Here is a 56,295-nt window from a genome sequence, read left to right as displayed (position 1 = left end):
CCCTTCCTCGCGGATGTAGATGCCCGGTTCACAGGTAAAAACCATCCCGGCTTCGAATTTACGGTATTTGTTGCCCACGTCATGCACATCCAGGCCCAGAAAGTGCGACGTTCCGTGCATGAAGTACTTGCGGTACAAGGGGTTGTCGGGGTCTTGTTTAGCCACTTGGTTCTTATCGAGCAGCCCCAAACCAATCAGTTGCGACTCCATAATTTTACCCACTTCCTTGTGGTACTCGTCCCAGAGGTTCCCCGGTACCAGCAACTTTTTGGCTTCCTTCATGACGTGCAACACGGCATTATAAACGGCTTTCTGTCGCTCCGTAAACCGGCCACTGACCGGAATGCTGCGGGTTAGATCGGCGTTGTAGTTTCCGTACTCAGCGGCCACATCCAGCAAAATAACCTCGCCCTCCTGGCACTGCTTATTGTTTTGCAGGTAGTGCAACACGCAGGCGTTGGCACCCGACGCAATGATGGGTTCATACGCAAATCCGCGCGAGCGCTGACGGACAAATTCGTGCAACAGTTCGGCTTCAATTTCGTACTCCCAAACCCCCGGTTTGACGAATTTCAGCAACCGTCGGAAACCGTCTTCCGTAATCCGCATGGCCTCCTTCAGCAGCGTCACCTCTTCGGGTTGCTTGATCGCCCGCAGGTGGTGCATCAAGGGCGCCAGGCGTTGGTAGTGGTGCAACGGATACTTTTCCTTAAACTGCCGAACGTTGCGGGCATCACGGGTTTCAACTTCGGATGAATTGCGCGTATGTTCATTAGTATTCAAGTAGATATTTTCCGCTTCAAAAACCATCTGAATGAAAATCCGCTCAAACTCGTGGGTCCAGAAAATCGATTTTTGGGGAATTCCCGACGTTTGTTCGGCTTCCTGTTTGGTTAGTTTATGCCCTTCCCAGATTTCGATCAGCTCGCTGGTCTCCCGCAGAAACAACACCTCCCGAAATCGTTCGTCCGGGTGGTCGGGAAAAAGTACCAGCAGGGTTTCTTCCTGATCAACGCCAGACAGGTAAAAAAGGTCATTATTCTGCCGAAAGCCCATGGAGCCATCGGCGTTGGTCGGCATGATGTCATTGGCGTTTAGAACGACCACCGATTTCGGTTTCAACAGGTCGGCCAGCCGCTGGCGGTTTCGAATAAACAATTCGTTGCTGATGGTGGTATACTTCATACTATTCGGTTTTCAAATGATAATCCATTCGGTAATGTCACGATCGTGTTGTACATTAATGCCTAAAATTGATGCTTTCGTTTCAATGAAAAAAATTGTTCTGCTTCTTTTTGGGTTTATGGTCATCACGGCCAGCTCCTCAAAAGCTCAATCAAAGTACTGGATTACGCTGAAAGACAAGCCTTCGACCGAAAAACCGTCTCTTTCTCCCCTTTCTCTTTCCAATCGCCAAACCCTGGGGCTTGCCGTTGACGAAACAGATTTACCCCTCAACCCAACCTACTTGCAGGCCTTGTCGCAACAAGGCGTAGCACCGTTGTTTCGATCACGCTGGCTGAACGCGGTTTCAGCGGAACTGACCCCGGCTCAACTTCGGCAGGTGAAGGCGCTGCCGTTCGTCAAAGACCTCGTACCCATCGATCAGCATATCGTTATCAACAGCCTTCAGTCTGACATTTCAAAAGTTCTGATGGCGCCGGTGATGTCGCAGATTCAGGCGGATGTGTTCGGACGTGCTGGCTTATCGGCTAAAAACGTAACGATTGGTGTGATTGACGCCGGTTTTTTCGGTGCCGATTCGGCGAGTGCCCTGAAGCATATCTTTCAGCGCAACGGCATTCAATCCGTTCGGGATTACGTCAATCCGAACCGTCCGCGCGACGCCTTTTTTAGTTCGCTCGAAACCCTTTCCGACTTTCACGGTACCGAAGTGATGGCGGCCATTTCGGGACACGACCCCAACGAAAACATTCAGTACGGATTGGCAACGGATGCCAAATTTTACCTCGCCCGCACCGACCACGGCGCTCGTGAATTCCGGGGCGAAGAAGACAATTGGGTAGCTGCGATGGAGTGGATGGACAGCCTGGGCGTTCGGATCATCAATACCTCGCTAGGGTACGCGAAAGGATTCACGAATCCGAAAGAAAATTACCAGCCCAGTCAAATGGACGGACACACCAGCCTGATTAGTAAAGCGGCTCAGCTGGCTGCGGAAAAAAAGGGCATTCTGGTGATCGTTTCGGCTGGCAACGAGGGCGACGACCGTTCGTGGCGCATTATCTCCACGCCCGCCGATGCGCGCGGGGTTCTGGCCGTAGGAGCCACCAACAACAAGGTCTGGAACCGCATTGGCTACAGCAGCATCGGTCCCGAGTTTCTACCGTATTTAAAACCCAACGTGTCGTGTTTTTCGCTGTACGGCACCTCCCTGTCAGCGCCCGTCATCACGGGATTTGCGGCCTGTCTGATGCAGGCAAACCCCAAACTAACCAACAAGGAATTGATTGCGATCATTGAGCAGTCGTCGCACCTATATCCCTACGGCAATAATTACATTGGCTACGGAGTTCCGCAGGCGTCGCGGGCGCTGGCGTTGGCCAAGGGACAAACCCTGCCAACTTCGGCCCGTTCCATCAAAGCAACAGGTAAAACGTACTCGCTCGCCCTGCCCGAATACGGCGAAAACTCCGTTTCGGTCTTTCATAAAAAAGATGATATCCGGGTATTGCAGCAAGAATCCATGCGGGTTCAGAACGGGGCCATCCTGTTGCGCCGGAGCCACGACGAAAAGCGCACGACCGTGGATTTAAAGAAGGAAGTTGTTGAAATTATCTGGCAGTAAAACGGCCCGTTCCGATTAAAGGATTGACAAACGAACGATCCTTTAATCGGAACGTGGGCTAAAGATATTTACCGGGTGTCAGGTAGTTCTTTACATAATCCGCAATGCCTTCTTCCAAAGACTGAAACGGCTGCGAATACCCAATAGAGCGCAGTTTGCTCATGGTTGCCTGGGTGTAGTACTGGTATTTATCCCGAATATCTTCGGGAGTATCAATGAATTCAATCTGGGGCGTCACACCCATGGCCTGAAACGTATTGTTGGCCAAATCCAGGAAAGTTCGGGCCTTCCCACTGCCGAGGTTATAAATGCCGGAATTCCGCCGGTGGTGCATCAGAAACAAGCAGACGCCAATAACATCTTTCACGTAAATAAAATCACGCATTTGCTCGCCATCGGCAAAATTCGGGTGATGCGACCGAAATAGCTTCATACTGCCCTTTTGCTTGATCTGGCAAAAAGCGTGATAAATCACCGACGCCATCCGATCTTTGTGGTATTCGTTGGGGCCGTATACGTTGAAAAACTTCAGCCCGGCCCAGAAAAACGGATGACGTTCCTGTTCCAGCACCCACTTATCGAAGTCGTTTTTCGAGTCGCCGTAAGGATTGAGCGGTTTCAACTGCGGAATGAGGGATTCGTTGTCATCGTAGCCCAGTTCGCCCAGTCCGTAGGTAGCCGCTGAAGAGGCATAGACCAGCGGTATCTGGTACTCGATACATTTCTGCCAGATCTTTTTCGAATACTCCAGGTTCAGGTGATCGAAAATGCTCCGATCAAATTCCGTCGTATCCGTTCGAGCACCAATGTGAAATAAAAATTCAATCTCGTGGTAATTTTCATCAAGCCAATCAAAAAACTGCTCCCGATCCACCCGTTCAAGGATCCGTTTATCTTCCAGATTAGCCAGCTTATTCGCCGTCGAAAAGTCATCAACGGCGATAATGGCATTGAAATTTTCCTGATTCAATCTTGAGATCAGACAGCTTCCGATAAAGCCTGTTGCGCCCGTAACAATTATCATACTCCGTAGAAATTGAGCAACGATTGTTTTAGGTTAGATTAGTTTTACGAATTCTTACTAAGAAACAGGATGTAAAGTTAGGACAAATCCTTACACCAACCTATCCACGTTTTAATGAAAAAATAGCATTATTCTAACATCCAATTTTTCAAACGCACCTAAAAACCGTGCTTTTTGTTAGGATCATTGTACGGCAGCTCTGCTTTAAATTTGGATTTTTATTAACGCACCGAAGACCGTAATTTTGCACGCAAATTCATAACGGGCCACGTGGCTCGTCTAACGACAGTGTCGCTCAAGCGATGGTATATATTAGCAGAAAAGAACATTTCAATGCCGCCCACCGATTGTTCAACCCGGCCTGGACGGATGAGAAAAACAAGGAAGTTTTTGGCCCGTGTGCAAACGTCAACGGGCACGGACATAACTTTGAATTAATCGTCACCGTCAAGGGAGATCCTAATCCTGATACGGGTTTTGTGGTCGATCTGAAAGTCTTAGCCGACCTGATCAAAACCGAGATTATCGATAAAGTCGACCATCGGAATCTGAACGTCGACGTTGATTTCATGCAGGGCAAAATGGCCAGCTGCGAAATATTTATCGTCGAGATCTGGAAAATCCTGGCCCGTGCGCTCGCCACTATTTCCGACGCGCAACTGCACCGCATCCGACTGTATGAGACCCCAAAAAATTACGTCGATTATTACGGGGAATAACCAATGACTTACTACCTGATTGCCGGAGAACGCTCCGGCGACCTGCACGGCGGCAACCTGATCAAGGCCATCAGGCAACACGACGCCCAAGCCCGGTTTCGCGCCTGGGGCGGTGACCAAATGGAGGAAGCCGGTGCCACCCTGGTTCGGCACTATCGCTCGATGGCATTCATGGGTTTCCTGGAAGTTGTGCAAAACCTGGGCACCATCCGCCGGAACCTACGCGATTGCCAGCAGGACATTCTGGCCACCCGGCCCGATGTGTTGATCCTGATCGATTATGCTGGCTTTAACCTCCGTATCGCTCGCTTTGCGAAGCAGCACGGCATCCGGGTTTTCTATTACATCTCCCCGAAGGTGTGGGCCTGGAATCAGAAACGGGCCCTGAAGATCAAGGCGCTGGTCGATCGGTTATTCGTGATCTTTCCGTTTGAAGTTGATTTTTACAAAAAGTACGATTACCCCGTTGATTACGTCGGAAACCCGCTGATGGACGCTATTGCCGCCTTCCGGCCCGATCCCGATTTCCGTAAAAAACAACAGCTGGGCCCGAAACCGGTGATTGCGTTGCTGCCCGGCAGCCGTCGGCAGGAAGTCATCCAGATGTTGCCGATCATGCTGGACGTGATACCGCATTTTCCGGATTACCAGTTTGTGGTTTCGGGAGTCAGCAACCTACCGGACTCCTTGTATAAAACCGCTTTGGCCCGCTTTCCGGATATTCCCGTCGTGATTGACGATGCGTATAACCTTCTGACCGTGGCCGATGGCGCCCTGGTTACTTCCGGAACCGCCACCCTGGAAACGGCTTTATTGAACACGCCGGAGGTGGTTTGTTACAAAATGTCGTGGGCGACCTATCAGGTGGCCAACCTGCTGGTGGCCGTTCCGTATATTTCCCTGACCAATCTGATTCTGAACCGCGAAGCCGTTAAAGAACTGGTACAGAACAAACTGACCACACCGAACCTCGTGGAAGAATTGCGTAAAATTCTGCCCGCTGGACCGGAGCACCAACGCCAGCAGGCCGATTACGCCGAACTACGGGAGCTGGTGGGCGGTCCTGGAGCCTCCGAACGGGCTGGCGCGTTGATGGTTCGTGATCTAGCCCAAAACCGTCTGCGATGATGGTAGCGGTAAAGCCGCACCATACGCTTTGACACCTCACTAGCTTACTTCGAGATAACCCCCGTTTCTTCGTACCGTTTCAACCACGTCTTTTTCTTGCCCTGAATCCCACTGAAAAATTCGTACACGGGGCGCATGTCTTTTTCAAAATCGCCGGTGACATACAAGGGTTCACTCAGGAAAATGGCTTTGCGGGGATAGTCGATACCCGTCAGAATCAGCGGGACACCCGATTTGAGGGCGATGTAATAAAAGCCGGTTTTGAGACGTTCCACATCGGAGCGCGTTCCTTCGGGCGGAATGCAAATGTGCAGTTGCTCACTCTGGTCCAGAACCTGAACAATGGCGTCGACCAGGTTATTGGCCCGGCTACGGTCTACCGGCTTACCGCCCAATATCCGAAAAAACCACCCGGCATACCAGGTAAATAATTCCTTTTTGGCCAGGTACCGAATCCAGATGCGGGTAGTGGCCCGCCCGCCTACTCCGACCAGAAAATCCCAGTTGCTATTGTGAGGGGCGAACACCCAAATGCCTTTGGGTACATCAGGAACCGGGCCAATGAGCCTCCAGCCAGCTATTTTATACAACCATCGGGTCAGTGCACTAAACATAATTTCCTAAACAATCCACGCCATCATTGGCCGACAAGTTTAAGAAAAAATGAACGGTTTTGGCGTAAAACACAGTACAAAGATGAGTAAAGTTAGCCAGCCCAGGATGATGCGGCCGGTGCTCAACGGTTTTTCGTCCTGGGTGTCGGGGTGATAAACCCCCAAAAACCGACCTATGATCAGGATAAACAACAGAAAACCCGGATACCCTTCAACCGTTGGAAAAAGAAAGGAAATCAGAAACTGCCCCGCTACTACACTCAACGCCAGCAGCCACGTCGTCGTACGGTTTTCGCTGATGCTTCGAAAGCTAAGAAACAAGGCCAGAATGTACAAGCCGAATTTTCCCATCTCATTCAGGAAATCACTGTCATTGGCGATCACAAAATCCGACGGTTTGAAAAAACCCAACCCCGAATAAAATGCAAACCCTATCAGCAAAACCGGGGCAACGAGCCGGAAAGCACGGGCCCCAATCAGGCTGTAGAGAACGTGCCCGCCATCCAGCTGACCAATAGGAATCAGATTGAGCGCCGTAAAAAACAGCGCAAAATACCCCGCCATCAGATACGGGTAGTGAATGATCTCGTAAGGATGCGGCAACCGGGCCGGATCAGCTACGTAGGTTTTGAAAAACCAGAACAAGATGTTATCACCCAAACTCATCAGACTCTCGGGCGGCAGGTTTTTATACACGTGTTGCCCAAAGGCCAGTCCGTGCTGTTTGTATTCGGGGTGAATCGTGAAGATGTGTTCCGGCGGGGGCAAGTGCGTAAAACCGTACCATAAAACGATCAGGGCCAGGACAAACCCCGCCAGCGGACCGGCGATGCCGATATCGAAGAACTTTTTGCGGCTACTGATGAAGTCCTGAATCCGAATAAAAGCACCCAGCGTCCCAAGGGTTTGCCCAATGCCGAACCACAGCGGAATGTAATACGGCAACGTCACGCGAACCTGGTGGTAACGGGCGGCAAAATAATGCCCAAACTCGTGCACCGTCAGGATGGCCAGAAAAGGGATGGAGTAGTGTAGCCCCTCCCAGAATTCGGCCCACCCGATCCCGTGTTCAAAGTCCAGAAAATAACGACCGTACATCCATTCTGCACCAGCCGCGGTCGTTGAAAACAGGGTAAGCACAAAAAGGCTAGCTTGAATGAGGTACGTCCTCGTTTGTGGCTTCATCGCGCAGATAATCAAGAATCGTCAGGGGCGGTTGCACCTGCACAGCGTGGATACCTAACTCCGCAGCCGAACGGATGTTATGCGGATTATCGTCCAAAAACAAGGTTTCTTCGGCTTTCAATCCGGATGTATTCAACACATACTGGTAAATTTCCGGTGACGGTTTTGCCAGTTTTACTTCGTAGGAATAATACACCCGCTCGAACAGTTCTTCGAGCGAAGGTTGCCCGAGTGCCGCGAAAATTTTCCGGACCCCCTCAATGTGAATGGGACTGGTATTGCTCAGCAGAAATAACCGGTATTGACCCTGAAGTTCGCGGATGCGTTCGATGCGCTCAATGGGCAGGTCCAGCAAAACGGTATTCCAGGCGGTGTCGATTACTTCGTCGGCCCAGCTATCGTTTTTTAGCAATTGCCGAACGTGCTGGCGAAAGCCTTCGTCGTCGATCAGGCCGGTTTCATACTGTAAGGTCAACCCGTGTTCTCGCCAGAGCGACTCCACGTCTTCTTCCGACAGGCCCGACAGCACGGCAAAATTGCGAATCGGAGCCCGCAGATCAATGGGAATGATTACATCCCCAAGGTCGAAAATAATATTCTTAATCCCGGCTTTTAAGACTCCTGCCATCGGCTTTCCAGTTATTCAATCACGACCCCCATCGAACAGAATTTCTCGATGCGCTGATCGATCCGTTCTTCCGGAGTCAATTTATTTAATTCCGCCAGCGTGTCCAGAATGGTCTGTTTGATCCGGCGAGCCATTTCGGCATGATCGGTATGAGCTCCGCCCTGCGGTTCTTCGATGATGCCATCCACAAGCTTGTTTTTCTCCATGTCGCGGGCGGTCACTTTCATCGCTTCGGCAGCCTGTTCTTTGTAATCCCAGCTCCGCCAGAGAATGGTCGAACAGTTTTCGGGCGAAATAACCGAGTACCAGGTGTTTTCGAGCATCAACACCCGGTCACCAATCGCGATGCCGAGTGCCCCACCCGATGCCCCCTCCCCGATGATGATGCAAATAACCGGCACCTGCAGCATAAACATCTCCTTCAGGTTGCGGGCAATGGCTTCACCCTGGCCACGCTCTTCGGCTTCCAGCCCCGGAAAGGCGCCCGGCGTGTCGATCATGGTCACGATAGGCTTATTGAACTTCTCGGCTAGCTTCATCAGACGCAGCGCCTTGCGGTATCCTTCCGGATTGGGCATGCCAAAATTCCGGTGCTGGCGTTGTTTGGTGTTGCGGCCTTTCTGCTGTCCGATCAGCATGACGGTTTGTCCTTCAATCTCAACAAAACCGCCTACCATAGCCGGGTCATCCCGGACGGTACGGTCACCGTGCAGTTCGATAAACTGCTCACCGATCAGCGAAATATAGTCGAGCGTGTAAGGCCGGTCGGGGTGCCGGGACAGCTGGACGCGCTGCCAGCGGGTAAGGTTTTCGAAGATCTCCTTCCGGAGTTTTTCGATGCTGACTTCCAGCGACGCAACAGCTTCAGTAACGTCCACGTTACTGGTTTCGGCCAGTTTCTTCATTTCGACCAGTCGTACTTCTAAATCAGCTATGGGTTTTTCGAAGTCCAAATATGTCCTCATTCAAAAATCGGTTGTCATCACCAGCTATCCTACTCATAATCAGCAACTACCCAGATGCGGGGTTGCTAAAAATCGTATTCCGGCGATTTTTTCAAGTGGCAAAGTTAGCGGAAAATCCGGTTCAGCAACCTTTTCAACCTTATAACTCGTACATCTGGCCTTTGGTTGGAATCTCCACGTTGTCGTACCCCTCATCTTTCAGCGTTTGCTGAAAAGCCGTCATGCTGGTGTATTCGCCGTGTACCAGAAACACTTTTTTCAGTTTTTCCGGCGACTGATGTTTAACAAACCGAACCAGGTCATCGCGGTCACCGTGTCCACTGAACACATCCGTCCGCTCAACCTTTGCCAATACGGGTTCTTCCTTGTCCTTAATGGAAATCGTGGGCTGCCCATTGAGCAGCCGCCAGCCGAGGGTGCCTTCCGCACAATATCCGATGATCAGAATCGTACAATATGGGTTGCTGATGTTTGCCGCCACGTGCTGTTCCACCCGGCCTCCTTGCACCATCCCCGACGACGAAATAATGATACAGGGTTCGTTGTAATTGGAGACTTCGCGGCTCGCTTTGGAGCTTTCCAGGTACTCGAAATTAGCGAAATCGAACAACGACTCATTTTCGTCGTAATACGCCTTTGCCTCCTTGTTCAGCAGCCGAAGGTTTTTCTGGTAAACCTTCGTACTTTCCAGTGCCAGCGGGCTATCGGAAAACACCTTGATGCTTGGAAAACCCTGTTCCGTGTACAGCCGATTGAGCGTATACAGCAGCGCCTGCGTTCGTCCAACCGAAAAAGATGGAATGATCAGCCGTCCCGGAATGTCAATGCAAGTCCGCTTGATAACATCGGCCAGGGTGGCTTCCGGTGTCTGGGAATCCAGGTGCAGCCGGTTTCCGTAGGTGGATTCGCAAATCAGGTAATCGACGGCTGGAATTGGTTCCGGATCGGTCAGTAACGGATAATTTTGACGACCAATATCGCCGGAAAAACAAATGGTTTTCTTCTGACCATTTTCGTACACCCCGATCACGATGTGAGCGGCCCCGAGCAAATGCCCCGCCGGAATGAACGTTACATCAACGTTGTCAGTCAGCCGGAAGCGCCGGTTGAACTGAATCGGAACCACATTGTCCATCGACTCGCGGACCTGCTTTTCGAGGTACAAGTCTTTTTGCAGCGTGTGCAGTTTTTTACGGACCTTTTGCTTTTTGCTTTTGCCCAGCTCGGCCAACCGTCGACTGTTCAGCGATGCCGCATCCTGCAACAGCAAACCCGTCAACGAAAAGGTAGGATCGGTGCATAGAATCTGTCCTTCGTATCCTTCCCGGTACAGATTAGGAATATTGCCACTGTGGTCAATGTGAGCGTGGGTCAACAAAACAACATTGATCGAAGATGCCTCGAAAGGAAAAAATCCGGCACCCAGGCCCGGGGTTTCATCGGCCAATGCACTCAAAGCGGCCTTTTTGTCCAGATCGGCCCCGCAATCAATCAGAATCCGGTATTGGTCATCCGTCTCTAGCAAAAACATGCTCCCGGTCACCTGACGGGTCGCCCCCCAAAATGTTAACTTCATTCGATTCGATTAATACCTTTGACTACCGATTGTCGCGATCCGGCAGTGCCAAAGCAAGCTACAAACTTTTATATTTTGGTAGAACAACGGATAAGGGCTTTCTTCTGGCTATCTTTTGCAAAATTACAAATTCCGCATTCATAAACTATCAGTACTTTTGTACACCATGCGTTGGATTTCTGCTATTATTTATTGCCTGGTTATTACGTTTCCGAGTAGTTATGCATCCCCAACGGCTGACTCGCTGGCCGTACAGCGGTTGCATACATTAGTCAACCAATTGCAAAACAGTTCTTTCGTGCGGAATGGCACCGCAGCGCTATCCGTCCGGCGCGTTCGCGATGGAGTAACGCTGTTGGATTACAACGCGCAGATGAGCCTGCCTTCAGCCTCTACTTTAAAATTAGTAACAACGGCTACCGCGCTGGCCGTGCTGGGCGAAAATCATTCGTACAAAACCGCACTGGAATACGACGGCACCATCCGGGACAGTATTTTGTACGGTAATCTTTACATCCGGGGCTCCGGCGACCCTTCGCTGGGCAGCAACCGTTTTGCCGAATTTGCCGATGCCCACACCCTGCTCCGCACCTGGAAAGAACTTGTACAAAGTGCCGGAATCCGGCAAATCCGGGGTGCCGTAGTGGGCGATGCTTCCGCCATCCAGACGCTCCCGGTACCCAATACCTGGGTCTGGGGCGATATCGGGAATTATTACGGGGCCGGTGTTTCTGGCCTGAACTTCAACGAGAACCTATACCGGGCGGTTTTCAAACCGGCCAAAACCGTTGGGCAACCCGCCCCGCTGCTCCGTACCGAACCGGCCACGCCGTTTCTCCAGCTCCAAAACAACGTTCGAACCGGCCCGCAAGGGTCGGGTGATGAAGTCATTATTTACAACGCGCCCCCGTCAACGCAGGTTTTTCTGGAAGGAACCGTACCCGCCGGAGTCAATGAATTTGGGGTCAAAGGTTCGCTGCCCGATCCGGCTTTCTTTACGGCTTTCTCCCTGCACCAGCAACTCCTGAAAGCCGGTATGGTAATTTCTACCCCGCCCCAGTCCATCGGCCCCGCCCGAATGCCCGAAACCGGTACTCTTTCCATAACGCCCGGAGCAAAGCGCACGCAGCTGCACCTGCACACGTCGGTGCCCTTAGCCGAGATAGCCCGCTTGACCAATCACCAAAGTATCAATCTGTACGCCGAATCGTTGTTGCTACTGGCTGGAAACACGCTGGCGAAAGCCCCCGTTACAACGGAACAGGCGCTTCAGCAAGTGACGCGATTTTGGGGAAGCAAAGGAGTTGATTTAAGCGGTTTTCGTCCCAAAGACGGAAGCGGCCTGTCACCGGTTGGCGCGCTGACGGCAGCCAATCTAACCGGTATTTTAGCGGCTATGTCCAGGGAAAAGAGCTTTCTGCCTTTTTACGACAGCATTCCTGTTGTTGGAGAAACCGGGACGGTGAAAAATGTGGGCCGAAAAACGGCCGCTGCGGGCAACGTCCGGGCCAAAAGCGGTACCATCGAAGGGGTCCGGGCTTACGCAGGTTATGCCACTTCGGCCGATGGTGAACTCCTGAGCTTTACGGTTTTGGTGAACAAGTACCAGAGCGGCTCTCTCAAAAGTGTTATGAGCTATCTGGAGCAGATCATGGCCCAGCTTACCGTGGTAAAAGTGAACGAATAATTCCTAACGGCTCCGCTAGTCCCGACCCGTTACTTTGACGACATTGAACCAGTAGTCCCCGATTGTCTGCGTAATATCCATCAGCTTCTTGAACGATGCCGGTTTGGTAATGAAGCTGTTGGCGCCCCATAGGTACGAATTATCAATATCGATGTTGGCGTCTGAGGTAGTCAGAATGACCACCGGAATGTGGCGAAGCTGGCGATCGGCTTTAATTTCCTGCAACGCTTCCCGCCCGTCTTTGCGGGGCATATTAAGGTCGAGCAAAATCAGTTCCGGCAACGAATGGGACGAATTTTCATAGCGCCCGGTTCGGCGCAGGAACTCCATCAGTTCTTCACCGTCTTCAACGACATTCATTTCGGTTACCGGAAACTGTTGACGGAAGGCCTCTCGCGTCAAAAAACGATCGTCCTCGTCGTCGTCAGCCAACAGAATATGTACTGGTTTCGTGAGTTGTTGCATTGTCATGAACAGACTGCGTCTGCTTTTCGGGTAATATAATAATAAAGGTCGTTCCAATCCCGGGTTGGCTCTGCGCGGTAATCAACCCTTTGTGGTTGCTCACAATCCGTTTGCAGATGGCCAGGCCAATACCGGTTCCCTCGTACGTGCTTTTTCCGTGGAGCCGCTGAAATATCTTGAAAATGTGATCAATGTATTTTTCATTGAATCCAATCCCATTATCCGTCACGGTTATTTTATAATATTTTTTACCGTGTGTCAGTTCCTCGTACGTCCCCCCATCGACAACTTGCCCCCGAACAATAACAACCGGAGGCTGATCCGGCTTGGTGAATTTCAGGGCATTCGAAATCAAGTTCGAAAACAGGTGATCCATCTGACTCTGCACCGCTTCAATCACGGGCAATTTATCAACCTCAAACCGGGCTCCGGCGGCCTTTATTTTCAGCTCCTGATCGTTCAGTACGCCTTGTACAACATCGTTCAGCCGAACCGTTCGGAAGGGTTCTTTTTTGCTCGAAATCCGCGAGAAATTCAGCAGGTCCTTAATCATTTTCGACATTCGCTCCGCCGATTGCAGGATTTTGCTCAAATATGTAGCTCCCTCTTCCGACAAACCCTCCTGGTGTCGGTCGCGGAGCAGGTAGCCAAACGACTGAATCTTGCGCAACGGTTCCTGCATGTCGTGCGAGGCTACAAAGGCAAACCGCTCCAGTTCCTCGTTCGAAATTTCCAGCAACTGAATTTTCTCCTGCAACTCGTCTTCATACGCCCGCAGCTGATCTTCGGTTTTCTGCCGGGTATTCAACTCGTTTTCCAGCAGGTTATACGACACGATCAGGGTAACGAAGGTCAGCAGCGACAAGGTAAAAATGCTGATCAACGTGTTCCGAAAATACTCAGCAGCCGCCCTCGAATACCGATCAAACTGCTGTTGTTCGATGTCATTCATGGTTTTCAGCAGCTTCCGCACCTCATCCATATGGGCTCTTCCCAGGAGCATATACGTACGGGCAATGGAGATCGGCAATTTGTTCGTTACTGCGTTAACCTGCTGCTGAGCCGTCGATATTTTCGTATTAATCCGCTTCGTCAGCGAATCCAGATTTTGCTGTTGCTGCGGATTATTTTCCGTTAGCAGCCGAATCTGTTCCAGTTCTTTCGGAAACTGGGGCAGCGCCAGGTCGAACGCTTCCAGGTAAATACGATCTCCGGAAGAGGCCAGATAGCCCCGTTCGCCTGTTTCTACGTCCGTCACCAGCGACAGAATACGCCCCAGCCGATTGGTCACCTGCTGGCTATGCTCAATCCGTGAGCTCGCTTTCCGATACTGGTTATAACTGTATAAGGTCAGTCCAAATCCAAGCGCAATCAGCAACAAAGCTGTACCAAAACCGAAGGTTATTCGTTTTCTGACTGCCTTTGGCAAAACCGATCGCAAGCCTTTCATACGTATGCTGTCCAGTACGAATTTAGTTTCTACAGGGATCGTGTTTAACCGTCAGCCTCAATACTTCGTTCTGCGATCCTTACCGGATGGTTTCTACCACCAGGTTATGATTGGTATAGATGCAAATATCAGCCGCAATATGCAAACTTTCCCGTACCATTTCTTCGGCGGTTAGCTGAGGGGCGTGTTTTTTTAAGGCAGTGGCCGCCGATTGTGCATACATACTGCCCGATCCAATGGCCGCAATCTGGTTGTCGGGTTCAAGAACGTCGCCGGTACCGGAAATAACCAGCAGATCGTCTTTAGAGGCTACAATCAGCATGGCTTCCAGTTTCCGCAGGTAGCGGTCGGTGCGCCAGTCTTTCGCGAGTTCGATGGCCGCCCGTTTCAGATTCCCTCCGAACGCGTTGAGCTTTTCCTCAAACCGTTCGATCAGGGTAAAGGCATCGGCCGTTGACCCGGCAAACCCGGCCAACACTTTCCCGTTCATCAGGCTCCTTACTTTTCGAACGTTGCTTTTGGCAATTGTATTGCCCATTGTGGCCTGACCGTCGGCCCCGAGTGCGATTTCACCATTGTGTAAAATGCCAACAACGGTCGTTGCGTGTATTTTTTGCATTCGATGATAGCTGCTATTTAATGCTTAAGGTTTAATACCTAACAGCGGGAAGCGCAAATTGATCCCCAACCGCAGGTATTAAACCTTAAACGTCAAACCTATATTAAACCAACATTCCAAACGGGTTTTCCAACAAGCCTTTGAAGGTTTGCAGGAAAGCCGCTCCCGTTGCACCATCAACCGAACGGTGATCGCACGACAGGGTTACTTTCATTACGTTGGTTGGTTTGGGCACCGGAACACCGGCCGCATCGTTTTCGAATTTAACGGTTTGCTTGATCGAACCAATCGCCAGAATGCAGGAATCGGGCGGGTTGATGATAGCCGTAAATTCGTCGATTCCAAACATACCCAGGTTCGAGATGGAGAACGTGCTGCCCTCCCAGTCTTTTGGCTGGAGTTTTTTATCTTTCGCTTTACCCGCCAAGTCTTTGACTTCGCCCGCAATGGCCGAAATCGTTTTCAGATCGGCATTCCGCACCACGGGTACGAGCAGTCCTTCGTCGACGGCTACGGCCACTCCAATGTTTACGTAATGGTACCGCCGGATTTTGTCACCCAGCCACGACGAATTTACCGCCGGATGTTTTTTCAGGGCCAGAGCCGCTGCCTTCAGAACGAAGTCATTGAACGACACTTTTACCGGGCTCACTTCATTGACTTTACCGCGCAATTCCATCGCTTTGTCCATGTTAATTTCCATGGTCAGGTAGAAATGCGGAGCGCTGTACAGACTTTCCGACAGACGGCGGGCAATCGTTTTCCGCATCTGGGTTACCGGCAGATCTTCGTAATCGCCCTGCGGAGCCGAAGCCGCTGGTGTTGCCGGTGCCGGTGCGGGCTTCTCGGCTGGTTTTTCGGCCTGAGCCGGTGCCGGTGCGGTTTTAGCGGCTGGCTGGAAGCTTTCTACGTCCTTCTTGACAATCCGTCCTTCAGGTCCAGAACCCTGCACATCGGCCAGGTTAACGCCTTTTTCTTTCGCAATCTGCTTGGCCAGTGGAGAGGCAAAAACCCGTCCGTCGTGACCGTTGCTCGACGCGGATTCAGCCGGAGCGGCTTTTTCGGCGGGCTTACTTTCTTCCTTCGTTGCCTCGGCTGGTGGTGTTTCAGCGGGTTGACCGCCTTCCAGCAATACTTTGAACTCGGCGCCTTTTTCACCCACCACCGCGATCACTTCGTCTACCGCTACGGCACTGCCTTCTTTCACCCCGATGTAGAGCAGCGTGCCCTCTTCGTAGGCTTCCAGGTCCATCGTCGCTTTATCGGTTTCGACTTCAGCCAGGACGTCACCCGACTTAACGGTGTCGCCTTCTTTTTTGTGCCAGGCAACGATGGTGCCTTCGGTCATGGTGTCGCTCATTTTCGGCATCCGGATAACCGTGGCATTCACGTTGGGAGCGGGAGCCGCCGAAACCGCTTTCGGATCGGGGGTCTTGCTGGTAGCTTCAGTTGCTTCAGCATCCTTTGGAGCGGAAGCCGGACTTGGTTTTTCGGCGGGTGCTTCGGCTTTAGGCTCCGCAGAACCGTTCGACGAGTCGGCGCCTTCCAGCAATCCTTTATAATCTTCGCCCTCTTTTCCAACCACAGCAATCACGCCGTCGATGGGTACAGCCTGGCCTTTTTCAACCCCGATGTACAACAGTGTCCCTTCGTCATACGCTTCCAGGTCCATTGTTGCCTTGTCGGTTTCGACTTCGGCCAGGACGTCACCCGACTTGACGGTGTCGCCTACTTTCTTATGCCATTCAGCGATGACACCTTCGGTCATGGTGTCGCTCATCTTGGGCATTCGGATTAATTCTGCCATATGCGGTTTTGTGCAAGTATATCAGTAGTTCTACTTTCGAGTGTTCAAAATTAGAAGAAAGCCGGTAAAGTTGGTTAACCTGACGCGAAGTTTCCACATATCCGCTTTGATTTGCAAATTGCCGCCCAATTCTCACCAACCTGAATATTCGTATTCGTAGCCTTTATGAACCGAAGGAATTTCCTTGAAACTGTTTCCGTTGGCGGAGTCGCTGCCGCATCAAGCCTATCCCTTTTTTCCTCAGCAACTTTACAGGCCGAAAATCGCCTGGCAAATCTCCCTTATACTCATAACGAATTTGGAGCGGATGTAGTTATCGCGGGCGGAGGGCTAGGCGGGTGTGCCGCGGCTCTAGCGGCTCTGCGTTCCAATTTACGGGTTATTCTGACCGAAGAAACAGACTGGATTGGCGGGCAGATTTCGCAGCAGGGTGTTCCCCCCGATGAACATCAATGGATTGAAACCCACGGGGCTACCCAATTGTACCGAACTTTCCGAACGGCCGTCCGGGACTATTACATCCGAAATTACCCGCTAACCGATGAAGCCCGTAGCCGCAAAAACCTCAACCCCGGCGACGGTGCCGTTTCGCGCTTGTGCCACGAGCCACGGGTGGCACTGGCGGTTTTGCAGGACATGCTGGCCCCGTATCTAAGCACGCAGCAGCTAACGCTGCTGCTGGAACACAAAATTACCGGTGCAGATACCTCCGGCGACCGGGTGCGGGCACTGAAAGCCGTTAACCTGCGCAGTAGAAAGACGGTTGTCTTATCCGCACCGTATTTTGTGGATGCCACCGAGCTAGGTGATTTGCTGCCGCTGACCGGTACCGAATTCGTTATGGGTACAGAATCAAAAAAGGAAACCGGCGAATTACACGCTCCGGACAAAGCTGATCCGGCGAATCAACAGGCTTTTACGGTCTGCTTTGCTATGGATTATGTGCCCCTGCTAAAAAATAAACCCGTTACGCACCTGATCGAAAAACCGAAGGAATACGATTTCTGGCGAAAACATGTTCCCAACTTATCTCCGGCCTGGTCCGGCAAGTTGTTGGATCTCTCCTATTCCAATCCGTCAACCCTGGAACCGAAAAAACTGGGTTTTCACCCCGAAGGGATCGCAACCGGCTCCATGCTTAACCTGTGGAATTACCGGCGACTGATTAATAAAGCCAATTTCCGGCCGGGTACCTTCCTCAGCGACATTACCGTTGTCAACTGGCCACAGAATGATTACATGTTGGGCAACCTGGTGGGTGTCAGCGACAATGAGTTCAAAAAACACGTCGAGCGGGCGAAGCAGCTCAGCCTATCCTTTTTCTACTGGTTACAAACCGAAGCGCCCCGCCCGGATGGTGGTCAGGGATGGCCCGGCTTGCGGCTGCGTCCCGACATCATGGGAACCGAAGACGGCATGGCCAAATACCCATACGTGCGGGAGTCACGCCGGATCAAAGCGGTTTTCACGGTTTTGGAGGAGCACGTCGGCGCGGCCAATCGGGCTTTGGTGACGGGGCAGAAATCAGGTAATACCGCAGCCGATTTTTACGATAGTGTGGGCATTGGGTATTACCATATCGATCTTCACCCGAGCAGTCGGGGCAATAACTACATTGATTTTCCATCGCTGCCTTTCCAAATACCGTTAGGAGCGCTGTTACCGCAACGCATGGAAAATCTGCTGCCCGCCAACAAGAACATCGGAACGACACACATCACCAACGGCTGTTACCGATTGCATCCCGTCGAATGGAGCATCGGCGAAGCCGTCGGCCAACTGGTGGCCTTTTCCCTTGACAAGAATGTAATTCCCCGTGCCGTCCGGGAGAAAAAACCGTTGCTGGAAGAGTTTCAACATCTAGTACGCAAACAGGGCATCGAAACCCACTGGCCGAAGTGATTTACCGTTTACGGTGGGCTGACGCATTCAACTAGCAGCATGCGTCAGCTCACCGTAAACTAATAAACTAGTGAGCAGCACTTTTCTGGTCTAGGGTTCTTATTTGCCCCAGGTATTCGGTTGGCAGCAAAATCTGTTGGGTAACAGACCGCAGTTTTAAGCGTAATGACACTTTATATAACCACATCAGGGAAGCCAGTAGCGGTCGATCGGGTAAAGACAGGTGTTGCTTAACGGCTGCGGGTACCAGCATCGCCTGCGCCTGCAACAGCAACCCGTACCGCCAGTTGCCCAACTCTTCCTGGTATCGCTTAAAAAGTTTATCGGTAAATGGGCTGCGCACCAAATCCCGATCCAAATGAACCTGGCGATCTTTTTTCCAGGCTTTGAACGTTTGCGGCAATTCAGGAATACCCATGCCCTCGCCTACGCGCCGGAATGTATCAAAAACTTCTTCGCGCTCCGGCGTCGTCAGGGGGCGGTGCAGCAGTTCAAACGCCCGCTGCGAATAGTCCATTAGCATATACAAAACATCCCGGTAAGCCCAGTCCGGAATCTGGTAGCCCCGACTTTTTTCAACGCCACCGTGAATGGCCCGCATCCGATGAATGGCTCCAACGGCTTTTTCATGCGGCATAAACACGATTTCCTGAGCGTACTTAACCGTCGAAAATAACCGGCCGATGGGATCAGCAGGCAGTTTTCCGGTATAAAAAAGCCAATCAACCGCCCGGTTCACGGCAAATTCGGCCGCTCCACCGGCGAAAATCAATAAAATCACGTCGGAGTCGCCCCATATTTGCCGCACAATTGAATCTTCACGAACGAAATAACGCATTCCACATCTGGTTTTCTAACCTTTTGTTAACGTTCGGCGCGCCGAAATAATGCCCACAATCAGCACATATTCTGCCACTTGAATCGTTTTTCTACGTTACGTATCCTCTGTTGGAAGGTTCATGTTTTGAGCACGGTAAATTCAACCCGACGGTTTTTTTTCTTGTTGGCTTCGTTATCGTTTGGGGCCGCCGGGCGCGTATCACCGTACCCCTGATATTGCAGCCGGTTTTCGGCAATTCCCCGCTGGATGAGGTAGTTGGTAATCACCCGGGCGCGGTTTTCGGAAAGGGACTGATTCAGCCGCCGATCGCCCACGTTGTCGGTATGACCTGCAATTTCAATGACCAGTTTGGGGAATCGCCTGAGCGTATTCAGGAGCCGGTCGAGTTGCGGATAGGATTCTTTTCGCAGCACATAGCTACTTTGATCAAAGTAAACATTATCCAGCCGGATTCGATCGTTCACTTTTAAATCGTAGAAAATACTGTCGGTTTCGGGTTCTTTTGTCGGTACCGCTTTTTCATTTTTTCGTTTCTCCATCAGAGCGATGTGCTCGTAATTGGCGCAGGAATCGCAGGGGACAAATAATACTTCTTCTACCGTGTAATACCCTTTGGCTGTGGTAGTGACGACCACGGTGTCGCTGCGACCCAGCGTAAACGTAAAGGGCCGGCCCGCCGAGCTCTGCCCCCGAAAAACCTTTTTCGCCTGAATGGCCCGCACCTGATACGAGGCTGCCATTTCCGCTCGGCTCTGTTCGTCCTGCGCCCGGATGGCAAAATCCGTCAGATGCCTCTTTATAATTCGGGTACCCGGTTGGGCCAATACGGTTTTTGCCAGTAAAATGATTAGCCAAACAAGTAAATATTGAACACGCATGGTAGATTTGTAAAAAAATTCGGTATTCCATCGCTGGTCAGATGGAGCACTGCGGTGTTTTGCACGCCCTAAACCTTACCCAACCAGCAACGAAATACCGAAAATAAGCACTAAAATTGTGCCAATTAGTTGATCTTAAGAACGGCCATGAAGGCTTCCTGCGGAATCTCGACGTTACCAACCTGCCGCATCCGTTTCTTTCCTTTCTTCTGCTTTTCAAGCAGTTTCCGCTTCCGGCTAATGTCTCCACCGTAACATTTGGCCAAAACGTCCTTACGAAGGGCTTTCACGGTTTCGCGGGCGATAATTTTCTGACCGATAGCCGCCTGAATTGCAATTTCAAACTGCTGACGGGGCAGCAGTTCACGCAGTTTTTCGCAGAGTTTTTTGCCCCATTCATAGGCTTTGTCGCGGTGAACAATGGCCGAAAGGGCGTCGACCCCCTCGCCGTTCAGCATAATGTCGAGCTTCACCATGTTTGATTCTCGATTGCCCAGGAACTCGTAATCGAGCGAAGCATAACCGCGCGAGATGGTTTTCAGCTTGTCAAAAAAGTCGAAGACGACTTCCGCCAGCGGCATTTCAAACTGGAGTTCAACCCGGTCGGCGGTCAGGTACAGCTGATTTTTGAAAACCGAGCGTTTATCCATGCAAAGGCCGATAATGGCCCCAACATATTCGGACTTACTGATAATCTGGGCTTTGATGAACGGTTCTTCAATCCAGTCGATACTGCTGGGATCGGGCATATCGGCCGGGGCACTCACCTGAAGCGTTTCTCCTTTGGTTGTGATGACTTCAAACCGCACGGACGGAACGGTAGTAATGACTGTCATATCGAACTCGCGCTCCAGGCGCTCCTGTACGATTTCCATGTGCAGCATGCCGAGGAAACCACAGCGAAACCCAAAGCCGAGAGCCGCCGACGTTTCTGGTTCCCAGACCAACGAAGCATCGTTCAGCTGAAGCTTTTCCATTGCTTCCCGAAGTTCTTCGAACTCGCTGGTGTCTACCGGATAAATACCGGCAAAAACCATCGGTTTTACTTCTTCAAACCCCTGAATAGCCGAAGCTGCGGGATTCGCCAATTGCGTGATCGTATCCCCTACCTTGACTTCTTTTGCTACTTTAATTCCCGAAATCAGGTAGCCTACGTCGCCACATTCGATGACATCTTTCGGCTCCTGGCCCAATTTAAGTGTCCCGATTTCGTCGGCAAAATATTCTTTCCCGGTAGCCATGAACTTGACCTTGTCGCCCTTGCGAATACGGCCGTTCTTAACCCGGAAAATAACTTCAATACCCCGGTAGGAGTTGAATTGAGAATCGAAAATCAGGGCTTGCAGCTCACCATCCGGATCACCGGTCGGGGGCGGGATGCGCTCTACGATGGCGTTCAGAATGGCTTCAATTCCAATGCCTTCTTTACCGCTGGCCGGAATGATATCCTCCCGCTCGCAACCGATCAGGTCTACCATCTCGTCCTTTACTTCTTCCGGCATCGCACCGGGCAGGTCAATTTTGTTCAGTACCGGGATGATCACCAGATCGTTATTCATGGCCAGGTACAGGTTCGAAATGGTCTGCGCTTCCGTTCCCTGCGAAGCATCAACCAGCAGCAGAGCACCTTCGCAGGCTGCAATGGACCGGGATACCTCGTACGAAAAATCGACGTGACCCGGGGTATCAATCAGGTTGAGCGTGTACGTCTCGCCTTTGTACAGATAATTCATCTGAATGGCGTGGCTCTTGATGGTGATTCCACGTTCCCTCTCCAGATCCATATCATCCAGCAGTTGGGCCTGCATGTCGCGTGATCCAACGGTTTTGGTAAACTCCAGCAATCGGTCGGCCAGGGTACTTTTACCGTGGTCGATGTGGGCAATGATGCAAAAATTACGAATGTGTTTCACGCGGTGAAAACGGTTGTCTATCTCGGTTTTACCTGCAAAACTACGGAAAAAAGCGCAGATTGCCGCTGACTGTTACCGACCTGCCAATAACTCTTGCCAATCCCTGAAAGTCAAGCATTAAGGAGAAGCTACCTGCATCAGAATTCCACAGATATACCCCATGTATGTTCCAACGGCGTAGCCCAAAATGGCCATCAGAACCCCAACGGGAGCCAGTACCGGATGAAAGGCAGCCGCAATGATCGGAGCCGTGGCTGGCCCTCCGATACAGGCCTGACTGCCAACAGCCAGAAAGAAATACGGTGCCCGGATCAGGCGACTGAAGCCAATCATCAGCAGGACGTGAAACAACATCCAGACGATGCCGACCAAAATCAGACCGGGGTGGTCGGCAATGGCCAGGATGTTCATTTTCAGCCCAATGGTGGCAATCATCAGGTACAGAAAAACCGTGGCGACTTTCGAAGCCCCGGCCCCTTCCAGACGCCGGGCGTTGGTAAACGACAACCCAATGCCGATGGCCGTTGCCAACCCTACAATCCAGAAAAAAGGAGCGTTTAAACTAAACTGACTCAACAGCGGAGAATGGGCGTCGATGTAGGGAGCAATCACATCCGCCAAGGCGTGAGCTATGGCTGTAGCTCCGAACCCGACGGCCAAAATGACGATCAGATCGGTCGACGACGGTATTTTCCGGATGGCTTCCACCTGGTTTCGAACGCGCTCTTTTACCTCCTCCACCGCCCGGGCGTCGGCCCGTAGCCAGCGGTCGATGGCGGTGGCCCGACTGGCACCGTACAGCAAAACGCCCAACCAGAGATTGGACACAAATACATCGACGGTGACGATGGCCGAAAACAAATCACTGCTGGGTTGAAACACCTCCTTCAAGGCCGTTTGATTGGCCCCTCCCCCAATCCAGGTTCCGGCCAGCGTTGCCAGACCACGCCAAACCGCATCCGGACCCTGCCCGCCCACCAGATCCGGGGCCACCTGTGCGATGAGCCACACGGCCAGCGGACCGCCCAGCATGATACTGACGGCCGAAGCGGCAAACATCAGAATGGATTTCCGGCCCAGCCTTCGAAACGCTTTGAAATCAACACTCAGCGTGAAAAGTACCAGCGAAGCGGGCAGCAGTATGCGCGAAACAATCGGGTACAGGGCCGTATTTTCGGCATCAACCCAACCGAAGGTATTTAATAAAGAAGGGATGAAGTAGCAAAGAAGCGTCGCCGGAACGTAGTGGTAAAATTTCTGCCAAAACGGGAGCGAACTATCGGCGGTGGTAAGAACTACGGCTAAAATCAGAAAAAGTACGCCAAGCGTGATGGTATCCGACATGGGCAATGAGTGCGGGATTGGATGAGTAGATGAAGCTGCCCGGGCAAAATACGCATAAAATCAAACTTCAGCACCCGAACGGCCGCAGAATCGGCCAAAAACAAACAACGCCGGCTTCAACCTGAGCCGGCGTGTTAAGATTACACTTCATCAACAAACTAAAAACCAATCGGAATGCAACCCCTGAACTGTTGGGTTGCCGAAGCCATTAATTTTGTTGCGGCTGATTCGTTCATCACGCCATATGCTGTAGGAGGGGGACTCGAACCACCCACGGTGCGGTTAGCTACAGTACAACTTCTGGTGGTCAACCCCAGTCGCTTTTGCAAGCGGCATTATGCTGCGTTTATCCCGAAATCACCACCCCCGAGACAGGAGGGCACGTCTGCCAATTTCGACATCCTACAGTGTTGAAAAAGAACTTTGTCAAACCAATCAGCTGACTCCCTGATTGATTCAACGTTACAAAGGTAATGAATTACCCTAATCCTTTTCAAATTCTCCATAAAAAATTTAAAAAAATTTCTGTTTTCTCAAAATACTGCTTAATTTGTTGAAGATTTTAAAAATTTCGCGGCTCAAATGGAGAAAAATTTAGAGATTGACAATGTTGATCTCAAGATTCTGACGTTGCTGATGGAAGACGCCAACATGGCCTATACCGAAATTGGTAAACGAATTTTTGTTTCGGGTGGAACCGTGCACGTCCGAATGAAGAAAATGGAACAGATGGGCATCGTCCGGGGCTCTCAGCTCGTGATTGATCACACCAAACTTGGCTGGGACATCAGCGGTTTTCTGGGAATCTACCTCGACAAAAGCTCCCTCTACGAAACCGTGGCCAGCGAACTGATGAAAATTCCGGAAGTGGTCAACATTCACTACACAACCGGCATTTACAGCATTTTTGCCAAGATTGTCTGCCGGGACACGCAACACCTCCGCGAAGTCCTCCACGACAAAATTCAGAAAGTAAGCGGTATTCAGCGCACCGAAACATTTATCTCACTGGAAGAACGCATTTCCCGGCCCATCCCGTTCGGCGTCAATGTGCCCCTGGATAAAGACTGACGGCTTCGCCAACCAATCAACGGGCTATCCCGGCGAAATGGCCGGGGCCGGATTTACCAAATAAAAGGAAACTTTCCGATATTTGCCTGATCTGAACGGAACAGACCTCCTATCCGTTTTGTTTATCCTATAGACTTTTGCGTGTATTACCCCCGCAATCCATCATGAGCAAAGACGTTGAAATTTTAGAAAGCATTACCAATTCCGAATATAAATACGGTTTCGAAACGTTGATTGAAGCGGACGAGGCACCGGTTGGTCTGAGTGAAGACATTGTCCGGTTTATCTCCGCCAAGAAAAACGAACCGGAATGGATGTTGGAATGGCGGTTAAAAGCATACCGGTATTGGATCACCCAGAAAGAACCTCACTGGACAAACCTTAAGTACCCCCCGATTGATTACCAGGGCCTCAAGTATTATTCTGCCCCGAAGCAGAAAAAAACAGTGAATAGCCTCGACGAAATCGATCCGGAACTGCGGGCCACTTTTGAACGGCTGGGCATTTCCCTGCAGGAACAGGAACGGCTGTCGGGCGTGGCAGTCGATGCCGTTATCGACTCGGTTTCCATCGCTACCACGTTTAAGGATAAACTGAAAGACCTGGGCATCATTTTCTGCTCCATGACTGAGGCCGTTCAGGAGCACCCCGAACTGGTTCGGAAATACCTGGGCTCTGTAGTTCCTCCGCGCGACAATTTCTTTGCCGCGCTCAATTCGGCGGTTTTCTCCGATGGTTCGTTCTGCTACATTCCAAAGGGCGTTCGCTGCCCGATGGAGTTGTCGACGTATTTCCGGATTAATGCCGCCGGAACCGGCCAGTTTGAACGGACGCTGATTATCGCCGACGAAGGTTCGTACGTAAGTTACCTGGAGGGCTGTACGGCCCCCATGCGCGACGAAAATCAGTTGCACGCGGCTGTTGTGGAGCTGGTAGCAGCCAAAGATGCCGAAATCAAATACTCGACAGTGCAGAACTGGTATCCGGGTGACAAGGAAGGAAAAGGCGGTATTTACAATTTTGTCACCAAACGTGGTATCTGCGATGGTCCCCACGCCAAAATTTCCTGGACGCAGGTCGAAACCGGCTCCGCTATCACCTGGAAATACCCGTCGGTGATTCTGAAAGGTGATTATTCAATCGGTGAGTTCTATTCCGTGGCTGTCACCAACAATTACCAGCAGGCCGACACCGGAACCAAGATGATCCACGTCGGAAAAAATACCAAAAGCCGGATCGTGTCAAAAGGGATTTCGGCGGGTCGGAGTCAGAACGCGTATCGGGGTTTGGTACAGGTGTTCAAACGGGCCGAAAATGCCCGGAACCATTCCCAGTGTGATTCCCTATTGCTGGGTGATCGTTGCGGAGCCCATACCTTTCCGTACATTGAGGTCAATAACCAGTCGGCTACCGTCGAACACGAAGCCACTACGTCAAAAATTGGGGAAGACCAGCTGTTTTATTGCAACCAGCGCGGTATTCCGACGGAGCAGGCCGTGGCACTGATCATCAACGGCTACGCCAAGGAAGTTCTGAACCAGCTACCGATGGAATTTGCCGTAGAGGCCCAGAAGTTATTGGAAATCAGCCTGGAAGGCAGTGTAGGATAAGCAATCTTATTATACTAGTAACAAAAGGCAGGCTGCGGCTTGCCTTTTTTGTTTCCGAAAAGGGTGCCTGTCTGCAACCTCCAGACCCCAGCGATCATCTTTGGAAAAACCGCTCCCGACAATCCATGAAACTTGTAGCTGCCCTCCTGTTCTTTTTTTCATTATCCCTGCCCGCATTTGCCACCTGGTCGATTATCCTGATCGATGCAAAAACCGGTAAAATTGGCATCGCTGGTGCATCCTGCACGTACAACTGCTACGGAATTGGCCGGATTGTTCCGGGCAAAGGCGCCATCATCGTGCAGGCCATGAGCAACCATGAAGCCCGGCAAAAAGGGCTGGAAATGATTCGGGCCGGTTTCACGCCTAAGGAAATCGTTGCGGCCCTGAAAAAACCGGAGTTTGATTTTGAACAACAGCAGTACGCAGTCGTCACCCTCAACCACCTGTCTGCTCCGGCTACGTATACGGGTTCCGAAACCCACGCCAGCAAAGGAACGTTGACCGCAAACGGTGTTTCGGTGCAGGGAAACACGCTGGTTAGTGAGCAGGAATTGCAAGCCATTCTGAATACCGTATTGAAAGGACAACGCGAGTCGCTGCGAATTGAGGAAATTTTGATGCGGGCCCTCGAAGCGGGTGCGGAAACCGGTGGCGATAAACGATGCGGGGAACAACGGGCTTCGAGCGCGTTTCTGATGGTCGCTCAACCGGGCGATCACCCCAACCGACTTTCCCTGAATTTGCAAATTTTCGGCCAGCCTAAAGGTGGCCCTAATGCGGTTTCGTTGCTGCGCAAAAAATACGAGCGCTGGAAAAAGTGACCACAAACTGCGGTTTTTAGCTCCTAAAAAAGGAGGCCGAAACCTCCTTTTTCCCATCCCATTTTCAGTACAAAAAAATTAATCGACAAACTGGCGACGCAGCTTTTCACTGGTTGCTCGCAAGCCTTCCGGCCACGAGCCGCCGTTGCCTTCCGCAAACAAATCGTTTCCCGGAATTCCTAATCGCCAGCGTACTACTTTATTGTTTTGCGGGTTGCTGCCTTCTTCCCGCAGGTATATGTCGGCGGCTACAATATCTTTCCGAAACCGCATGATCCGCCGAAGTTCACCTTCAACCTGCTCCAACAACTCAGGTGTTTCGTTGAATCCCACCGTTTGCAGATCGATTTTGATGCTATCAATATTATATTCCATACTAGACGGTTTGTTGTTGACTACTAAAAATGAATTAAAAACGAAATAAGCCCGCTGCCAAAACCGGCTGCCGGTTTTCCAGCAGATTCACTTCCTCCTGCACGTATACTTCTCCGCCATACCGCAGGGTGAGCAGGGCCAGCGTATCAATCAAGGATTCGCTGTCTTCCCGGGCTTCATCGTGCAGGTCCGTTGTCAGCGTACTGTCATCAAAACGCCCCCACTGTTCCGCCTGCGCACCAACGAAAAGCGCTTCGATCCGACCGGTCGCTGCGGCTTCCAGCAATTGCACCAGCTCATCCGAAACCCGGTCGCTCCCGCTATTGTCCTGGTATTGTTTAATTCGTAACTGGCGTTTTTCTTCGAGGGAATCGCCCAGCAAATCGTTGGCCATGCGGTGCAATTCATCAGTCTGAACACGCTCAAAACTGCCTTCCAGCCCTTCTTCCACCAGGTGAGGGTACGTATTCACCTCCCGATAAATTGGCTGTAGGTAATCGACCGACGCCAGCACAAGCGGAACGTTCTGATCACCAATCAGGCTGCGAATACCCTCGTCGACCTTTCGAAAGTAATCGGCCAGCAAGTGATTCTTCTCTTTGTTTTGCAAATCGTCACTGGTGTACATCGTTGCCAGTCCACCCTGCCCTTTGGTCAGTCCCTGCAATTCTTTTTCAAAACCGTAATACTTGGTAATCTCACCCATATCAGACGGCATCACCCCCTCGGTTTCAACCAGGTTGATGGAAAAATAATTGGCACGGTAGAGCATGACACCGTTTTTGGTCAGCTGCAATAAATAATAGTCAGGAAACGACTGGACAAACGGCAACAGGGGCCGCAACTGAAAACGGGATGCCAACCGAAAGTTTTCCTGCAACGGCAACGGGCTGTGGTACACTGCGAAATAACCGGGACTACGGAAAGCAGCCAGCCCTTCATGCTGAAACCGCCAGAAGTTCGGATCATCCAGCAGGGCTTCCAAAGGCTGCATTAACTCGTCAATATCATCCGGGCGAACCGACTGCTCTTCCAGTGTTTGCCGGGCTGTTTGAAGGTGATTTTTAAACGCGATCGCGTCCTGCCGTTCGAGAACTTCCTTACCCCGGCGGTGCGTTGGCATAAAAATAGAGATGGAATGCTCATGCGATTGATTCGCCAGTTCGAGCAATTTTTCTTTTCCTGCATTGACTAAAACCATAATATAGATTGTTTTTCCGGAGGCTACATCCGACGTTGATCAAGCGGTTTTTGCACTATTCCCGCATTTTTAATAACTGCCAGAAACAAAAGATGGCCCGCAAAAATGTCAATTCTAAGGTTTTTCTAATGGGTATCAACCAGGGTTGCACTTTGCATTCCGAACCCTAACACCTTGCTAATTTGCTTACAATGATAGCTTTTCCCATCAACTAGTCCTTCAAAACGATCGTTGAATACAAGCATTGATCTACTGAAATGCATCCGCTCCCGGACACAGTTGATCGTAGCGAAAGCAATGAACTGATACGAACAGACGACTGCTATTGCCGACTGACTAAATCAATACCCGTAACTCAGCCGCGCAGCAACGACTACTGGCTAAATTACGCGGATCTCAAGCCCTGGCAAACACCCTCAACCCCTTCACTTAGTTACCACGATCAACGAACCCTGAACGGTTATTGAACGAATGAATTTGTTTCCGAAAAAAGGTATCATAGCACATATTCAACGGTTCGTGGGTATCTTTGTAGTCTCATTTCCAGTTTTTTGATTCATTTCGTTACCTATATGAATTTCTCTTTTAAAACCCCACTCGATCGTTTTCGCCTGATTGGTATATTGGAAGGTATTTCGTACCTGGTCCTGCTCGGAATTGCCATGCCGTTGAAATACATGGCTGGATGGCCGCTAGCGGTTAAGTACGTAGGCTGGGCGCACGGCGTGCTGTTTATCGCTTACATTCTGGCCCTGATTTCTGTTACATTCGACCGGCGCTGGTCCATTGGTCGGGTCGTTGTTGCTTTCATTGCCTCACTAGTTCCTTTTGGAACGTTCTGGCTCGAAGCACGTCTGAAAAAAGAAGAACAACAAACGGCTTAACCGCTGGCAGTTCGCCCTTCAGTCTGTCAACCGTTTACCCCTTCCAAATGTGGTAAACGGTTGTTTTTGTTTCGTACGGTTTCAACAACGGCCTAGAAAAAATATGATTACAAAACCGCCTTTCCGTCTGAAAATCAATCGGTCGGAAAACCGCTAAAAAAATATTGTCGACCGCGGCCCTTTCCCGAAGTTTGCAACGAAACCTTTTCTGTATATTGCCCGGGAGACAAACCAATATTTACGTTAAACTGTGTCGCCCCGGATGATGATGCGTACTTCAAAAAGTAACCTGCTACCGCTTGCCATTTCATTACTGACTGCCGCAACCCTTTTTTCCTGTACTGCCAAAAAAGAAAGCACCGAAAGTACGGAGACCACCGAAACCCAAACTGCGGCTGTTGCCACCGCCAAACCCGCTTCGCTCACCACCAGCGTACCCGAAGCAACGGTTGATCCGGCGACAATTCCGGCCAGTAAAATTGCCGATGCTGCCACAATTCTGAGCCGGAAACAGGTTCCTATTCTCTGTTACCACCAGGTGCGCGAGTGGCGCCCAAAAGATTCGAAAAGTGCGAAAGATTACATCATGCCGGTGCAGGTGTTCAAGGATCAAATCAAGATGCTGGCCGACAGCGGTTATCACTCCATTTCGCCCGATCAGCTCTATGCCTACCTGACCACCGGAGCGTCGCTCCCCGAAAAACCGGTCATGATCACCTTCGACGACGGCGACCTGGAACAATATGAGCTGGCGGCTCCCATCCTGGAGAAGCACGGATTTAAAGCGGCTTTCTTTATCATGACGGCATCCATCGGTCGCCGGGGCTACCAGCATTACATGGACAAGCAGCAGATCAAGGACCTGGCCGACCGCGGACATACCATTGGTTGCCACACCTGGGATCATCACAACGTGAAGAAGTACCAGGGCCAGGATTGGGTGACACAGATTGAAGAACCCACCAAAAAACTGGAAGCCATTACCGGCAAACCGGTTCGCCATTTCGCGTATCCGTTTGGCCTCTGGAACCACGAAGCTACGGTTGAATTGAAGAAACGGGGCTATATCAGCGCTTACCAGTTGTCTGAGAAGAAACGGGACGACGAAAACCCCTTGCTGAGCGTCCGCCGGATCATTGCCAGCGGTTACTGGAGCCCCCGGACGTTACACAACAGCATGAAAAATAGCTTCAAGTAAGCCAAGCTGATGTTGCCATCTACTTTTCAAGCCTGACAGATCCGAGAGACCTGTCAGGCTTTTTTTAGGCGAGGTGCAATACATATTTCGAGTATGGTAGATCGCCTTTGTAAAAAACCACTCCCTCCGGTTCCATACCCAATCGTTGATAAAATGCAGCCGCCGACAGCCGGGCGTCACACCACAACGTATGCGCCCCTCGTTGCCGGGCCTCGTCAATCACCTGCCTCAATAACTGGGTCCCGACGCCTTGCCGCTGGCAGTCAGGATGTGTAGCAAATTTGCGGAAGCGTGCCACGCCCTCTTTTTCAAACAAGGAAATAACCGCAACCAGCGCGTCATCCCGGAAAGCCCCAAAATGCCAGCCTTCGGCATCCTCTTCCAACATCACATACTCGAAGGGTTTGTCGGGCCAAAGCACCTCATGGCGTAATTTATACGTTTCTTCGGGCTTAATTTGTCGAATGATCATTCCAATACAACGGGTAAATTAGTAAGTTAGGGCTTCCTAATTCTTCAAATTTATTTAAAACCCATGTCCCAGAAAAAATTCCTCCTGACCGAAGCCGACATTCCCGAAAAATGGTACAATATCGTGGCCGACATGCCCAATAAGCCACTTCCTCCCCTGCATCCGGGCACCAAAGAGCCCATCGGCCCCGACATGCTGGCTCCACTTTTTCCGATGGAGCTGATCAAACAGGAAGTGTCAACCGATCAATGGGTTACCATTCCGGATGAGGTGCGCGAACTATATAAAATCTGGCGTCCGACGCCGATGTTCCGGGCTTACGGATTGGAAAAACTGCTGGACACGCCCGCCAAAATCTATTACAAATACGAAGGAGTCAGCCCGGCCGGTTCGCATAAACCCAATACCGCAATTCCGCAGGCGTATTACAACAAACAGGCGGGTGTCAAGCGCATCACAACCGAAACCGGGGCCGGGCAGTGGGGCAGCGCCCTGAGCTTTGCCTGTCAACTGTTTGGAATCGACTGCGAAGTCTATATGGTCCGGGCTAGTTACGACGGAAAACCGTACCGTAAACTGATGATGAACACCTGGGGTGCCAGCGTTTATCCGTCGCCCTCCAACCGCACCGAAGCCGGGAAGAAGATTCTGGCCGCTGATCCCAACTCGCCGGGCAGTCTGGGCATTGCCATCTCGGAAGCTGTTGAGCTAGCTTTTCAGGACGAAAACACCAAGTACGCCCTCGGCTCGGTATTGAACCACGTATTGATGCACCAAACCGTGATCGGACTGGAAGCCATCAAACAACTGGAGCAGGCCGGTGATTTTCCCGACATCATCGTCGCTCCGTTTGGCGGAGGTTCCAACTTTGCCGGTATCACCTTCCCGTTCCTGCGCTATAACCTGGAGGAAGGCAAAAAAATCCGCTGCATTGCCGCCGAACCGGCCTCCTGTCCGAAGCTGACCCGGGGTGTATTCCGTTACGACCTGGGCGATACCGTCGGCATGACGCCGTTGCTCCCTATGTATACGCTCGGCCACAATTTTATTCCGGCCCCAATCCACGCGGGCGGGCTACGCTACCACGGCGCGGGTGCCATTGTGAGCCAGTTGTTAAAAGACAACCTGATCGAGGCCCAGGCGCTCAAGCAACTGGAGTGTTTTGAAGCCGGTATCAAATTCGCCAAAACCGAAGGCATCATTCCGGCTCCGGAAGCGACGCACGCCATTGCCACGGCCATTCGGGAAGCCGAACGGGCCAAAGAAGAAGGAACCGCCAAAACGATTCTGTTCAACCTCTGCGGTCACGGCCACTTCGACATGGGCGCTTACGAACAATATTTGTCCGGCAAACTGGTGGAACACGAAGTAACCCAGGAAGAAATTCTGCAATCACTGGCCGAACTGGATACGCCCCTAATCTCTTAACAGTGGAACATTGTACGGTTTACGGTTTGGGTGTACAAGGGGGTTGGCAGAAAGTCCACTCGTCCCGTTCAGCAAAGCTCCCACTGTAAACCCAAAACTGTAAACCGTACGCCCTAAACCGACTCTCCGCTATGCTAACCGTCAATTTCACCCCCTTTCCGACGCTGGAAACTGCGCGGTTAACCTTGCGGGAATTAACCGTAGCCGATCAGCATGATCTGTTTGCCCTCCGTTCCAACCCAACCCTGATGCGGTTTATCGCCCGTCCGCTCGCAAAAACCGTGGCTGATGCGGCTTTACTGATTGAGAATTTCGAAAGTGCCAGTCGCCAGAATGAGCGCATTACCTGGGGAATAGCCATGAAAACCTCGCCCCAAATTATAGGCACGATCGGTTTTGTAAAAATCCTGAAGGAAGACGAGCGGGCAGAAGTGGGCTACCTGCTTCACCCAGATCACCACGGTACGGGGCTGATGCAGGAGGCCCTGCAGGTCGTGATCGACTACGGTTTTCAAACAATGAAACTCCATTCCATCGAAGCCGTCATCGCCCCCGAAAATGCGGCTTCCGCCCGTTTGCTGGAACGAAACGGTTTTCGAAAAGAAGGACATTTCCGGGAAAATATCTGCTTTGAGGGACGGTTCCTCGATTCCGTTTACTATGCCCGACTGGTGCCTTCTAACCTCTAACGCCTTCTATTTTTTCGGTCCGGTTCAGGCCGAAAAAATAACAATTTAAACGCCGGATTTCGCCGTTCAGTCAAACCTTTCTACCCCTGCGTGGGGGTAAAGTCCGTCTTTGTGGTCTCAGCTGTATTCAAGAACAGTAAACAACACCATGAAGCGCTTGCCAATCACCACTCAACTCGTCGGTTATCGCCGGACATTTGTTCGTACCTCGTTTTCATTCCTGGCTTTCTTTCTGCTGATCGGGTCGGCCTGGAGTCAACCGGCAACTATGGTTCAGAAGCTTACCGGCCGCGTTACGGAAGCGCCCTCAGGAGCCGCCGTTCCGTTCGCATCGGTAGCGGTTAAAGGCAAACCCATTGGGACACAGGCCGACGAAAATGGCGTCTTTACCTTGTCTCTTTCCCAGCCAGCCGACTCCCTGATGATTTCGGCCATGGGTTACCAAACCACAACCGTAGCGGCCACCCCGACAGCCCGCCAACCGCTCGAAGTAACATTACGGCCCACAGCCACAACCCTGAACGAGGTGATTGTTCGGGCGGGCGAAAATCCGGCCTATCGAATTCTGCGCGAAGTAAACGCCCACCGCTCCCAGAACGATTTTCAGCAACTCGCTGGCTACGAATACGAAGCCTACAGCCAACTTTCCATCAGCATCAGCCAGCTGGCCGAGCGGTTTCGGCAGCGCAAACCCGTGCAGGCGGTACTGCGGGCGCTGGAGAAAAAACAGGCCGGAAAACCGTTAACCACCTTACCCGTCTTTTTTTCGGAAACCGTCTCGCAGGTTTACGCCCGTCGCCAGCCGGAACGTCAGAAAGAACACATCCAGAAAACCAACATCAGCAGCGCCGGCCTGACCGACGACAGTTTCATCACCCTATTTACGGGAGCGGGCTTCAACACGTTCAACTTTTACCGAAACACCGTCAGCCTGTTTAAGAAAGAATTCCTGTCTCCGCTGGCAATCAGCAACCAAACGGCGTACCGGTATTTTCTGGCCGATACCGTCCAACTTGGGCCGCACACCTGCTACGTCCTGGATTTTGATCCCAAGAACGAGCGCGATCTCGTGTTTACAGGAAAACTCTGGATCGATACCCTGAGCTACGCGCTTGTGCAAATCGACGCGCAGGTTGGGACCGCGGCCAATATTAATTTCATCCGACACATCGCCATCGAGCAGACTTTTGAAACCGCCAGCGACTCGCCCCAGGTCTGGCTTCCCGAAATAACCCATTTGACGGTTCAGGTGGGCGAAGTCGTCAAAAACACCTTCGGTGCCACGGTCGATTACCAAACCACCGTTCGTCAGCCAGTGGTAGGGCAGCCCCGCCCCGTCGATTTCTTCGACAGTGAGGTGGTAGTGGCCCAGGATTCCCGGGAAGCCTCGGAAGAGTATTGGCGCGCGCAACGGCAGGACAGGGCCGCCACCCAGGCGAGTGTACAAGCCCGGGCAATGCTGGACACCGTACGCAATCTACCCCTTTTCAAGTTTGCCAGCTGGGCAGGGCAGTTTGTGCTCAACGGCGGTTATCTGCCCCTTACGAAGGGAATCGAGATGGGCTCCGTCTTTTCGCTATGGGCTTACAACCCCATTGAAGGCCACCGGCTCCGGCTGGGTTTACAGACCAACAACGCGTTCAGCCGGAACTGGCAACTTTCGGCCTACGGCGCGTACGGAACCCGCGACCAGGTCTGGAAAATGGGGAGCGAGATCAATTACATTCCCTCGCGGCAACCGCTGACCATTCTGACCCTAAAAACTAGTTACGACCTGGAGCAACTGGGTTTTCGTACGGAAGACCTGGCCAACAATCCCTTCCTGCGAATCACCAGCCGCTTTGGGCGGTACCGGCACGCATTTTACCAGAATGAAACCGCATTTTCGGTGCAGCGCGATATGGGGGCCGATTTTATTCATACCGCTGGCATTCGGTACCGGCACATCGAACCGCTTTTTCCGTTTGCGTTTCGCCAACCGGCTCAGGATACCCAACAAACCGCTCTTAACACCAATTTCTGGGGGACGGAAGCTTTTCTCGAGATGCGGTATGCTCCGGGCCGCATTCCCAGCCGCCGGGTCACGAAACGCCGGATTCAGCGCAGGCCCACCGAAACCGCTCCCATAGTCAGCCTGCGCTACACCTATGGAACGGCGTCGTTTGACGGGGGTACATTTGGGAATTATCACAAATGGCAGTTTCAGCTGGACCATACATTGCGGTGGGGCTTGTTTGGGCGCACGCAGTATTCGGTTCAAGCGGGTTTTACCCCCTCCACCCTGCCCTATCCGCTGTTGCAGGTTCACGTCGGAAATCAGACGCCGTTCTACAACCGAAATGCTTACAACCTGATGAATTACGCTGAATTTGTCAGTGACCGGTACGCATCCCTTTCGCTGGAACATAAATTCGAAGGGTTGCTCACCAACCGGCTTCCCCTCATCCGGCGATTGGGTTGGCGGAGTTTTGTAACCAGTAACGTGTTGTGGGGAAATTTGAGTGCGGCCAACCGCAACCTTATAGCCACGCGCGATGCATCCGGTCGGCCATTAGCTCCCGTTTACTCCCTCCGGCACGATCCGTACGTGGAAGTGGGGTACGGCATTGAGAATATTTTCAAACTCGTGCGCGTCGAAGCCATCCACCGGCTGACCTACCGCCAGAATCCTAATGTGACGCCGTTTGCGGTGAAAGTATCCTTTCAGGTCGGTTTGTAAACCCGCGAAAAACCGGTATTTTGCTTTTCCCGGCAAAAACCGCTGGGCTCTATTTGGTAATGAATACAGATTTTATTCATCCGGTTCACTTTGAAGCTGTGCTCGAACGGTTTGAGCAACGCGACCGAACCCATTATATTGATGTTCCCGACGAGGTAGTCCGGCAGTTTATGCAGACCAAACCCGTTCGGATGATGTGTTTGTTGAACGACAGCATTGAGTTTCATTGTGCGCTGCGTCCCAAGGGCGACGGGTCATTTTTCATCAGCATTGGCACGCCCATCCGACAACAGGGCAAGCTCCGGCTCGGCGATACTCTTCGGGCTGCCATCTGGAAAGACGAGAGTGAATACGGGCGTAAAATGCCGGAAGAACTCACCGAATTGTTTGCCATTGACGAAGAAGGCAGCCGGTTGTTCCACGCCCTGACGCCCAATCAGCAACGAGGCATTATTTATTATGTCGATGGGGCTAAAACCCCGCAGGTCCGCGTCGATCGGGCCATTATGATGATTAATCGACTGAAAGTCAACCCATCCGGCAAGCATGGGTAAAATCAGGCTGTATGATACCCAGGAATTTACCGGCGCATTCATGCCCTCCGAAGAACTAAAATTCTTTTTGCGGGGCGACTTCGGCAAGTTTTTCATCATGCGCGTGGAGCACATGTACCAGTTTGTCAAACGGGCAGTACCAGCCTCCCGCTCGACCATTACGTCCTGCCTGTACATCACGGAAGGCGAAGCCAGCATGAAAATTGGCAGCGAATTGTACCGCGTTCACACCGACGAGATGCTGTTCGTTCCGGCTGGGCAGGTGTTTTCATTCTCAGAAGACGAAGTAAACAAAGGCTACATCTGCGGTTTTCACGCGGACTTTCTGGTGGGAAAAATCCTAAAAAATAATCTCCTGAACGAATTCGACTTTCTGCGAATCTGGGGCAATCCGGTCATCCGGCCAGATCCACAGTCGGCCGGGTTCATTCGTCCGCTGTTTACCCGCCTGCTGGCCGATTACGAACAAAACGGTTTGCAAAACCTCGACCTGCTCCAATCGTACCTCATCACCCTGTTGTGTGAAGCAAACCGGATTTATCAACCCGCATCCGGTTCCGAGCCCGTAGCTGGCGTTGCCATTGCCAACCGGTTCCGGGAGCTTCTGTTTTCACTGGTTCGAACTCAACAACGGGTAACGGACTACGCATCTTTATTGAATATCACCCCCAATCACCTCAACAAAACCGTTAAGGCGGTTACCGGCAAATCACCCACGCAATGGATCGACGAAACAATTCTGCTCGAAGCCAAGGTATTGCTCAGCCAAACCAGTCTTTCGGTCACTGAGGTTGCCGCGGAGGTAGGCGTCGATGATCCTTCTTATTTTACCCGACTGTTTAAGAAGTACGAAGGTCAAACGCCATCCGCTTTTCGCCGAATGATTGAAAAGTCCTAGAATCCGCTTTATCCATCCTACCCAGCATTGGATGCGTTTGTGCACCTTTGCACCCATCAGAAAGGATCAAGATTAGCATGTATTCTACGTTATTATTTTTTCACTCCGCTTTCCGCTGGCTGGTTCTGGTTAGTTTGCTGTACGCCATTTACCGGGGGTTGAGCGGCTGGTTGGGCCAAAAACCGTACACCAAATCCGACAATTCGATTCGGCACATTACGGCCACCATTGCCCACATCCAGTTGATGATCGGCTATACGCTGTATTTCAACAGCCCTTTGATTAGTTATTTCCGGGAAAATTTCAGCCAGGCCCGTCAGCAACTCGATTTTCTGTTTTTTGGCCTGATTCACATCATTTTGATGACGGTAGCGGTACTTGGTCTCACCATTGGGTCGGCATCCGCCAAACGAAAAGAAACTGATCTCGGCAAATTCAAGACGATGGCAATCTGGTACCTGCTAGCACTGTTGCTTATTTTCATCGCCATTCCGTGGCCCTTCTCACCGTTGGCAAACCGACCTTTTTTCCGTTCTTTTTAACCATGCAAAAATTCATTCAAACCAAACTCGGGCGGTTGCGGCTGATCGGTTTCCTGGAAGGACTTTCGTTGCTCGTGCTCATTGGCATTGCCGTTCCCCTCAAATACGCCGGCGGTGACCCGTCGCTGGTCAAAGCGATGGGGCCGATTCACGGTTTGCTCTTCTTGCTGTTTGTGCTCAATACCGTGAGCGTTGGCATTGAACGCCGTTGGCTGTTTCAGGAAACCACCTGGAAAGTTCTCGTAGCCTGCTTCATTCCGTTCGGGACCTTCTACATCGATTACACGATTCTGTCCCGCATCAAATAGGGAAGCTGAAGAGCCCGGGAAATCTCCCCGGGCTCTTCAGTTTCCCTATTTCAATCTTGTCTTACTGCGGTCCCCGGCGGCTGCCTCCTTCACCTCGACCAGGTGCTGAAGAGTTCTGGCGCGGCTGGTATTGCCGGGGTGCCTGATCCACCGACCGTTGCTGGAACGACTCGCGGCTGCGTTCGGTGCGTTGCGGACTTGTTTCAACACCCCGGTTGCCCGACCAGCCTTCCCGACGACTCGGCGGTTCTGGTTGTTGAAACGTACGGTTTTCGGACCGACGTTCTTCCACCCGGCGTTCAAACGAAGAAGAATTGCTGCGTGGAGTATACACCGGACTCTCCCGGTTTTCGGAGGGTCTTTCGAAACGATCTGAACGGTTTCGGTTCCAGTCATTGCGGTTCGGACGTGCCGCGCCGTTGTTGTCAAAATCTGGTCGGTTCCTACCCTCCGAGCGGTTTTCGAAGTCCGCGCCGGGACGGTTTCCATAATCCGGGCGATTCCCGTTGTCAGAACGGTTTCCATCATCGGACCGGTTGTTAAGACCGTCGTTTCGATTCATCCCGTTGTCGCCCCGACTGCCGGGATAGCTACCCCGGTTTGAACGGTCGTAATTCCGGTTGTTTTCGGCCAACTCGCCCCGGTTTCGTCCGTTGTATTCACCCCGATTCGTAAACCGATCGGAAGGATACGACGATCCGGACGTGCCGCGTGCCCCCACCGTACCGCGTCGCACCACCTCATTGGCGCGATACACCGGTACAGACCGGCGGGTATACCGCTCAATTTCGTCCCGGCGCGGACCGTAACCGTACGAGCGGTTATTGTAGCGGTAAACATTATTAATGATCGTGGTATTGTGGTACACGTTAACCACCCGGGTACGCGGAATACAGTAACTATAAACACGGGGCCGGGTAAAATACATCTGCGGGACAAACGTCCAGTAATTGAAAGGCAGATTTATAGTGATATTCACATTGACCCCCATGCCCGGGCCCAGCGGAGCCCAACCGTAATATCCCCCGCCGGAACGCCAGCTAACCCAGGCCGGTCCCCACTCACTATCGGGTACCCAGATCCAGCGACCGTAGTAGTCATCAAACAGCCAGCGACCGTAATGAAACGGTGCCCAGCCCCACTCATAATCCGAGACCCAGGTATTGCCGTATTCAGTGATGGCCCAATGGCCATTGGTGGCATACGGCTGAAAATCCGCTTCTACTTCCGGAATCCAGACCTGGCCATAATTTGAGTTTCGCTCCCATCGGCCGTAGGGAGCGAGTTCGTCATAAAAGGATTCAACAGGCATATCAACGCCGGGTTGGGCCTTGCTTGACAGCGGGCCGGCCCATGCAATAAAAAACAATAGGATTACTCCAAAAGCCGGTAAGATTCGTCGTGTTTTCATGGCCTATCGGACGTTAAAAGTGGCACTGCGCTTCTTGGATCATTAAGTACATCAAAGGTTTAAGCGTCACCAGTTTTTTTTATACACCGAGAATGACGGTAAAGTCTGCATCAGTTAGTGAATGATGCCTTTTTCTGACGACTACGCCAACGGGTGTTGCAATGTTTATTAACAAACGAAACCCGCCAGCGCTCCATTGCCTGACGGGTTTCACTCTTTGACTTCATGACGCTACCAACGCTAACTTACAGTAGCTTATCGAGGGTAATCGGCAGATCGCGAACCCGTTTTCCGGTAGCGTGAAAAATAGCGTTGGCAACGGCCGCCGGCATCCCGACAATCCCGATTTCGCCCAACCCCTTTACACCCAGCGGATTGACAATCTCGTCGTTTTCCTCAACAAAAATCACGTCCAGCTCCTGAATATCGGCATTGACGGCCACGTGATATTCGGACAGATTGTGGTTTATAAATTTCCCAAATTGATGATCCATCACGCTTTCTTCCTCCAGCGCCTTGCTGATGCCCCAGACCATCCCACCAATCAGCTGGCTGCGGGCGGTTTTGGGATTCAGGATTCGGCCACCCGCTACGGCTGTTACCGCCCGCTTGACCCGCACCGTCCCAAAATCCTCGTCCACTTCCACTTCGACAAAAACCGCCGAATGGGCAGCCCGGGCGTAGTTCCTTTGTTGCAGCATGTTTGGCAAGGAAGTCGACGTTTCACTGACGGCCCGACCGCCATTCGTTGCAACAATATCCACCAAAGCAACGGCAACTGACGGATCATTTTTTAGCCGAATCTGGGCATCTGCAAAGCTAATATCCTCCAGCCTGCTACTCGTAAAGGGTGAGTTTTTCATCTTCTGCGCCATTTTGAATAGCTTTTTACCCAACTCCTCGCAGGCCACCTTCACCGCCGACCCCACCGTAGCGGCCGTCCAGGAACCACCTTCAATGGGCGCCAGGGGCATATCCGTATTCCCGAGTCGGAAAATAACGTCCTCAATCGGCATTCCGAGGGCGTCAGCCGCAATCTGCGTCATGATCGTGTAGGTTCCGGTACCAATGTCGGCAGTAGCGCTGGTTACCCGGAGTTTTCCACTAACCGTCAGAACCGCTTCCGCCCGTGCCGGTCCCTGCGTTGCCTCCCAGATCCCGGTTGCCATGCCCCAGCCAACCAGGGTGTGCCCGTTCCGCATCGAGCGTGGCTCCGGAGTTCGATTAGCCCAGCCAAACCGTTCAGCCCCTTGCCGGAAACATTCCCTAAGCTCCTTGCTCGAATAGGGCAGGTCCTGGTCCATGTCTTTTTCGGTGTAGTTCTTCAGGCGAAACTCGACCGGATCGATTCCCGCTTTATGCGCCAGTTCATCGATTTCAATTTCGAGCGCTGAAACCCCCGTTACCCCACCGGGTGCCCGCATATCCAGCGGAGTAAAGACATCCAGTGGCACCAGATCGTAAATAAATTTGGTGTGGTGTGCCGGGTACAACAGCCCACCCCAGTTGACCACAATTTCGAAATAATCCTCAAACCGGGACGTTTCGGCTATCGCTTCGTGCTGAATAGCATCGAGTGTTCCGTCAGCCGTTGCCCCGAGCGAGATCGTCTGAATCGTCGCGGGTCGGTGGCCGAAGGTGAACATTTGCTGCCGGGTGAGCGTAACCCGCACCGAACGCTTCAGCTCCAGCGCGGCCAATACCGCCAGAAACAACTGATATTGCGGCCGTAGCCCCGACCCGAAAGCTCCACCGACATACGGCGAAATCACCTGCACATCTTTGAACGGCAGATTGAAGACCTGCGAAACATACAGCTGGCTGTTGGGTGCACCCTGCGTTTTGTCGTAAATCGTCAGTTTACCGTTTTTTTCGTAAACGACGGTACTGGCAAACATCTCCATCGGGTTGTGATGCTCCACGGAGTGAATATGCCGACCCATTGTCTGGTGAGTAGCGGCCTGAAACGCCGTCTGGAAATCACCCCGTGGTTTGGGAGGTGGCGACTTCAACAAACTGGCCACACCCGATTTTGGCTTGCGGGCGCGGTGCAGGTTGTGCTCCAACGCCGTCTCGAAATCTTCCTCCTCGTACACTACCTCGACCAGCGAAGCCGCATACCGGGCAATTTCAAATGTTTCGGCAACGACCAGCGCAATAGGTTGGCCGTTGTACACAATCTTCTCATCACGCAACGGCCGAAAAGGCGAACCCGGCGGAGCATCCTGGTCTTTGTAACTTATGTCGAACCAGGCCAGACCAGGCCGGTTTTTATGGGTAAAGATCTGGACAACTCCCGGTATTTGCAGCACCTCTTCGGTATTGATATGCAGGATTTTCCCTTTAGCAATGGTACTGGAAACAACGTATCCGTACAACAGGTCCGGCGCCGTATATTCAGCCGCGTATTTGGCTTTCCCCGTCACTTTGGCTACGCCATCGACGCGGTTCATGGACTTTCCGACGTATTTTATCATAATTCCGGTTCGAGTTTAGCGGCCCGTTGCAGCGCCCGTACGATGGCGCGTTCTGCCAGTTCGATTTTGAATGTATTGTGGCCGTATCCTTTCGCTCCGGCGAGCAGCGTTTTGGCAACCGACGCAAAGTTGGCTTCCGAAATGGCTTGCCCGACCAGCATCGCTTCTGCATCGGGTTTGCGCCACGGTTTGTGGGCAACCCCGCCCAACGCAATTCGGGCATCGGTAATGTGGTTATTTTCGATCGCCAGGCCCACGGCAACCGAAACAAGGGCAAAAGCGTACGACTGACGGTCGCGCAGTTTGATATAGGTGTGGTAGTCGGAAAAGCCTTTAGCCGGCAAATCAATGGCCGTAACCAGTTCGCCGGGTTGAATGGTGTTGTCCAGCCAGGGTTCGTTGCCAGGCAGGCGGTGAAAATCGGCCATGGGCAGGGTTCGATCACCGTTTGGACCCGTTACCCGAACAACGGCATCGAGGGCTGCCAGCGCCACGCACATATCGGATGGATGAGTAGCAATACACTGCGTTTCGGGGTTTTCGTCCGAAGCGCCCAAAATAGCGTGAATACGGTTAAACCCGTAGATGGCACCGCAGCCGGAACCGGGCTCCCGCTTGTTGCAGGGTGTGCCGGTATCATAGAAATAATAGCAACGGGTTCGCTGGAACAGATTGCCGCCGTTGGTGGCCATGTTGCGGAGTTGAGCCGACGCTCCCGCCAAAATGGCCTGCGCCAGCAACGGATACCGTTTTTCGACCTGATCGTTGTAGGCGGTATCGGCGTTGGTTACCAACGCACCGAGCCGGAGCCCACCGTCTTCGGTGTCTTCAATGGTCTTCAGCGCCAGGTGATTAATATCAATGAGATGACTGGGTCGCTCGACATTTTCTTTCATCAAATCGAGCAGGTTGGTGCCGCCCGCAATGAATTTGGCTCCCCCGTGCATTGTCAGTTCACCCACGGCGGTGTCAACGTTGTCGGGTCGGGAGTAGGAGAATCGGTTCATAGCATCAGGCTTTGGGTTCGATTTGCAGTACTTGTTGAATGGCATCGACAATGTGCGGATACGCTCCGCAGCGGCAGATATTACCGCTCATCAGCTCGCGAATGTCATCAGCGGTTTTGGCGCGCCCTTCGTTCATCAGGCCCACCGCCGAGCAAATCTGACCCGGAGTACAGTACCCACATTGGTAAGCGTCGTGCTCGATGAAAGCGGTTTGCAGGGGATGCAATCCATTTTCGTCCGCCAGCCCTTCAATCGTGGTGATTTCCGAATTGTCTTTCATGATGGCCAGCGTCAGGCAGGAATTGATGCGTTTGCCGTCAACCAAAACCGTGCAGGCCCCACATTGTCCATGATCGCAGCCTTTTTTGGTTCCTGTCAGGTGCAGGTATTCCCGGAGCGCGTCGAGCAGCGACGTCCAGGGCTCCAGTTCCAGTTGATGAACCGTTCCGTTGATCGTCAGCCTGACCGCCGTTTTTACCGGGAGTGGCCGTTGGGCATTCGTTTCGTTTGTTGAAGATGGGGTCGTTTGCATAGTGAGTCAGATATCGGGTTCTATGCAAAAGACCGGGCAACCGAGAATTGTTGTAAGATGGCCGATTATCTTAGGGTTTGGCCCCTATCAGATCGGTATCGAACGCCATTTGACCGGCCAGCCAGCGAAATAATCCGTACTCAAAAAGGAGCGTAAAGGGAATAACCGTCAGGTTTTTCAGGAAAAAAAACAGGGGCGTTGGTGTCGCCTGCTCGTGAATAATGCCGAAATCTTTCATCCCGTAAAAAACCGCCGAATGATTAGCAATCCAATCATTCAACCTGTTGAAACCGAAAGCAAGCAGGCTGAAGACCATAAGATGGATAAACACATTTGCCCAGTGCAGCCGGAAGTTAGTGCGAATGGCCTGCCCAACTGCCCGCCATTCCTTCTTTTTTAACTGCATGATACTGGCACTTTTGCGGACTCCCTGTTGGATATTCCCGTGGCCAATAATGACTAAAACTGTCATGATTCGGGCCGATTCCACCACGATCTCTAAAGCCAGGTGGAAAGATGGTGGAACCGGACCGAATATCCGCATTTGAATCGCACGGCCCAACGCGGCCCAGAGCATCCAGAAAGAAATGACACCACTGTATTTCCGCCAGAATTGAAATGTCCAGGCCAAAAGATCTGTTGAGAAAATGGAAGATGTAGTCATTTGATTGGGTAGTAATGATGATTCCGTGCCAAAATCCAGCAACCTGATAGCCAACAAACCAGTTTCTCTCTGGCCTACCTGCATCATTTTGGAGCATACCTCTACGAATAAAATGACACCCCTCTGCAAGCTACGCTGGTCTGCCCAATTATTAGCCTTGGGAAAGATTGCTTCAGTATATTACCTGATAATGAAATACTTACCAAGCACTTTTTGCATCAATGGCTGCAGGGTTGGATCAGTGGAAAAAGGCAACATTACAGCTGGAAATAAGGAAGGCGGCCAAAAACTTATTCCCGGCGGATCTTCGGTTGTTGGTTTTCCGGGGGCCGACGGTTTATTTCGTCCTGTCCAAACTCTACCGGTATGCGAACAGGTCTTTTGCTTTTCACCTTCTTTCTTCTGGTTCTGGAAGTATCCGCCCAAGCAATTCCTGGTGGTAGCTCCCCATTTCCGCTGAATATTTTATCGTTCAATATCCGCTACAACACGCCCCAGGACGGTTTGAATGCCTGGCCCAACCGGAAAGAAATGGCGGCCGGTGTCATCAAAGATTATCACGTGGACTTCGCCGGTTTGCAGGAAGCTCTGGCCGGTCAGATCGCGGATTTACAGGACCAGTTAACAGACTACGCCTGGGTTGGAGTGGGCCGGGAGGATGGAAAAACGCAGGGTGAATTTTCGCCCATTTTTTACAACAAGCAAAAATTTGAGGTGGTGACACAGGGTACGTTCTGGCTTTCCGAAAGCCCCGAGTCACCCGGCAGTCAATCCTGGGAGTCAGCCCACCCGCGCGTGGCCACTTATGGTATATTTCGGGATAAGCGCAATGAGAAGCAGCTCTTTGTGATCAATACACATTTCGATCACCTCAGCGAACCGGCCCGTCAGCAGAGTGCCCGGCTGCTTCTGAACCGCATCAAAGCATTGAGCAACGGTTTACCGGTGCTGCTCACGGGCGATTTTAATACCCCGGAAAACTCATCCGCTCTCCAGACGCTGACCAACGATCCAACCTGCAAACTAACCAACACCGAACAGCTCACTCAAAACCCGCATACCGGCGGTCGAAGTACTTTCAACGGTTTTTCCACCAGCCAGCGGGGCCCCGTCATCGACTTTATCTTTGTGGGTCCGGGCATCGAGGTGAACCGCCACGACTACCTTCCCATCCTGAAAGACAACGTATTTATTTCCGACCACTGGCCCGTACTGAGCCGGCTCCTCATCAAAACGGGGGAATAACGCCTGTTTATTCTCCCGTTTTGGGCCATTTGTATAAAACAAAGCGGTTGCTATTCTTTCCCAACAGCTACCGGATTGAAGTCGCCAAAAACATGAATGCCCGGCTCCGGACCTTTGATGCCGTCTTTTGCAAACTGCCGGGCAATGCCTTCGTGAATATGAAAATAGGTATCCCAATAGGTGGCGCTGCTGGTCCAGATTCGAACATCGAAATGAAACGCTTCTTCGGAAATCTTGCCCAGCAAAATATCGTGCTCCCGGTTTTTCAGGGCATAAGGACATGAATCAATCACCCGTTTGATCGATGCCTTGATGCTATCGACCAGATTTTTATTCCCCGCGGCAAAGTTCATATCGACCCGAATAATTCCTTTTCCGGAAATGTTGGTCATCGGCGACGTGGACAACGAACCGTTGGGCAGAATAATCGTGCGGTTATCGGGCGTTATTAAAATGGTGTCAAAAATCCGAATAGCTTCCACAATACCGGTGAACCCCTGAGCCTCAATCAAGTCCCCAACCCGAAACGGTTTGAAGGTTAGAATCAGAACGCCCCCGGCAAAGTTGGCCAGACTGCCCTGCAAGGCCAGTCCCACCGCCAACCCGGCCGCCCCAATGATGGCCACGAAGGACGTTGTTTCCACCCCCAGCGTACTGGCTACACTCAGCAAAACCACTACTTTAAGAATGACGCTGACCAACGAAAGTAAAAAAGGCTGAACATCCCGGTCAACCTGTCGTTTGTTAAGCACTTTCGCCAGCATTTTCACGACCTGACTGGTTAGCCAAAGACCAACAATCAGAATGACGATGGCCAGTAGAATTTTGAAACCGTAGAGCGTAGCAAACGCGGCAATTTGATTGGTGACGTATTCGAACGAGAAAGAAGTGGGTTCCATAGATTTATTTTGGGGTTTTACTTCTTGAGAAGTCATAACCTTAAAAAAGTAACATCCAGAACCTTATTTATTCAGACTACCCACTACAGCCATTTTTTCCGGCGGAAGATCCACAAGGTCGCCAGCGACGACAAAACAATGGAAACGAGCGCCAGCGGATAGCCCACTTCCCAGCTGAGTTCCGGCATGTTCGTGAAGTTCATTCCCCAGATACTCGCCAGCAGCGTAGGTGGCAAAAACACCAGCGACACCACCGTAAAGATTTTAATGATCCGGTTCTGGTCGAGGTCAATCAAACCGAGAAACGTATTCTGCAAAAACTCCAGCCGTTCGAAAATAAAATTGGTGTGATCGATCAGGGAGTTGATGTCTTTGATCAGCGTCCGAAGCCGTTGCTGTTCATCGTTGGTAAACCAGCCGTCGCTGCGAATCATGGACGAAATTACCCGCTGCTTATCCACCACATTCTCCCGAATCGACATCGTCAGTTCCTGATAGTCGTTGATTTCCAGCAGGGTTTCCCGGTCCAGTGCCGCATCCAGATCCAATTGCCGGTTGATCGCCTTGATTTCCTGCGATACCAACTCAATCAAATCCGCATCCTGATCAATCCGGGATTCAAAAATGGTAATTAGAATTTGGGCTCCATCATTGAACACCGAGCGCCGGGATTTTATTTTCTTGACGGTATCGGCAAATGACCGCAAATCCGCATTCCGGTACGTAAACAGGGTGTCGTCCTTCAGCATAAAGCTGACGGGTACCGTGATGTACATATGCTCTTTATCGGGAACCAGAAAGTTGGAGTTGGCGATCAGGAAATCATCCTCTTCGATGTAACGCGAGCTACTTTCAATTTCAGATTGCTCCTGTTGCGTTTGAAAATTAACATCAAACTTTTCTTCTACGCTCTTGGTTTCCTCCCGCGACGGGTTTTGTAAATCCACCCATAGGGTTCGCTCGGTGTCCGAAAACGAATCAATATCCCGGATTTTCCGAACGGCGGTTTCATCTTGTTGAAAAATGCGAATCATAAATCAGTAGTAAGCTGACGAATCGAGCGGGTGATGGTAAATCAGGCCCCGGTTTTACAACGGCCTGATCGCAAAGTTGGGAAAAATTGCGTAGTTGACCAGCACCCTTTCAAACTCTGTTATTTTTGTAGCCAAAAACGGAACTTCCGACACCACAAGTACACCTTATGCTAACAATTGACAACTTCGATAGCCAGCTTGATCCCAATACATTGCAAAATGGCCGGAGTTATTTCAAGCGAAAGGCCGTTTTGTACCTTCAGTCATCGGGTCAGGATCTGTGGCATGCCGAAGTGGAAGGCACAGAAGTCTATTCTGTGGAAATCCGGCTTGCAAACCGTCAGGTTGTACACGCTTTTTGTGACTGTTCAGCCCAGGATTTATTTTGTAAACACACGGTGGCGGTTTTACTGGTCCTGCGCGAACAGCTGAAAAAACCGGCAGCCAAAACGCGGAAAAATACCAAAAAGCTAACCATCGACGTGTTGCTGGAAAAAGTGAGCGACGACGAACTTCGCCGGTTTGTGTCGGGTTATGCGGCTTCCGATTCGGTCTTCGCCAGTAAAATTCAGCTCCATTTCGCCGATAAAGACGAACGAATCGACATTGGCAGGCAGTACCGGGAACTGGTCAAAAAAGCCATTAAATCCCATTCGAACCGCGGTTTTGTTGAATACCGTTCGACGCGCGCGCTGGCCCGCGAAATCAGCCAGATCCTGGCCACGGGAAACCAGTTTTTTACCCGGCAAAACTACCGGGATGCGCTGACGGTCGGGCGGGTGGTGCTGACGGCCATGATGACGGTGCTGGACCAGTGCGATGATTCGTCGGGTTACCTCAGCAGCACCATTTCGAACGCCATTACGCTTTTAAAGCAAGTGGCTGAAGCAGATGCACCTGCCCAGGCCTTGCGCGAACAACTGTTTGATTTTCTGGCCGATGAACTCCACCAGAACCGTTATTTTGGGTACGGCGACTTTGGGCACCAGTTACTCCAGATCGCGTTTACAGTAGCCCTGAAACTCCCCGATTCCGACAAATTTCTGACGCTGATTGACCAGCTGATTCCCCTGCATCAGGACGAATACAGCGACTACACCCAAAGCCTGTTACGCACCACCCAAGTCCGGTTTTTGAAAACGATGGGCCGCCGGGAAGAAGCCCGCAGGCTGACCGATGCCAGCCTGACCATCGTCGATATCCGGCAGGATGCGGTTTCTGAAACCATTGAAGCGTTGCAATTTGATCGGGCAAAAACGTTGCTGGAGGAAGGGATTCTGGTTGCCCGCCAGAAAAAACATCCTGGCACCGTTCGGCAGTGGCAGGAGCAATTGCTGAAAATTGCGTACCTGGAAAACGATGTTCCCACCATCCGGCACTGGACAAAAACGTTTGCTTTCGACGACGGCCAGGCCTTTTCCCTGCCCTATTACCGACAGTGGAAACAGACTTTTTCGGCGAACGAGTGGGCCATCGAATACGAATCCCTGATCCGGCAATTTGCTCAAATCGCCGAACAGAATACCCGTCAGGCCCGGGCGGTCTGGTTTTTTGAAACCGATTCGCTTTTTCACCAGTTGGGGCCGGTCTATGTGGAGGAAAAACAGTGGATCGCCTTACTGGAGCTGGTTTCCCAACAGCCCAGTATCGAGCGGCTTCAGTTTGCCCACCCGCACCTGGCTTTCCGCTTTCCGGTGGAAATGCTGGCTCTGTACCTTCCCATTTTGGAAAAACTAGGCAAAAGTGTCCATGACCGTGCGGATTATCGGCAGTTGGCCAACCTGATCGGGCTACTCAAACGGGATATTCCGGAAAGTATAACCGTCATGAATGCCCTGATTCAGCAGCTGAAGGAACGCAATCCGCGCCGACCGGCTTTTCTGGAGGAACTGAATAGCATTCAGTAGCTCGTCGTCAAAACCTGCTCGTCCGATCTACCCCGTTAAAACTGAGTTTGAAATTCCGAAGCAAAGGGTCAGCAACGGTTTTTACCGTAGTCCCTGGTAAAACCGTTCAGCCCGCAATCCAGAAGATTGCGGGCTACTGATCAGATCGCGGGCGAACTGTCTTGACAGTCCGATCGGCTATTTTTTTCGGGACGATTTAGCTCGGGGGTTAAAATCCAGCGCCAGATTGATCCAGGAGTCAAACTCTTTCTGCGTTCGCATACCGCTGTCGTCCACTAGCACGTATCCTTTCATGGGTCGACTGCCGGAATACATAACCCGGCACCCATTTTTCTCGAGTACCTGCTCATAAATAGCCGGATCAACACGGCACAGCAACTCGTCCTGAATGACCCCCACTAACATTTTGTCGTTGTACAGAAAAAGCCGCCCGCCCATCATGGCAATTTCTTCCAGATTGGTCAAATCGGCCAGCCGCTCCCGCACCCGGTCGGCCAATGGTTCGCTGTAAGGCATACAAAACAGATTGAATTATTCCGTCAAAATACGCAATCATAAAACCGTTGCCAAACGGTTTTAGGCAAACATGGCAAGCATTCCGGTCAGTCCTGTGGTGGAATGCATTGAATCGGTCTGATGCAGTGTCATTTGGGTCATTTCGGCGGCCCGGGCGCGCATTTGTGTTTCGTACGCCGTCAGAGCCGCGCGCAGGTCCGGAAAGGCCCGGCTCGTCAGACATTCACTCAACTCCAGCGCATCGAGCATGGCCATATTCACCCCCTCCCCGGCATACGGCGGCATCAGGTGGGCCGCGTCGCCCAGCAGGGTCAGATTCGGCTGCGTTTCCCAGGTCTGGTCCAGTGGCATGTAGTATTGAGGGCGGGGAATGAAATCTCCTTCCGCTTTCGCGAACAGGTCGAGCCAGAGGGCATCCCAGCCCGAAAATTCCTGCCGAAACCAGGCCGTAACCTGTGGCTTATTCCGGAAATCAATCCCACTGCTTCGCACCCAGCCTTCATCGGTTTTGCAACCCGTATAAAAAACCAGACTCCCATCTCCTTTCGAACTGACAATCAGTGTTTTTTCATCGCCCAGAGCAAAGACTTTGCCCCCGTTCAAGAGACGATGCAGCTCCGGTACGGTTTTTTCGGACTGGTAAACGGCCCCTTCTACCATCGTAATCCCGGCGTACAACGGTTTGAGGGGCGTGATGAGTGAACGGATTCTGGAATTAGCTCCGTCGGCGGCAATAACCAGATCGGCTTTCGCCGACGTTCCATTTTGAAACGCCAGTTGCCAACCGGAACCATTCGGCGTCATCGACACGAAATGCCGGTTCCACACCACGGTGTCCGGATGCAGGGATTCCAGCAAAATGGTGCGTAAAGGCCCCCGGTCGATTTCCGGTCGAAACAGCTGATCGTCGGCAGCAAACCCGTCTTCAAAAAGAACGGTGCCGTGCTGATCGACAATCCGCATTTTATCCGCACCGGGTCGGTAATGAGCCTTGAAGGCCTCCAGCAACCCGGCTTTCCGGATGGCGGCCAGGCCCGAATCGTCGTGCAGGTCCAGCGTGGCCCCCTGCACGCGCCCGTCTGGGTTGGCATCCCGTTCGTATACGCTGACCGTGGCCCCCTGTAGCTGTAGCAGTCTGGCCAGCGTGAGGCCACCGGGCCCTCCGCCTACGATGGCTATTTTCTTGTCTTGTATCAACATGGTTGAAGTCGTTGGTTTGATGCGACAAACCTACCGCTTCTCCAGGGTTGAAAATTGTATAAATCGGTCGTTCTGGTTTTTGTTGAGCTCTTTCGGAGTAACGCCCGAAAACCGTTTCACATCCCGGATGAAATGCGCCTGATCCGTAAAGTTTTGTTCCGGAAATAGTTTACCCGACCGGATAGCCTGAAACGAAGCCCGGAAGCGCAGAATGTTGCAATAAGCTTTGACCGAAAGCCCAAACCGTTGATTGAAATACCGGTTGATCTGGCGGCTGCTCCAGGCCGAGCGTTCGGATAACTCCCTGACGGGAAGCGCGCCGTTGGAGGCATATATCAGCGCGAATAACTTTCGTTTACGGGCGTCGATGTCCTTATTGGTGATCGCCTTCAACCTGGTTGAAACCGTCTGGCAAAACCGGCCAAAATCCAGCAGATCATCCGCCGAAATGTCCCAAAAATCAGCCGGCAAATACTTGACCTCGTTTCTTAAAACCGTTGTATTCAGGACGTATTCAACGGCGAGCAACTTGAAGCTAACCGCAAAAATGACGGTTTTGGGCAAAATAGCAGCCTGCGCCGGCGATTCTTCAAGACCAGAAACCGTGACGTGAAAAGGCTCGGTGGCCGAACTTGAAAAGAACACGTCCACCCGGCCATCCGGTACCACCACAACTGCTTTTTCCTCGTCCGCGTGATTGGCCAGCATCCAGTAACTTTCCACAAACTCCGTCAGAAAACCGGGGGGCGGAACAAGCTTGTATTCGATGTCCTGCATAATCATGGCGTCTCAGTGAAACGATTGCCGAAACGCCAGCGGTGACTGGTCAGTTTTGTTCCGGAACAGCTTGTTGAACGACTGCGGATATTCAAAACCAAGCTGGTAGGCAATTTCGCTGACCGACAAATTGGTGGTCGTCAGAATCTGTTTGGCTTTTTCGATCAGCTTATCGTGAATGTGCTGCTGCGTACTCTGGCCGGTCAAGGTGCGCAGCATATCGCTCAGGTATTTGGGCGACAGATTCAGTTGATCAGCCAGGTAGGTAACGGTCGGCAACCCTAACTCGCTAATTTTGTCGCTGTTAAAATAGTCAGTCAGCAGGGTTTCTACCCGGGTCAGCAAATCATGATGGACCACCCGGCGCGTTAGAAATTGCCGGTTGTAAAACCGGTTGCAGTAGTTCAGTAACACCTCGATCTGCGCCACGATAATATCCTGACTGAAGGGATCAATGGGCTTGCTGATTTCGCGTTCCAGCGATAGAATGAGGTTCTCAATCGCCTTTTCTTCATCCTCCGATAAAATGAGGGCTTCGTTGCTGGCGTAATCAAAAAAACCGTATTGCTTCATTTTTTGCCCGAGCGGAGAGTTCCGGACAAAATCCGAGTGGAATACCAGCAACCACCCGACGTTGGGCTGCGCACTCCCGGCTTCCCAGGTAAATACCTGATCTGGAGCCGCAAACGACATCACGCCTTCGTCAAAATCATAATAGGTCTGCCCGTATTTAATTTTACACTGGCAGTTTTTCTTGAGGGATACGGTGTAGAAACTCATGGTAAATTTTACCGTTTCCTCCGTCTGAATCCGACCAATTTCCTCCAGCCTAAGCACACTGACCAGCGGATTGACCGGCTTTGGCAACGACAATAGCTGGTGTTGCTCGGAAAGAGAATGAATCCGCAAAAGACCCTCGTGATTCTTTTTCATGTCGAAATTCGTATGGCCCCCACCCATCAGGCCGACTTTGGACGCAGCATATTGACCATCGCCTTCGTAATCATCGAATTCGGGACAAAGTGCCCCAGAAACGCCATCATCCGGTTCTGAAAACCCGATACCGTGATTCGCTTTCCGGCCCCGAGTCCGCGCAACGCTGCTTCTACAACTTGTTCGGAGGTTTGCAGGTTCCCGCCCCCCGAATACGTTTTTTTCTTTTCTCCCGTCAGATTGGCCGCATCAAAAAATCCGGTTTCTGTCGCACCTGGACACAACAACATGACCCGGATGCCAAACGAGCGGTTTTCTTCGATCAGAGCCTCTGTCAGCGAGCGTACAAAGGCCTTCGAGGCCGCGTAAACCGCCATGTACGGAATCGGGTTAAAACACGCCAACGAGGCCACATTGATGATGGTGCCGCGTTTGCGCGCCCGCATCCCGGGCAAAAACCGATGGGTCAACGCTACCAAAGCATCCATGTTCAGGTGCATCATATCCAGCTCGCTCGCCAAATCGAGTTCCAGCAAATCGCCCCCGGAGCCAATTCCGGCGTTATTAATCAGCCAGTCTACGGTCAGGTTTAGCCTTTCCGTTTCTTCAAACAAGCGTTGGTCGGCCCCCGGCTGAATCAAATCAACGGCCACGTACCGGGCCTGGATTCCGTACCGATTTGTTAGTTCTTCGCACAACGTCCGAAGTTTGTTTTCGGAGCGGGCCACCAGCAACAGGTTGTGTTTTTCGGCCGCCAGCCGGTGGGCGAAGGCTGCTCCAATACCGCCCGAGGCCCCGGTAATTAAGGTTACGTTCATGTTCTGTTTTCGAATTGTTCAGCCACAAAGGTCCGACCGTTCGAATTCAGAAAAGTATCCAAATGACGCCTTGTTGTATCCAAATGAGAAAACCGGTTTGCCAACGGTTTATTCTTTTCGATTTATCTTCAACCGATCTGTCATCCGAGAAGTTAACGGGAAAGCCGTTCCAGCGCTTCGTCGAGTGAGGCCACAAAATTGATGTGTCCGGCCCGGTTGCTTTCAACGATAAAGTCGCGCATACTTTTGCTCTGGTACGGCGCAAAATCCCCGACGATGGCCATCCGAACGCGGTAATTGGAAAACTTTTGCAGAATTTCGCCCGCGATACCGGTTTTTAAATCGAAAAAAGTCGGGGTAATATTTTTCTCGTAGACAACAATGTTATCAAATCCCTGGTAGTATAAATTCCCCAACAAATCCAGCCCTTCCTCTGCGCTGCTGATTACGATGGTGTCGGAAATAACTTCAGCGGTTTTCTGACCGTTGGTCGGGTGTGTTTCAATCTGCATCGTGTACCAATTTTAGTGGATCGTCTTTCGATTTCAAATCCAAAAATACGGCACATGGGTTTCAATCCCGTCTGATTCTGGATAAATGGTGTTATGCGCTGCTTTTCGTCTTCCAACTGGCTATTCCGCTTTGACATCACAGAATCGTCTGAAACCGCGTATAGGCAACAAAAGCCGAAGCGATTAACACCACGACCAATAGTGGCAACAGTTTGTATTCATCTTTCCGATAATGAACAGTAATAGCACCCACCATCACCAGACAAAAACCGGCAGCCGCCAGCGGAGTTAAGATTGGAACAATGCCCAGCAACAGGGGTAAGATGATGCCGATGCTTCCTAAGCCTTCTATCATTCCCAGTGCTCGAATAGGCACGACCGAATCGCCCGGAGCGAGCTGGCCCTTGTCAATTAACTGTGACTTCGGTGTTCTGATTTTCATCAGGGCCGGTGCGATAAAGAACAGGGCCAATGCAACTTGCAGCCCCCATACGAAAATATCCATATCATTCTTTTGTTTGATCTGGCGTCAAAAGTATGGGCACTATGGTATACATTTGCTATCTGTTACATAAAGTATACCGGTATCAAAAAAGATAGCTATGGAGGATCACACCGCCGAAAGTTGCGCCAAAAACCGTTTAGCGGTTCAGGATGCGCTCGAAATCATCCACGGAAAATGGAAACTATTAATTCTCATCACGCTTGGGCACCGCCCCTATCGGTTCAAGGAGTTGGCCCGGGAAATTGACATTACGCCCCGGATGCTGTCGAAGGAATTGCAGGAGTTGGAAAGCCATGAGTTGATTTCCCGCACGGTCATGCCAACCAAACCGGTTAGTGTGGAATACGCCATCACACCGTATGGACACACTTTTGGTGAAGTACTGGAGGCCCTCCGAAACTGGGGAATGAAGCACCGTCGGCGCATGATCACGGCGCCGGAAACCGTATCCAGGGAAACGGTTCAATAACCTACCCGAAGTCAACCCACCGGACAGATCGGGTCGGGCATGGGCTGGCTCGTCGATCGTGCGTCAAAGCTCAACGGTTTAAGCTATACTACTGAACCGGCCCCAAGGGTTGTCCTAGCTGCTGATACAAACCCAGGAAGTCATAATTATTCCAGGCTTCGGCAATTTTTCCCTCCTGAATGCGCGCCATGTTGATTCCCGAAAACGCTACTTTTTTCCCGGATTCGGTATGCGTAGCAGTAACCATCATCCGGGCAGACTCCACATCGTCCTGGCAAATCACATCCTCCACGTCAATTTTTATGTCGTGAAACTGACTTCTAAAATCCCGAAAAAAGATTTTGAATCCTTCGGGACCTCTCGGCTGGTCGGCAGTCAGAATGCCATTCGCCAGGGCGTCGGCGGTCAAAAACGTTTCAATGGCCTTTTCGTCGTCCTGGTTCCAAACATCGTTGAACCACCGATAAAGCACGGTTGATTGAATCTGTCTCATCGTAACCTGGATTTAGGCGTTAAAAAAATGTGTGATAAATGCCTCAAGAACGTACCATACAAGGTATTGATAATCAGGATTACGAGCAAAAAAAACCGTTCGTTAAGCCACCTAATCTGGGGGGATTTGTGTTAGTGGTCATCCAATCCGCCAACCCCGTACGGACAAACCGCACCGGAGAATAGACCACCAGCCCGAACTCGTCCACCTGAATGGGCGTTCCAGAATCGTTCGGGACGTTTTTGTAGTGGTATTCGGTACCGGACAGCCGGGTATTGCGCTGGCAAACCGGTTGACAGGTCAGGCAGGAAAACAGGAAAGCACGACTGCGGTCTTTCCAGACAGCCATGCTTTCACCGCAGTCAATTCCACAAGGTACCGTCTAATCCGAGCACAAAGCCCAACCACAGCCCAATGACGAAAATAAGCAGGCTGACAACTCTCACCACTACCGTATTCCAACCTCCCTGGTGACGCAGCAAATCCAGAAAGTAATAAACCGCTCCCCCGGTTGCCCCGGCCATCGGAACAATAATCAGAGGACGAAGCATCCAGAGCGTTGGCCAGTT

The 56,295-nt window shown here is 51.7% G+C and carries 55 protein-coding genes (2 of these 55 running past the window's edge); 20 read left to right on the top strand and 35 right to left on the bottom strand.

From position 1 onward, the window contains the following. Positions 1 to 1,185, bottom strand: the 5' portion of a protein-coding gene (locus tag ACYVH9_RS24125; RefSeq protein WP_460638983.1) for an aminopeptidase P N-terminal domain-containing protein. The gene continues 111 nt to the left of window position 1, outside the view; only the first 1,185 of its 1,296 coding nucleotides appear in the window; the start codon lies at positions 1,183 to 1,185; the stop codon falls past the left edge of the window. Positions 1,186 to 1,270: 85 nt separating this feature from the next. Between ACYVH9_RS24125 and ACYVH9_RS24120 the strand changes: the two genes are divergently transcribed. Beyond that, on the top strand, positions 1,271 to 2,809 hold the full coding sequence (locus ACYVH9_RS24120; RefSeq protein ID WP_460638982.1) for a S8 family serine peptidase: 1,539 nt from the start codon (positions 1,271 to 1,273) through the stop codon (positions 2,807 to 2,809). 58 nt (positions 2,810 to 2,867) lie between these two features. Here ACYVH9_RS24120 and rfaD read toward each other — a convergent pair whose 3' ends face one another. Continuing rightward, on the bottom strand, positions 2,868 to 3,833 hold the full coding sequence (gene rfaD, locus ACYVH9_RS24115; RefSeq protein WP_460638981.1) for an ADP-glyceromanno-heptose 6-epimerase: 966 nt from the start codon (positions 3,831 to 3,833) through the stop codon (positions 2,868 to 2,870). Positions 3,834 to 4,135: 302 nt separating this feature from the next. Between rfaD and ACYVH9_RS24110 the strand changes: the two genes are divergently transcribed. Both ACYVH9_RS24110 and lpxB read left to right on the top strand, forming a co-directional pair. Further along, the gene (locus ACYVH9_RS24110) at positions 4,136 to 4,552 is read left to right on the top strand and encodes a 6-pyruvoyl trahydropterin synthase family protein (RefSeq protein WP_460638980.1); all 417 of its coding nucleotides are present in this window, start codon (positions 4,136 to 4,138) and stop codon (positions 4,550 to 4,552) included. 3 nt (positions 4,553 to 4,555) lie between these two features. Further along, the gene (gene lpxB, locus ACYVH9_RS24105; RefSeq protein ID WP_460638979.1) at positions 4,556 to 5,680 is read left to right on the top strand and encodes a lipid-A-disaccharide synthase; all 1,125 of its coding nucleotides are present in this window, start codon (positions 4,556 to 4,558) and stop codon (positions 5,678 to 5,680) included. A 44-nt stretch (positions 5,681 to 5,724) separates the two neighbouring features. Here the strand turns inward: lpxB and ACYVH9_RS24100 are convergent, their stop codons facing one another. The 5 genes from ACYVH9_RS24100 to ACYVH9_RS24080 form a co-directional block, all read right to left on the bottom strand. After that, complete coding sequence (locus ACYVH9_RS24100; RefSeq protein WP_460638978.1) at positions 5,725 to 6,294, bottom strand: 1-acyl-sn-glycerol-3-phosphate acyltransferase; 570 nt, start codon at positions 6,292 to 6,294, stop codon at positions 5,725 to 5,727. 39 nt (positions 6,295 to 6,333) lie between these two features. Next, positions 6,334 to 7,479 carry a site-2 protease family protein gene (locus ACYVH9_RS24095; RefSeq protein ID WP_460638977.1) on the bottom strand — a complete coding sequence of 382 codons (1,146 nt, stop codon included), beginning with the start codon at positions 7,477 to 7,479 and terminating at the stop codon, positions 6,334 to 6,336. Next, positions 7,442 to 8,107, bottom strand: coding sequence for an HAD family hydrolase (locus ACYVH9_RS24090; RefSeq protein ID WP_460638976.1), 666 nt, complete (start codon positions 8,105 to 8,107; stop codon positions 7,442 to 7,444). The genes ACYVH9_RS24095 and ACYVH9_RS24090 overlap by 38 nt, the downstream gene beginning before the upstream one ends. Before the next feature lie 11 nt (positions 8,108 to 8,118). Beyond that, positions 8,119 to 9,072 (bottom strand): acetyl-CoA carboxylase carboxyltransferase subunit alpha, encoded by a 954-nt coding sequence (locus tag ACYVH9_RS24085; protein ID WP_460638975.1) that lies wholly within the window; start codon positions 9,070 to 9,072, stop codon positions 8,119 to 8,121. 139 nt (positions 9,073 to 9,211) lie between these two features. Beyond that, entirely contained in the window at positions 9,212 to 10,648 is a 1,437-nt protein-coding gene (locus ACYVH9_RS24080) for an MBL fold metallo-hydrolase RNA specificity domain-containing protein (RefSeq protein WP_460638974.1), read from the bottom strand. 166 nt (positions 10,649 to 10,814) lie between these two features. Between ACYVH9_RS24080 and dacB the strand changes: the two genes are divergently transcribed. After that, complete coding sequence (gene dacB / locus ACYVH9_RS24075; protein WP_460638973.1) at positions 10,815 to 12,335, top strand: D-alanyl-D-alanine carboxypeptidase/D-alanyl-D-alanine endopeptidase; 1,521 nt, start codon at positions 10,815 to 10,817, stop codon at positions 12,333 to 12,335. A gap of 15 nt (positions 12,336 to 12,350) precedes the next feature. Here the strand turns inward: dacB and ACYVH9_RS24070 are convergent, their stop codons facing one another. From ACYVH9_RS24070 to ACYVH9_RS24055, 4 genes are all read right to left on the bottom strand, one after another. Then, positions 12,351 to 12,800 (bottom strand): response regulator, encoded by a 450-nt coding sequence (locus ACYVH9_RS24070; RefSeq protein ID WP_460638972.1) that lies wholly within the window; start codon positions 12,798 to 12,800, stop codon positions 12,351 to 12,353. Next, positions 12,760 to 14,250 (bottom strand): sensor histidine kinase, encoded by a 1,491-nt coding sequence (locus ACYVH9_RS24065; RefSeq protein WP_460638971.1) that lies wholly within the window; start codon positions 14,248 to 14,250, stop codon positions 12,760 to 12,762. Before ACYVH9_RS24065 ends, ACYVH9_RS24070 begins: the two co-directional genes overlap by 41 nt. 79 nt (positions 14,251 to 14,329) lie before the next feature. Beyond that, positions 14,330 to 14,869 carry an ATP-dependent protease subunit HslV gene (gene hslV / locus ACYVH9_RS24060; protein WP_460638970.1) on the bottom strand — a complete coding sequence of 180 codons (540 nt, stop codon included), beginning with the start codon at positions 14,867 to 14,869 and terminating at the stop codon, positions 14,330 to 14,332. 103 nt (positions 14,870 to 14,972) lie between these two features. Continuing rightward, positions 14,973 to 16,676 carry a pyruvate dehydrogenase complex dihydrolipoamide acetyltransferase gene (locus ACYVH9_RS24055; RefSeq protein ID WP_460638969.1) on the bottom strand — a complete coding sequence of 568 codons (1,704 nt, stop codon included), beginning with the start codon at positions 16,674 to 16,676 and terminating at the stop codon, positions 14,973 to 14,975. 165 nt (positions 16,677 to 16,841) lie between these two features. Between ACYVH9_RS24055 and ACYVH9_RS24050 the strand changes: the two genes are divergently transcribed. Continuing rightward, positions 16,842 to 18,578: an FAD-dependent oxidoreductase gene (locus ACYVH9_RS24050; protein ID WP_460638968.1), complete on the top strand. Its 1,737-nt coding sequence runs from the start codon at positions 16,842 to 16,844 to the stop codon at positions 18,576 to 18,578. A 67-nt stretch (positions 18,579 to 18,645) separates the two neighbouring features. Here the strand turns inward: ACYVH9_RS24050 and ACYVH9_RS24045 are convergent, their stop codons facing one another. The 4 genes from ACYVH9_RS24045 to ACYVH9_RS24030 form a co-directional block, all read right to left on the bottom strand. Then, the gene (locus ACYVH9_RS24045; RefSeq protein WP_460638967.1) at positions 18,646 to 19,416 is read right to left on the bottom strand and encodes an oxygenase MpaB family protein; all 771 of its coding nucleotides are present in this window, start codon (positions 19,414 to 19,416) and stop codon (positions 18,646 to 18,648) included. Between the two features lie 119 nt (positions 19,417 to 19,535). Then, positions 19,536 to 20,297 (bottom strand): OmpA family protein, encoded by a 762-nt coding sequence (locus tag ACYVH9_RS24040; protein ID WP_460638966.1) that lies wholly within the window; start codon positions 20,295 to 20,297, stop codon positions 19,536 to 19,538. A 125-nt stretch (positions 20,298 to 20,422) separates the two neighbouring features. Then, complete coding sequence (gene lepA, locus ACYVH9_RS24035) at positions 20,423 to 22,210, bottom strand: translation elongation factor 4 (protein WP_460638965.1); 1,788 nt, start codon at positions 22,208 to 22,210, stop codon at positions 20,423 to 20,425. A 117-nt stretch (positions 22,211 to 22,327) separates the two neighbouring features. Further along, entirely contained in the window at positions 22,328 to 23,554 is a 1,227-nt protein-coding gene (locus ACYVH9_RS24030) for a DUF819 family protein (protein ID WP_460638964.1), read from the bottom strand. A 582-nt stretch (positions 23,555 to 24,136) separates the two neighbouring features. Here ACYVH9_RS24030 and ACYVH9_RS24025 point away from each other — a divergent pair. The 3 genes from ACYVH9_RS24025 to ACYVH9_RS24015 all read left to right on the top strand — a co-directional run bounded on the left by ACYVH9_RS24025 (position 24,137) and on the right by ACYVH9_RS24015 (position 27,059). After that, a complete protein-coding gene (locus tag ACYVH9_RS24025) occupies positions 24,137 to 24,625 on the top strand; it encodes an Lrp/AsnC ligand binding domain-containing protein (RefSeq protein ID WP_460638963.1) in 489 nt (162 codons plus the stop codon). A gap of 164 nt (positions 24,626 to 24,789) precedes the next feature. Then, positions 24,790 to 26,235 (top strand): Fe-S cluster assembly protein SufB, encoded by a 1,446-nt coding sequence (gene sufB, locus ACYVH9_RS24020; protein WP_460638962.1) that lies wholly within the window; start codon positions 24,790 to 24,792, stop codon positions 26,233 to 26,235. Between the two features lie 125 nt (positions 26,236 to 26,360). Continuing rightward, positions 26,361 to 27,059, top strand: a complete 699-nt coding sequence (locus ACYVH9_RS24015) for a DUF1028 domain-containing protein (RefSeq protein ID WP_460638961.1) — start codon at positions 26,361 to 26,363, stop codon at positions 27,057 to 27,059. Positions 27,060 to 27,137: 78 nt separating this feature from the next. Here the strand turns inward: ACYVH9_RS24015 and ACYVH9_RS24010 are convergent, their stop codons facing one another. Then, on the bottom strand, positions 27,138 to 27,434 hold the full coding sequence (locus ACYVH9_RS24010; RefSeq protein ID WP_460638960.1) for an HPF/RaiA family ribosome-associated protein: 297 nt from the start codon (positions 27,432 to 27,434) through the stop codon (positions 27,138 to 27,140). Between the two features lie 34 nt (positions 27,435 to 27,468). Beyond that, positions 27,469 to 28,635 carry a baeRF7 domain-containing protein gene (locus tag ACYVH9_RS24005; protein WP_460638959.1) on the bottom strand — a complete coding sequence of 389 codons (1,167 nt, stop codon included), beginning with the start codon at positions 28,633 to 28,635 and terminating at the stop codon, positions 27,469 to 27,471. 572 nt (positions 28,636 to 29,207) lie between these two features. Between ACYVH9_RS24005 and ACYVH9_RS24000 the strand changes: the two genes are divergently transcribed. Next, complete coding sequence (locus ACYVH9_RS24000) at positions 29,208 to 29,519, top strand: DUF3817 domain-containing protein (protein WP_460638958.1); 312 nt, start codon at positions 29,208 to 29,210, stop codon at positions 29,517 to 29,519. Between the two features lie 262 nt (positions 29,520 to 29,781). After that, complete coding sequence (locus ACYVH9_RS23995) at positions 29,782 to 30,717, top strand: polysaccharide deacetylase family protein (protein WP_460638957.1); 936 nt, start codon at positions 29,782 to 29,784, stop codon at positions 30,715 to 30,717. A 64-nt stretch (positions 30,718 to 30,781) separates the two neighbouring features. Here ACYVH9_RS23995 and ACYVH9_RS23990 read toward each other — a convergent pair whose 3' ends face one another. Further along, entirely contained in the window at positions 30,782 to 31,189 is a 408-nt protein-coding gene (locus ACYVH9_RS23990; RefSeq protein WP_460638956.1) for a GNAT family N-acetyltransferase, read from the bottom strand. A 63-nt stretch (positions 31,190 to 31,252) separates the two neighbouring features. On the opposite strand from ACYVH9_RS23990, the gene ACYVH9_RS23985 reads away from it, so the two are divergent. The 7 genes from ACYVH9_RS23985 (at position 31,253) to ACYVH9_RS23955 (ending at position 38,327) form a co-directional block, all read left to right on the top strand. Continuing rightward, on the top strand, positions 31,253 to 32,617 hold the full coding sequence (locus tag ACYVH9_RS23985) for a TrpB-like pyridoxal phosphate-dependent enzyme (protein WP_460638955.1): 1,365 nt from the start codon (positions 31,253 to 31,255) through the stop codon (positions 32,615 to 32,617). Positions 32,618 to 32,748: 131 nt separating this feature from the next. Beyond that, a complete protein-coding gene (locus ACYVH9_RS23980) occupies positions 32,749 to 33,306 on the top strand; it encodes a GNAT family N-acetyltransferase (RefSeq protein WP_460638954.1) in 558 nt (185 codons plus the stop codon). Positions 33,307 to 33,454: 148 nt separating this feature from the next. Beyond that, the gene (locus tag ACYVH9_RS23975; RefSeq protein WP_460638953.1) at positions 33,455 to 36,025 is read left to right on the top strand and encodes a DUF5686 and carboxypeptidase-like regulatory domain-containing protein; all 2,571 of its coding nucleotides are present in this window, start codon (positions 33,455 to 33,457) and stop codon (positions 36,023 to 36,025) included. 59 nt (positions 36,026 to 36,084) lie between these two features. Beyond that, positions 36,085 to 36,579, top strand: a complete 495-nt coding sequence (locus tag ACYVH9_RS23970; RefSeq protein WP_460638952.1) for a YdeI/OmpD-associated family protein — start codon at positions 36,085 to 36,087, stop codon at positions 36,577 to 36,579. Next, on the top strand, positions 36,572 to 37,477 hold the full coding sequence (locus ACYVH9_RS23965) for a helix-turn-helix domain-containing protein (protein WP_460638951.1): 906 nt from the start codon (positions 36,572 to 36,574) through the stop codon (positions 37,475 to 37,477). Before ACYVH9_RS23970 ends, ACYVH9_RS23965 begins: the two co-directional genes overlap by 8 nt. Positions 37,478 to 37,554: 77 nt before the next feature. Next, a complete protein-coding gene (locus ACYVH9_RS23960; RefSeq protein ID WP_460638950.1) occupies positions 37,555 to 38,019 on the top strand; it encodes a hypothetical protein in 465 nt (154 codons plus the stop codon). A gap of 2 nt (positions 38,020 to 38,021) precedes the next feature. Further along, positions 38,022 to 38,327: a DUF3817 domain-containing protein gene (locus tag ACYVH9_RS23955; protein WP_460638949.1), complete on the top strand. Its 306-nt coding sequence runs from the start codon at positions 38,022 to 38,024 to the stop codon at positions 38,325 to 38,327. Positions 38,328 to 38,388: 61 nt separating this feature from the next. Here ACYVH9_RS23955 and ACYVH9_RS23950 read toward each other — a convergent pair whose 3' ends face one another. The 5 genes from ACYVH9_RS23950 to ACYVH9_RS23930 form a co-directional block, all read right to left on the bottom strand. After that, the gene (locus ACYVH9_RS23950; RefSeq protein WP_460638948.1) at positions 38,389 to 39,639 is read right to left on the bottom strand and encodes a DUF6600 domain-containing protein; all 1,251 of its coding nucleotides are present in this window, start codon (positions 39,637 to 39,639) and stop codon (positions 38,389 to 38,391) included. Between the two features lie 344 nt (positions 39,640 to 39,983). Then, positions 39,984 to 42,215 (bottom strand): xanthine dehydrogenase family protein molybdopterin-binding subunit, encoded by a 2,232-nt coding sequence (locus ACYVH9_RS23945; protein WP_460638947.1) that lies wholly within the window; start codon positions 42,213 to 42,215, stop codon positions 39,984 to 39,986. Then, the gene (locus ACYVH9_RS23940; protein ID WP_460638946.1) at positions 42,212 to 43,222 is read right to left on the bottom strand and encodes an FAD binding domain-containing protein; all 1,011 of its coding nucleotides are present in this window, start codon (positions 43,220 to 43,222) and stop codon (positions 42,212 to 42,214) included. The genes ACYVH9_RS23945 and ACYVH9_RS23940 overlap by 4 nt, the downstream gene beginning before the upstream one ends. Before the next feature lie 4 nt (positions 43,223 to 43,226). After that, positions 43,227 to 43,754, bottom strand: coding sequence for a (2Fe-2S)-binding protein (locus tag ACYVH9_RS23935; RefSeq protein ID WP_460638945.1), 528 nt, complete (start codon positions 43,752 to 43,754; stop codon positions 43,227 to 43,229). 70 nt (positions 43,755 to 43,824) lie between these two features. After that, complete coding sequence (locus tag ACYVH9_RS23930) at positions 43,825 to 44,418, bottom strand: hypothetical protein (protein ID WP_460638944.1); 594 nt, start codon at positions 44,416 to 44,418, stop codon at positions 43,825 to 43,827. Positions 44,419 to 44,784: 366 nt separating this feature from the next. Here ACYVH9_RS23930 and ACYVH9_RS23925 point away from each other — a divergent pair, with 366 nt between their 5' ends. Continuing rightward, entirely contained in the window at positions 44,785 to 45,663 is an 879-nt protein-coding gene (locus ACYVH9_RS23925) for an endonuclease/exonuclease/phosphatase family protein (protein WP_460638943.1), read from the top strand. Positions 45,664 to 45,713: 50 nt separating this feature from the next. Here ACYVH9_RS23925 and ACYVH9_RS23920 read toward each other — a convergent pair whose 3' ends face one another. Both ACYVH9_RS23920 and corA read right to left on the bottom strand, forming a co-directional pair. Next, the gene (locus tag ACYVH9_RS23920; RefSeq protein WP_460638942.1) at positions 45,714 to 46,562 is read right to left on the bottom strand and encodes a mechanosensitive ion channel family protein; all 849 of its coding nucleotides are present in this window, start codon (positions 46,560 to 46,562) and stop codon (positions 45,714 to 45,716) included. A gap of 83 nt (positions 46,563 to 46,645) precedes the next feature. Then, positions 46,646 to 47,596: a magnesium/cobalt transporter CorA gene (corA, locus tag ACYVH9_RS23915; protein WP_460638941.1), complete on the bottom strand. Its 951-nt coding sequence runs from the start codon at positions 47,594 to 47,596 to the stop codon at positions 46,646 to 46,648. Between the two features lie 167 nt (positions 47,597 to 47,763). Between corA and ACYVH9_RS23910 the strand changes: the two genes are divergently transcribed. Next, a complete protein-coding gene (locus tag ACYVH9_RS23910; RefSeq protein ID WP_460638940.1) occupies positions 47,764 to 49,503 on the top strand; it encodes an SWIM zinc finger family protein in 1,740 nt (579 codons plus the stop codon). 177 nt (positions 49,504 to 49,680) lie between these two features. On the opposite strand, the gene ACYVH9_RS23905 is transcribed toward ACYVH9_RS23910, so the two are convergent. The 7 genes from ACYVH9_RS23905 to ACYVH9_RS23875 all read right to left on the bottom strand — a co-directional run bounded on the left by ACYVH9_RS23905 (position 49,681) and on the right by ACYVH9_RS23875 (position 54,764). Next, the gene (locus ACYVH9_RS23905) at positions 49,681 to 50,019 is read right to left on the bottom strand and encodes a TfoX/Sxy family protein (protein WP_460638939.1); all 339 of its coding nucleotides are present in this window, start codon (positions 50,017 to 50,019) and stop codon (positions 49,681 to 49,683) included. Between the two features lie 60 nt (positions 50,020 to 50,079). Then, positions 50,080 to 51,219: an FAD-dependent oxidoreductase gene (locus ACYVH9_RS23900; RefSeq protein WP_460638938.1), complete on the bottom strand. Its 1,140-nt coding sequence runs from the start codon at positions 51,217 to 51,219 to the stop codon at positions 50,080 to 50,082. A gap of 30 nt (positions 51,220 to 51,249) precedes the next feature. Next, positions 51,250 to 52,002 (bottom strand): helix-turn-helix domain-containing protein, encoded by a 753-nt coding sequence (locus tag ACYVH9_RS23895; protein WP_460638937.1) that lies wholly within the window; start codon positions 52,000 to 52,002, stop codon positions 51,250 to 51,252. Positions 52,003 to 52,008: 6 nt separating this feature from the next. Then, positions 52,009 to 52,929, bottom strand: coding sequence for a helix-turn-helix domain-containing protein (locus ACYVH9_RS23890; RefSeq protein WP_460638936.1), 921 nt, complete (start codon positions 52,927 to 52,929; stop codon positions 52,009 to 52,011). 26 nt (positions 52,930 to 52,955) lie between these two features. Continuing rightward, on the bottom strand, positions 52,956 to 53,747 hold the full coding sequence (locus ACYVH9_RS23885; protein ID WP_460638935.1) for an SDR family NAD(P)-dependent oxidoreductase: 792 nt from the start codon (positions 53,745 to 53,747) through the stop codon (positions 52,956 to 52,958). Positions 53,748 to 53,899: 152 nt separating this feature from the next. After that, positions 53,900 to 54,259, bottom strand: a complete 360-nt coding sequence (locus ACYVH9_RS23880; RefSeq protein WP_460638934.1) for a DUF4180 domain-containing protein — start codon at positions 54,257 to 54,259, stop codon at positions 53,900 to 53,902. 136 nt (positions 54,260 to 54,395) lie between these two features. Beyond that, complete coding sequence (locus ACYVH9_RS23875; protein WP_460638933.1) at positions 54,396 to 54,764, bottom strand: DoxX family protein; 369 nt, start codon at positions 54,762 to 54,764, stop codon at positions 54,396 to 54,398. 97 nt (positions 54,765 to 54,861) lie between these two features. Between ACYVH9_RS23875 and ACYVH9_RS23870 the strand changes: the two genes are divergently transcribed. Next, positions 54,862 to 55,233, top strand: a complete 372-nt coding sequence (locus tag ACYVH9_RS23870) for a winged helix-turn-helix transcriptional regulator (RefSeq protein ID WP_460638932.1) — start codon at positions 54,862 to 54,864, stop codon at positions 55,231 to 55,233. An 88-nt stretch (positions 55,234 to 55,321) separates the two neighbouring features. On the opposite strand, the gene ACYVH9_RS23865 is transcribed toward ACYVH9_RS23870, so the two are convergent. The 3 genes from ACYVH9_RS23865 to ACYVH9_RS23855 all read right to left on the bottom strand — a co-directional run. Next, complete coding sequence (locus ACYVH9_RS23865) at positions 55,322 to 55,726, bottom strand: ester cyclase (protein ID WP_460638931.1); 405 nt, start codon at positions 55,724 to 55,726, stop codon at positions 55,322 to 55,324. Positions 55,727 to 55,805: 79 nt separating this feature from the next. Beyond that, positions 55,806 to 56,075, bottom strand: a complete 270-nt coding sequence (locus tag ACYVH9_RS23860) for a hypothetical protein (RefSeq protein WP_460638930.1) — start codon at positions 56,073 to 56,075, stop codon at positions 55,806 to 55,808. A gap of 13 nt (positions 56,076 to 56,088) precedes the next feature. Then, positions 56,089 to 56,295: the 3' portion of a potassium transporter KefB gene (locus ACYVH9_RS23855; protein ID WP_460638929.1), read on the bottom strand. It continues 129 nt past the right edge of the window; only the last 207 of its 336 coding nucleotides appear in the window; its start codon lies off the right edge, out of view; the stop codon is at positions 56,089 to 56,091.

The sequence above is a fragment of the Larkinella harenae genome (assembly GCF_054780515.1).
Note: the sequence above shows the minus strand (reverse complement) of the source record. Positions and strands in the feature narration are given on the sequence as shown.

Coding starts and splice junctions, on each gene's coding strand:
- hslV (WP_460638970.1), bottom strand. CDS start 14,869: ATGCAAAAAATACACGCAACGACCGTTGTTGGCATTTTACACAATGGT.
- ACYVH9_RS23920 (WP_460638942.1), bottom strand. CDS start 46,562: ATGGAACCCACTTCTTTCTCGTTCGAATACGTCACCAATCAAATTGCC.
- corA (WP_460638941.1), bottom strand. CDS start 47,596: ATGATTCGCATTTTTCAACAAGATGAAACCGCCGTTCGGAAAATCCGG.
- ACYVH9_RS23965 (WP_460638951.1), top strand. CDS start 36,572: ATGGGTAAAATCAGGCTGTATGATACCCAGGAATTTACCGGCGCATTC.
- ACYVH9_RS24055 (WP_460638969.1), bottom strand. CDS start 16,676: ATGGCAGAATTAATCCGAATGCCCAAGATGAGCGACACCATGACCGAA.
- ACYVH9_RS23990 (WP_460638956.1), bottom strand. CDS start 31,189: ATGATCATTCGACAAATTAAGCCCGAAGAAACGTATAAATTACGCCAT.
- ACYVH9_RS23945 (WP_460638947.1), bottom strand. CDS start 42,215: ATGATAAAATACGTCGGAAAGTCCATGAACCGCGTCGATGGCGTAGCC.
- dacB (WP_460638973.1), top strand. CDS start 10,815: ATGCGTTGGATTTCTGCTATTATTTATTGCCTGGTTATTACGTTTCCG.
- ACYVH9_RS24000 (WP_460638958.1), top strand. CDS start 29,208: ATGAATTTCTCTTTTAAAACCCCACTCGATCGTTTTCGCCTGATTGGT.
- ACYVH9_RS24015 (WP_460638961.1), top strand. CDS start 26,361: ATGAAACTTGTAGCTGCCCTCCTGTTCTTTTTTTCATTATCCCTGCCC.
- ACYVH9_RS24120 (WP_460638982.1), top strand. CDS start 1,271: ATGAAAAAAATTGTTCTGCTTCTTTTTGGGTTTATGGTCATCACGGCC.
- ACYVH9_RS23895 (WP_460638937.1), bottom strand. CDS start 52,002: ATGATTATGCAGGACATCGAATACAAGCTTGTTCCGCCCCCCGGTTTT.
- ACYVH9_RS23890 (WP_460638936.1), bottom strand. CDS start 52,929: ATGAAAAAGAATCACGAGGGTCTTTTGCGGATTCATTCTCTTTCCGAG.
- rfaD (WP_460638981.1), bottom strand. CDS start 3,833: ATGATAATTGTTACGGGCGCAACAGGCTTTATCGGAAGCTGTCTGATC.
- ACYVH9_RS24070 (WP_460638972.1), bottom strand. CDS start 12,800: ATGCAACAACTCACGAAACCAGTACATATTCTGTTGGCTGACGACGAC.
- ACYVH9_RS24025 (WP_460638963.1), top strand. CDS start 24,137: ATGGAGAAAAATTTAGAGATTGACAATGTTGATCTCAAGATTCTGACG.
- ACYVH9_RS24100 (WP_460638978.1), bottom strand. CDS start 6,294: ATGTTTAGTGCACTGACCCGATGGTTGTATAAAATAGCTGGCTGGAGG.
- ACYVH9_RS23905 (WP_460638939.1), bottom strand. CDS start 50,019: ATGCCTTACAGCGAACCATTGGCCGACCGGGTGCGGGAGCGGCTGGCC.
- ACYVH9_RS23940 (WP_460638946.1), bottom strand. CDS start 43,222: ATGAACCGATTCTCCTACTCCCGACCCGACAACGTTGACACCGCCGTG.
- ACYVH9_RS23960 (WP_460638950.1), top strand. CDS start 37,555: ATGTATTCTACGTTATTATTTTTTCACTCCGCTTTCCGCTGGCTGGTT.
- sufB (WP_460638962.1), top strand. CDS start 24,790: ATGAGCAAAGACGTTGAAATTTTAGAAAGCATTACCAATTCCGAATAT.
- ACYVH9_RS24090 (WP_460638976.1), bottom strand. CDS start 8,107: ATGGCAGGAGTCTTAAAAGCCGGGATTAAGAATATTATTTTCGACCTT.
- ACYVH9_RS24005 (WP_460638959.1), bottom strand. CDS start 28,635: ATGGTTTTAGTCAATGCAGGAAAAGAAAAATTGCTCGAACTGGCGAAT.
- ACYVH9_RS23875 (WP_460638933.1), bottom strand. CDS start 54,764: ATGGATATTTTCGTATGGGGGCTGCAAGTTGCATTGGCCCTGTTCTTT.
- ACYVH9_RS23995 (WP_460638957.1), top strand. CDS start 29,782: ATGATGATGCGTACTTCAAAAAGTAACCTGCTACCGCTTGCCATTTCA.
- ACYVH9_RS23900 (WP_460638938.1), bottom strand. CDS start 51,219: ATGTTGATACAAGACAAGAAAATAGCCATCGTAGGCGGAGGGCCCGGT.
- ACYVH9_RS23910 (WP_460638940.1), top strand. CDS start 47,764: ATGCTAACAATTGACAACTTCGATAGCCAGCTTGATCCCAATACATTG.
- ACYVH9_RS23870 (WP_460638932.1), top strand. CDS start 54,862: ATGGAGGATCACACCGCCGAAAGTTGCGCCAAAAACCGTTTAGCGGTT.
- ACYVH9_RS24040 (WP_460638966.1), bottom strand. CDS start 20,297: ATGCGTGTTCAATATTTACTTGTTTGGCTAATCATTTTACTGGCAAAA.
- lpxB (WP_460638979.1), top strand. CDS start 4,556: ATGACTTACTACCTGATTGCCGGAGAACGCTCCGGCGACCTGCACGGC.
- ACYVH9_RS23935 (WP_460638945.1), bottom strand. CDS start 43,754: ATGCAAACGACCCCATCTTCAACAAACGAAACGAATGCCCAACGGCCA.
- ACYVH9_RS23880 (WP_460638934.1), bottom strand. CDS start 54,259: ATGCAGATTGAAACACACCCGACCAACGGTCAGAAAACCGCTGAAGTT.
- ACYVH9_RS23925 (WP_460638943.1), top strand. CDS start 44,785: ATGCGAACAGGTCTTTTGCTTTTCACCTTCTTTCTTCTGGTTCTGGAA.
- ACYVH9_RS23950 (WP_460638948.1), bottom strand. CDS start 39,639: ATGCCTGTTGAATCCTTTTATGACGAACTCGCTCCCTACGGCCGATGG.
- ACYVH9_RS23865 (WP_460638931.1), bottom strand. CDS start 55,726: ATGAGACAGATTCAATCAACCGTGCTTTATCGGTGGTTCAACGATGTT.
- ACYVH9_RS24095 (WP_460638977.1), bottom strand. CDS start 7,479: ATGAAGCCACAAACGAGGACGTACCTCATTCAAGCTAGCCTTTTTGTG.
- ACYVH9_RS24010 (WP_460638960.1), bottom strand. CDS start 27,434: ATGGAATATAATATTGATAGCATCAAAATCGATCTGCAAACGGTGGGA.
- ACYVH9_RS23985 (WP_460638955.1), top strand. CDS start 31,253: ATGTCCCAGAAAAAATTCCTCCTGACCGAAGCCGACATTCCCGAAAAA.
- ACYVH9_RS23955 (WP_460638949.1), top strand. CDS start 38,022: ATGCAAAAATTCATTCAAACCAAACTCGGGCGGTTGCGGCTGATCGGT.
- ACYVH9_RS24050 (WP_460638968.1), top strand. CDS start 16,842: ATGAACCGAAGGAATTTCCTTGAAACTGTTTCCGTTGGCGGAGTCGCT.
- ACYVH9_RS23860 (WP_460638930.1), bottom strand. CDS start 56,075: ATGGCTGTCTGGAAAGACCGCAGTCGTGCTTTCCTGTTTTCCTGCCTG.
- ACYVH9_RS24110 (WP_460638980.1), top strand. CDS start 4,136: ATGGTATATATTAGCAGAAAAGAACATTTCAATGCCGCCCACCGATTG.
- ACYVH9_RS23885 (WP_460638935.1), bottom strand. CDS start 53,747: ATGAACGTAACCTTAATTACCGGGGCCTCGGGCGGTATTGGAGCAGCC.
- ACYVH9_RS23970 (WP_460638952.1), top strand. CDS start 36,085: ATGAATACAGATTTTATTCATCCGGTTCACTTTGAAGCTGTGCTCGAA.
- ACYVH9_RS24030 (WP_460638964.1), bottom strand. CDS start 23,554: ATGTCGGATACCATCACGCTTGGCGTACTTTTTCTGATTTTAGCCGTA.
- ACYVH9_RS24085 (WP_460638975.1), bottom strand. CDS start 9,072: ATGAGGACATATTTGGACTTCGAAAAACCCATAGCTGATTTAGAAGTA.
- ACYVH9_RS24065 (WP_460638971.1), bottom strand. CDS start 14,250: ATGAAAGGCTTGCGATCGGTTTTGCCAAAGGCAGTCAGAAAACGAATA.
- ACYVH9_RS23975 (WP_460638953.1), top strand. CDS start 33,455: ATGAAGCGCTTGCCAATCACCACTCAACTCGTCGGTTATCGCCGGACA.
- ACYVH9_RS24080 (WP_460638974.1), bottom strand. CDS start 10,648: ATGAAGTTAACATTTTGGGGGGCGACCCGTCAGGTGACCGGGAGCATG.
- ACYVH9_RS24045 (WP_460638967.1), bottom strand. CDS start 19,416: ATGCGTTATTTCGTTCGTGAAGATTCAATTGTGCGGCAAATATGGGGC.
- ACYVH9_RS23980 (WP_460638954.1), top strand. CDS start 32,749: ATGCTAACCGTCAATTTCACCCCCTTTCCGACGCTGGAAACTGCGCGG.
- ACYVH9_RS23930 (WP_460638944.1), bottom strand. CDS start 44,418: ATGACTACATCTTCCATTTTCTCAACAGATCTTTTGGCCTGGACATTT.